At 67.2% G+C, this 54,833-nt stretch carries 56 protein-coding genes, 2 tRNA genes and 1 pseudogene (1 of these 59 running past the window's edge); 19 read left to right on the top strand and 40 right to left on the bottom strand.

Translation table 11 applies throughout. The features are described 5' to 3' along the window. The 3 genes from OC184_RS00295 to OC184_RS00285 form a co-directional block, all read right to left on the bottom strand. Positions 1–807: the 5' portion of a calcium-binding protein gene (locus OC184_RS00295; RefSeq protein ID WP_265505136.1), read on the bottom strand. Its footprint begins 231 nt before the window's first position; 807 of the gene's 1,038 nt are visible here — the first part of the coding sequence; the start codon lies at positions 805–807; the stop codon falls past the left edge of the window. 185 nt (positions 808–992) lie between these two features. Next, positions 993–1,118: a type B 50S ribosomal protein L36 gene (gene ykgO, locus OC184_RS00290; RefSeq protein ID WP_042245282.1), complete on the bottom strand. Its 126-nt coding sequence runs from the start codon at positions 1,116–1,118 to the stop codon at positions 993–995. Between the two features lie 80 nt (positions 1,119–1,198). Next, positions 1,199–1,273, bottom strand: a tRNA-Val gene (locus tag OC184_RS00285). 155 nt (positions 1,274–1,428) lie between these two features. Here OC184_RS00285 and OC184_RS00280 point away from each other — a divergent pair. Next, positions 1,429–2,292 (top strand): N-formylglutamate amidohydrolase, encoded by an 864-nt coding sequence (locus OC184_RS00280; RefSeq protein ID WP_265505134.1) that lies wholly within the window; start codon positions 1,429–1,431, stop codon positions 2,290–2,292. Continuing rightward, a complete protein-coding gene (locus tag OC184_RS00275) occupies positions 2,289–2,690 on the top strand; it encodes an NUDIX hydrolase (RefSeq protein ID WP_265505133.1) in 402 nt (133 codons plus the stop codon). Before OC184_RS00280 ends, OC184_RS00275 begins: the two co-directional genes overlap by 4 nt. 221 nt (positions 2,691–2,911) lie before the next feature. Here the strand turns inward: OC184_RS00275 and OC184_RS00270 are convergent, their stop codons facing one another. From OC184_RS00270 to OC184_RS00245, 6 genes are all read right to left on the bottom strand, one after another. Then, positions 2,912–3,058, bottom strand: coding sequence for a hypothetical protein (locus OC184_RS00270; RefSeq protein ID WP_265505115.1), 147 nt, complete (start codon positions 3,056–3,058; stop codon positions 2,912–2,914). 180 nt (positions 3,059–3,238) lie between these two features. Next, entirely contained in the window at positions 3,239–3,541 is a 303-nt protein-coding gene (locus tag OC184_RS00265) for a hypothetical protein (protein WP_265505117.1), read from the bottom strand. Positions 3,542–4,008: 467 nt separating this feature from the next. Beyond that, entirely contained in the window at positions 4,009–4,701 is a 693-nt protein-coding gene (bluB, locus tag OC184_RS00260) for a 5,6-dimethylbenzimidazole synthase (RefSeq protein ID WP_265505132.1), read from the bottom strand. After that, entirely contained in the window at positions 4,698–5,954 is a 1,257-nt protein-coding gene (locus OC184_RS00255; protein ID WP_265505131.1) for a lytic murein transglycosylase, read from the bottom strand. The genes bluB and OC184_RS00255 overlap by 4 nt, the downstream gene beginning before the upstream one ends. A 79-nt stretch (positions 5,955–6,033) precedes the next feature. Beyond that, on the bottom strand, positions 6,034–6,366 hold the full coding sequence (locus tag OC184_RS00250) for a hypothetical protein (protein WP_265505130.1): 333 nt from the start codon (positions 6,364–6,366) through the stop codon (positions 6,034–6,036). 36 nt (positions 6,367–6,402) lie between these two features. Next, positions 6,403–7,209: an alpha/beta hydrolase gene (locus OC184_RS00245; RefSeq protein WP_265505129.1), complete on the bottom strand. Its 807-nt coding sequence runs from the start codon at positions 7,207–7,209 to the stop codon at positions 6,403–6,405. Between the two features lie 519 nt (positions 7,210–7,728). Here OC184_RS00245 and OC184_RS00240 point away from each other — a divergent pair. Genes OC184_RS00240 through OC184_RS00230 form a run of 3 tightly spaced genes read left to right on the top strand, consistent with a single transcriptional unit; the run spans position 7,729 to position 12,952 of the window. Further along, entirely contained in the window at positions 7,729–8,796 is a 1,068-nt protein-coding gene (locus OC184_RS00240; protein ID WP_265505128.1) for an efflux RND transporter periplasmic adaptor subunit, read from the top strand. Next, the gene (locus OC184_RS00235) at positions 8,793–9,893 is read left to right on the top strand and encodes an efflux RND transporter periplasmic adaptor subunit (RefSeq protein ID WP_265505126.1); all 1,101 of its coding nucleotides are present in this window, start codon (positions 8,793–8,795) and stop codon (positions 9,891–9,893) included. Before OC184_RS00240 ends, OC184_RS00235 begins: the two co-directional genes overlap by 4 nt. Beyond that, on the top strand, positions 9,890–12,952 hold the full coding sequence (locus tag OC184_RS00230) for an efflux RND transporter permease subunit (RefSeq protein ID WP_265505125.1): 3,063 nt from the start codon (positions 9,890–9,892) through the stop codon (positions 12,950–12,952). Before OC184_RS00235 ends, OC184_RS00230 begins: the two co-directional genes overlap by 4 nt. A 93-nt stretch (positions 12,953–13,045) precedes the next feature. On the opposite strand, the gene msrA is transcribed toward OC184_RS00230, so the two are convergent. From msrA to OC184_RS00215, 3 genes are all read right to left on the bottom strand, one after another. After that, on the bottom strand, positions 13,046–13,552 hold the full coding sequence (msrA, locus tag OC184_RS00225; protein WP_265505124.1) for a peptide-methionine (S)-S-oxide reductase MsrA: 507 nt from the start codon (positions 13,550–13,552) through the stop codon (positions 13,046–13,048). After that, the gene (gene msrB, locus OC184_RS00220) at positions 13,545–13,994 is read right to left on the bottom strand and encodes a peptide-methionine (R)-S-oxide reductase MsrB (protein WP_265505123.1); all 450 of its coding nucleotides are present in this window, start codon (positions 13,992–13,994) and stop codon (positions 13,545–13,547) included. The genes msrA and msrB overlap by 8 nt, the downstream gene beginning before the upstream one ends. A gap of 67 nt (positions 13,995–14,061) precedes the next feature. Further along, on the bottom strand, positions 14,062–15,030 hold the full coding sequence (locus tag OC184_RS00215; RefSeq protein ID WP_265505122.1) for an NAD(P)H-dependent flavin oxidoreductase: 969 nt from the start codon (positions 15,028–15,030) through the stop codon (positions 14,062–14,064). 147 nt (positions 15,031–15,177) lie between these two features. On the opposite strand from OC184_RS00215, the gene OC184_RS00210 reads away from it, so the two are divergent. Further along, entirely contained in the window at positions 15,178–16,089 is a 912-nt protein-coding gene (locus tag OC184_RS00210) for an omptin family outer membrane protease (RefSeq protein ID WP_265505121.1), read from the top strand. A 40-nt stretch (positions 16,090–16,129) separates the two neighbouring features. Here the strand turns inward: OC184_RS00210 and clpB are convergent, their stop codons facing one another. Beyond that, positions 16,130–18,769, bottom strand: a complete 2,640-nt coding sequence (clpB, locus tag OC184_RS00205) for an ATP-dependent chaperone ClpB (RefSeq protein ID WP_265505120.1) — start codon at positions 18,767–18,769, stop codon at positions 16,130–16,132. A gap of 159 nt (positions 18,770–18,928) precedes the next feature. Between clpB and pyrF the strand changes: the two genes are divergently transcribed. The 4 genes from pyrF (at position 18,929) to OC184_RS00185 (ending at position 21,190) form a co-directional block, all read left to right on the top strand. Then, positions 18,929–19,615 (top strand): orotidine-5'-phosphate decarboxylase, encoded by a 687-nt coding sequence (gene pyrF, locus OC184_RS00200; RefSeq protein WP_265505119.1) that lies wholly within the window; start codon positions 18,929–18,931, stop codon positions 19,613–19,615. 34 nt (positions 19,616–19,649) lie between these two features. Further along, positions 19,650–20,360: a hypothetical protein gene (locus OC184_RS00195; protein WP_265505118.1), complete on the top strand. Its 711-nt coding sequence runs from the start codon at positions 19,650–19,652 to the stop codon at positions 20,358–20,360. A gap of 200 nt (positions 20,361–20,560) precedes the next feature. After that, positions 20,561–20,863: a hypothetical protein gene (locus OC184_RS00190; RefSeq protein WP_265505117.1), complete on the top strand. Its 303-nt coding sequence runs from the start codon at positions 20,561–20,563 to the stop codon at positions 20,861–20,863. A gap of 180 nt (positions 20,864–21,043) precedes the next feature. Further along, complete coding sequence (locus OC184_RS00185; protein ID WP_265505115.1) at positions 21,044–21,190, top strand: hypothetical protein; 147 nt, start codon at positions 21,044–21,046, stop codon at positions 21,188–21,190. A 318-nt stretch (positions 21,191–21,508) separates the two neighbouring features. On the opposite strand, the gene OC184_RS00180 is transcribed toward OC184_RS00185, so the two are convergent. The 6 genes from OC184_RS00180 to rsfS all read right to left on the bottom strand — a co-directional run bounded on the left by OC184_RS00180 (position 21,509) and on the right by rsfS (position 27,142). After that, positions 21,509–21,994, bottom strand: coding sequence for an RNA pyrophosphohydrolase (locus tag OC184_RS00180; RefSeq protein ID WP_378926367.1), 486 nt, complete (start codon positions 21,992–21,994; stop codon positions 21,509–21,511). A gap of 4 nt (positions 21,995–21,998) precedes the next feature. Further along, complete coding sequence (locus tag OC184_RS00175) at positions 21,999–23,414, bottom strand: S41 family peptidase (protein WP_265505113.1); 1,416 nt, start codon at positions 23,412–23,414, stop codon at positions 21,999–22,001. 16 nt (positions 23,415–23,430) lie between these two features. Then, positions 23,431–24,609, bottom strand: coding sequence for a murein hydrolase activator EnvC family protein (locus OC184_RS00170; RefSeq protein ID WP_265505112.1), 1,179 nt, complete (start codon positions 24,607–24,609; stop codon positions 23,431–23,433). Beyond that, complete coding sequence (gene gpmI, locus OC184_RS00165; protein WP_265505111.1) at positions 24,606–26,120, bottom strand: 2,3-bisphosphoglycerate-independent phosphoglycerate mutase; 1,515 nt, start codon at positions 26,118–26,120, stop codon at positions 24,606–24,608. The genes OC184_RS00170 and gpmI overlap by 4 nt, the downstream gene beginning before the upstream one ends. 127 nt (positions 26,121–26,247) lie before the next feature. Then, positions 26,248–26,715, bottom strand: a complete 468-nt coding sequence (rlmH, locus tag OC184_RS00160) for a 23S rRNA (pseudouridine(1915)-N(3))-methyltransferase RlmH (protein ID WP_265505110.1) — start codon at positions 26,713–26,715, stop codon at positions 26,248–26,250. 4 nt (positions 26,716–26,719) lie between these two features. Beyond that, positions 26,720–27,142: a ribosome silencing factor gene (gene rsfS / locus OC184_RS00155; protein WP_265505331.1), complete on the bottom strand. Its 423-nt coding sequence runs from the start codon at positions 27,140–27,142 to the stop codon at positions 26,720–26,722. A gap of 316 nt (positions 27,143–27,458) precedes the next feature. On the opposite strand from rsfS, the gene leuC reads away from it, so the two are divergent. Further along, the gene (leuC, locus tag OC184_RS00150) at positions 27,459–28,892 is read left to right on the top strand and encodes a 3-isopropylmalate dehydratase large subunit (protein WP_265505108.1); all 1,434 of its coding nucleotides are present in this window, start codon (positions 27,459–27,461) and stop codon (positions 28,890–28,892) included. Between the two features lie 29 nt (positions 28,893–28,921). Here leuC and OC184_RS00145 read toward each other — a convergent pair whose 3' ends face one another. Then, positions 28,922–29,503, bottom strand: coding sequence for a hypothetical protein (locus OC184_RS00145; protein ID WP_265505107.1), 582 nt, complete (start codon positions 29,501–29,503; stop codon positions 28,922–28,924). Positions 29,504–29,560: 57 nt separating this feature from the next. On the opposite strand from OC184_RS00145, the gene leuD reads away from it, so the two are divergent. Both leuD and OC184_RS00135 read left to right on the top strand, forming a co-directional pair. Then, a complete protein-coding gene (gene leuD / locus OC184_RS00140) occupies positions 29,561–30,166 on the top strand; it encodes a 3-isopropylmalate dehydratase small subunit (protein ID WP_265505106.1) in 606 nt (201 codons plus the stop codon). Further along, a complete protein-coding gene (locus OC184_RS00135; protein ID WP_265505105.1) occupies positions 30,157–31,170 on the top strand; it encodes an endonuclease/exonuclease/phosphatase family protein in 1,014 nt (337 codons plus the stop codon). The genes leuD and OC184_RS00135 overlap by 10 nt, the downstream gene beginning before the upstream one ends. Here OC184_RS00135 and OC184_RS00130 read toward each other — a convergent pair. The 13 genes from OC184_RS00130 to OC184_RS00070 form a co-directional block, all read right to left on the bottom strand. After that, positions 31,156–32,400 carry an adenosylmethionine--8-amino-7-oxononanoate transaminase gene (locus OC184_RS00130; RefSeq protein ID WP_265505104.1) on the bottom strand — a complete coding sequence of 415 codons (1,245 nt, stop codon included), beginning with the start codon at positions 32,398–32,400 and terminating at the stop codon, positions 31,156–31,158. The two genes, OC184_RS00135 and OC184_RS00130, sit on opposite strands and share 15 nt — an antisense overlap. Then, on the bottom strand, positions 32,397–33,056 hold the full coding sequence (gene bioD, locus OC184_RS00125; protein WP_265505103.1) for a dethiobiotin synthase: 660 nt from the start codon (positions 33,054–33,056) through the stop codon (positions 32,397–32,399). Before bioD ends, OC184_RS00130 begins: the two co-directional genes overlap by 4 nt. Then, positions 33,041–34,174, bottom strand: a complete 1,134-nt coding sequence (locus tag OC184_RS00120) for an 8-amino-7-oxononanoate synthase (protein WP_265505102.1) — start codon at positions 34,172–34,174, stop codon at positions 33,041–33,043. The genes bioD and OC184_RS00120 overlap by 16 nt, the downstream gene beginning before the upstream one ends. 14 nt (positions 34,175–34,188) lie before the next feature. Beyond that, a complete protein-coding gene (bioB, locus tag OC184_RS00115; protein ID WP_265505330.1) occupies positions 34,189–35,217 on the bottom strand; it encodes a biotin synthase BioB in 1,029 nt (342 codons plus the stop codon). A 93-nt stretch (positions 35,218–35,310) separates the two neighbouring features. Next, positions 35,311–35,682 (bottom strand): hypothetical protein, encoded by a 372-nt coding sequence (locus tag OC184_RS00110; RefSeq protein WP_265505101.1) that lies wholly within the window; start codon positions 35,680–35,682, stop codon positions 35,311–35,313. Further along, a complete protein-coding gene (flhB, locus tag OC184_RS00105) occupies positions 35,676–36,737 on the bottom strand; it encodes a flagellar type III secretion system protein FlhB (RefSeq protein WP_265505099.1) in 1,062 nt (353 codons plus the stop codon). Before flhB ends, OC184_RS00110 begins: the two co-directional genes overlap by 7 nt. Positions 36,738–36,746: 9 nt before the next feature. Continuing rightward, positions 36,747–37,502 (bottom strand): flagellar biosynthetic protein FliR, encoded by a 756-nt coding sequence (locus OC184_RS00100; protein ID WP_265505098.1) that lies wholly within the window; start codon positions 37,500–37,502, stop codon positions 36,747–36,749. Next, a complete protein-coding gene (locus OC184_RS00095; RefSeq protein WP_265505096.1) occupies positions 37,502–39,595 on the bottom strand; it encodes a flagellar biosynthesis protein FlhA in 2,094 nt (697 codons plus the stop codon). The genes OC184_RS00100 and OC184_RS00095 overlap by 1 nt, the downstream gene beginning before the upstream one ends. Further along, on the bottom strand, positions 39,592–39,870 hold the full coding sequence (locus tag OC184_RS00090; protein ID WP_265505095.1) for a hypothetical protein: 279 nt from the start codon (positions 39,868–39,870) through the stop codon (positions 39,592–39,594). The genes OC184_RS00095 and OC184_RS00090 overlap by 4 nt, the downstream gene beginning before the upstream one ends. Next, positions 39,867–40,733 (bottom strand): flagellar motor stator protein MotA, encoded by an 867-nt coding sequence (gene motA / locus OC184_RS00085; RefSeq protein WP_265505094.1) that lies wholly within the window; start codon positions 40,731–40,733, stop codon positions 39,867–39,869. The genes OC184_RS00090 and motA overlap by 4 nt, the downstream gene beginning before the upstream one ends. Positions 40,734–40,744: 11 nt before the next feature. Next, entirely contained in the window at positions 40,745–41,290 is a 546-nt protein-coding gene (locus tag OC184_RS00080; RefSeq protein ID WP_265505093.1) for a MotE family protein, read from the bottom strand. Continuing rightward, positions 41,283–41,630 carry a hypothetical protein gene (locus OC184_RS00075; RefSeq protein ID WP_265505092.1) on the bottom strand — a complete coding sequence of 116 codons (348 nt, stop codon included), beginning with the start codon at positions 41,628–41,630 and terminating at the stop codon, positions 41,283–41,285. The genes OC184_RS00080 and OC184_RS00075 overlap by 8 nt, the downstream gene beginning before the upstream one ends. After that, positions 41,627–42,103, bottom strand: a complete 477-nt coding sequence (locus OC184_RS00070; RefSeq protein WP_265505091.1) for a flagellar basal body-associated FliL family protein — start codon at positions 42,101–42,103, stop codon at positions 41,627–41,629. Before OC184_RS00070 ends, OC184_RS00075 begins: the two co-directional genes overlap by 4 nt. 119 nt (positions 42,104–42,222) lie before the next feature. Between OC184_RS00070 and fliF the strand changes: the two genes are divergently transcribed. From fliF to fliP, 4 genes are read left to right on the top strand one after another with little or no spacing between them, the layout of a single operon-like run. Further along, positions 42,223–43,803 (top strand): flagellar basal-body MS-ring/collar protein FliF, encoded by a 1,581-nt coding sequence (gene fliF, locus OC184_RS00065; RefSeq protein WP_265505090.1) that lies wholly within the window; start codon positions 42,223–42,225, stop codon positions 43,801–43,803. Positions 43,804–43,811: 8 nt separating this feature from the next. After that, entirely contained in the window at positions 43,812–44,375 is a 564-nt protein-coding gene (locus OC184_RS00060; protein WP_265505088.1) for a hypothetical protein, read from the top strand. Next, positions 44,363–44,620: a FliM/FliN family flagellar motor C-terminal domain-containing protein gene (locus OC184_RS00055; RefSeq protein ID WP_265505087.1), complete on the top strand. Its 258-nt coding sequence runs from the start codon at positions 44,363–44,365 to the stop codon at positions 44,618–44,620. The genes OC184_RS00060 and OC184_RS00055 overlap by 13 nt, the downstream gene beginning before the upstream one ends. Then, positions 44,617–45,318 (top strand): flagellar type III secretion system pore protein FliP, encoded by a 702-nt coding sequence (gene fliP, locus OC184_RS00050; RefSeq protein WP_265505086.1) that lies wholly within the window; start codon positions 44,617–44,619, stop codon positions 45,316–45,318. Before OC184_RS00055 ends, fliP begins: the two co-directional genes overlap by 4 nt. 55 nt (positions 45,319–45,373) lie before the next feature. Here fliP and dxs read toward each other — a convergent pair whose 3' ends face one another. The 6 genes from dxs to dapF form a co-directional block, all read right to left on the bottom strand. Beyond that, the gene (dxs, locus tag OC184_RS00045; RefSeq protein WP_265505085.1) at positions 45,374–47,293 is read right to left on the bottom strand and encodes a 1-deoxy-D-xylulose-5-phosphate synthase; all 1,920 of its coding nucleotides are present in this window, start codon (positions 47,291–47,293) and stop codon (positions 45,374–45,376) included. Between the two features lie 25 nt (positions 47,294–47,318). Then, positions 47,319–48,182 (bottom strand): polyprenyl synthetase family protein, encoded by an 864-nt coding sequence (locus OC184_RS00040; protein ID WP_265505084.1) that lies wholly within the window; start codon positions 48,180–48,182, stop codon positions 47,319–47,321. Beyond that, entirely contained in the window at positions 48,182–48,418 is a 237-nt protein-coding gene (locus OC184_RS00035) for an exodeoxyribonuclease VII small subunit (protein WP_265505083.1), read from the bottom strand. Before OC184_RS00035 ends, OC184_RS00040 begins: the two co-directional genes overlap by 1 nt. Continuing rightward, the gene (locus OC184_RS00030; protein WP_265505082.1) at positions 48,415–49,317 is read right to left on the bottom strand and encodes a histone deacetylase family protein; all 903 of its coding nucleotides are present in this window, start codon (positions 49,315–49,317) and stop codon (positions 48,415–48,417) included. Before OC184_RS00030 ends, OC184_RS00035 begins: the two co-directional genes overlap by 4 nt. 128 nt (positions 49,318–49,445) lie before the next feature. Further along, positions 49,446–50,699 (bottom strand): tRNA (N(6)-L-threonylcarbamoyladenosine(37)-C(2))-methylthiotransferase MtaB, encoded by a 1,254-nt coding sequence (gene mtaB, locus OC184_RS00025; RefSeq protein WP_265505081.1) that lies wholly within the window; start codon positions 50,697–50,699, stop codon positions 49,446–49,448. Next, the gene (gene dapF, locus OC184_RS00020) at positions 50,696–51,523 is read right to left on the bottom strand and encodes a diaminopimelate epimerase (protein ID WP_265505080.1); all 828 of its coding nucleotides are present in this window, start codon (positions 51,521–51,523) and stop codon (positions 50,696–50,698) included. The genes mtaB and dapF overlap by 4 nt, the downstream gene beginning before the upstream one ends. Before the next feature lie 95 nt (positions 51,524–51,618). On the opposite strand from dapF, the gene OC184_RS00015 reads away from it, so the two are divergent. Together OC184_RS00015 and OC184_RS00010 are read left to right on the top strand one after the other, a co-directional pair. After that, positions 51,619–51,694, top strand: a tRNA-Lys gene (locus OC184_RS00015). Between the two features lie 93 nt (positions 51,695–51,787). Then, complete coding sequence (locus OC184_RS00010; RefSeq protein WP_265505079.1) at positions 51,788–53,203, top strand: hypothetical protein; 1,416 nt, start codon at positions 51,788–51,790, stop codon at positions 53,201–53,203. 474 nt (positions 53,204–53,677) lie between these two features. Here OC184_RS00010 and OC184_RS00005 read toward each other — a convergent pair. Then, a pseudogene (locus OC184_RS00005) lies at positions 53,678–54,715 on the bottom strand (IS256 family transposase); the annotation flags it as partial. Positions 54,716–54,833 lie beyond the last annotated feature (118 nt).

Genomic DNA, 54,833 nt, shown 5'->3' with positions numbered 1-54,833 from the left:
GAACCGGTCGGCACCCTCGTTGCCCGAGGCGAAATCATGCGCGCCGGGCATCAGCGTGTCGTCGCCATCGCCACCGTTCATCCAGACGGTCTCGGGCCCGTCATGGCCGATCAGGATGTCGTTCCCCCGCCCGCCATCCAGGTCGTCCGTGCCGCCGGTCGAGACCAGAAGATCGTCGCCGTCGTGCCCCGCCAGGATATCGTCGCCCGCACCGCCATAGAGCGTATCGTCACCCTCGCCACCCATCAGGGTATCGTCGCCGTCGTCCCCGAACAGCAGATCGGCGCCGCCCTGCCCCGCCAGAAGGTCGTCGCCAGAGCCCCCATAGAGGATGTCGTCGCCGCCCTCGCCATAGGCCGCATCCCCCTGGAGCCAGTCGTTCCCGGCGCCGCCCGCCAGGCTGTCGTCGCCCAGCTGGCCCGCAAGATTGTCGTTGCCGTCGCCGCCGGTGATATCTTGGCCCACGGGGACCGCCGGCCGGCCAGTCGCGTCGCCGCCACCTGTGAGCGTGTCTTGCGCAGGCTCAGCGGGAAGCGCGGGCTCTGCCGGGGGTTCTGGGTCATCGACCGGTGGCGCAGGCACTTCATCGGGCGGGAGAGGGTCTTCCTCGGGGGGCAGCGGATCCTCGTCCTCGGGGAGTGGCAGAATCATCGCGCCGTCGCCAGGGGTGTCCTCGCCCTCTCCGGCGACATCGCCATCGGCGTCGGGGACATCATCGTCATCGTCATCGCGGGCCGTGCTCAGGCCACCGACGTCGACCATCAGCCCCGCCACCAGCACACCAAGAAGACCGCCCAGAATCAGCATAGTCCCGCATCCCGCCACCCGTCGGCCCGTTGCCGGCAGAGCTTCAGGTTACCGCAGCGGCACGTCACCGCGAACCGAAATCTTAAGTCTGCGTTAATATCGTCCGGACATGAAAAAACCCGCCGGAACAGGCGGGTCGTTTCGTCTTTCGTGACCTGCCGGTGTCCCGGTCAAGCCGATGCCGTTCAGCCCTGGCGGGCCTTGAAGCGGCGGTTGGTCTTGTTGATCACGTAGATGCGGCCCTTGCGGCGCACGACCTGGCAGTCGCGGTGCCGGCTCTTGAGCGAGCGGAGCGAGTTGCGAACCTTCATCGGTCTTCTCCATCGTCGCGGCGCTGCGCTGCCGCCAGGAAAACGAATGCCCCCGACACTGGCCGGGGGCGGCGAAAGAATGGTGGGCGGTACTGGGATCGAACCAGTGGCCACTACGATGTCAACGTAGTGCTCTACCGCTGAGCTAACCGCCCTCCCCTCGTGATTCCGTCGCGATTTCCTGCGGAAACCGTTCCGTCACCCCGTGGTTCGCGTTCCTATAACGGGGGTGCCCGGGGGATTCAAGACCTATCGGCGGGGTATTTTTCAGGTTTATATGGGCCGTGCCCCCGCATGCCGAGGTCTGAACTTGTCCCAGCCCGACCTGCCCTATGTCCTGACCCGTCCCGACAGCTGGCAAAGCGGGGTGATCTTCGCGTCTCCCCACTCCGGTTGCGAATATCCCGAATGGTTTCTGGCCGAAACCACGCTACCGATCCCCGTCCTGCGGTCGTCCGAAGATGCGTTCATCGACCGCCTGATCGCGCCCGCCGTGGCCAGCGGCGCGGTCACGCTGGCCTCGCGCGTGCCGCGCTGCATCGTCGACCTGAACCGCGGCACAGACGAGATCGACCCCCTGGTCGTCCGCGGCGTGCCGCGCCACCCGCTGAACCAGCGCACCCTGGCCGGGCTGGGGGTGATTCCCCGTGTCGTGTCGCAGGGTCGGGTGATCCACGACAGGCCGATGGAGCGGGCGGCGGCCGAACGGCGGATTGAGATGTGCTGGCGGCCCTATCACCAAGCGCTGTCCGGCCTGATCGCCGAAGCCCGTGCCCGATTTGGACAGGCGATCCTGATCGACATGCACTCGATGCCGCATGATGCGCTGTCGCATTTGCAGGGCACGCCGCCAGACATGGTTCTGGGTAACCGGCACGGGCTGTCCGCGGCAGCCCGCATCTCGGACGCGGTCTGCGCAGCCGTCGAGGGCGAAGGCTGGCGCATCCGGCGGAACTCACCTTTCTCGGGCGCCTATATCTGCGCGGCCTATGGCCGTCCGGCGCAGAACGTCCATGTCGTCCAACTCGAGATCGACCGCTCGCTCTACATGGAAGAAGCGAGCATCACGCTGCGTCCCGATTTTCCGAAGTTCGCGGACCGCATGGCGCGGGTGGTCGCGCGGCTTGCCACGCTGGACATCGACCGGTCCGGCGAACGCATCGCGGCGGAATGACTGCCTTCCACGGGGCCAAACTGCTGCTGACGCGGGGCGACATGATGCTGGTCTATCTGCGCGACGACCGGCCGGACCTTCCGTTCCCCGCACATTGGGACCTGCCCGGCGGCGGCCGGGAAGGCCGCGAATCACCCGTCGACTGCGCCCGCCGCGAGCTGGCCGAGGAATTCGGCCTGGACCTGCCGCCCTCTCGGCTGTCGGGCCGGCCCTTCCCGTCTCATGCGGCGCCCGGCATGGTCTCGTGGCTGTTTCGTGGGACGCTGAGCGGCGACGACATCGCGGGCATCCGCTTCGGTGACGAAGGGCAGGAGTGGCGGATGATGCTGGTCGGCGACTATCTGCGCCACCCGCGCGCGATCGCGCATTTCTGCCGGTGGATCCAGGCGCTGGACTAGAGCGCGTCGCGTCTCACCGGCTTCATATCCGTCGGCTCTGAGGAAATCGCAGCATTCCTCGTCGGTGAGAAGATCGCAGCCCTGCCTGGCAGCGTGCCAGAGAGCCTCGCAGGTTCACGCGGCGGCTCTTCGGATCAGGGCCTTGAGCTTTGCGGATCTGAGGGCGTGGACGCCCGAGGGATCTCGATAGGGTCAAGATCCGGGCTACAGAGAGGCAAGACCTAGAACCACGCGCCAGCGGTGCTCATGGTCGTCGCGGCCTTGCGGCTCTTGTGCGATGACAGGTCATCCGGAATGATCACATCGCCGGGTCGCAGTGTCGGGGCCAGTCGGGTTTCTCCATGAAGCTCGGACAGTTCGCGGTTCATGGCACCGCCAGTCACCCCCGGAGCGCATCCAGCCGGTCATGGCGGAGGGCGGCGATGAAGGTCCGGGTGTTGCAGTGGCCGAAGGGCGCATGGTCGACAAGGCGCGCCTTTTGGATGGCCATCCGGTGGTCCTGGCCATGTTCGTCTTCGGCGACGTCTCGTCGATGAAGCCGAGGCGCGTCAGCGCGCTGCGCATGAACGGTTGGCGTCGCGTGATGCAGATATGGCCTGCCGGATCTCAGGCCGCTTCTGCTCGAGGGCTTGCAGGTCTTTTTCGGGGGTCAGCCCGAGACCGCGCGAAAACCTCCAGACCGAGACACGGTGAATGGCGATGCCGCGATGATCTGCAAGTTCCCGACCAGGTCGTTCGGGGTCAGATCGGGCTTTCGCGCGGTGATCCAGTCCCCACACCAACCCATTTGCCATGACCGCCGCCATGGCCTTCGGAGCCAACCCGCCCGTCCCGCGCTTCAGGATCACCATGTCGTTGACGAGCCTCACCGAAACCCGGAACCGCGCAGCGGCCGAACGGTGCGAGTTCCCATCCTCCACGAGCGCCACACCGCGCTGTCGGAGTGCCATGGGATGTGGACTGCCCATATCATCCCTCCGCCTGTCATGCAGGCAGGGAACCACGGATCGAGCCACAGAGGTATCCTGAAGCGGGAAAACCGCAACACGCTCTAGCAGGTAGAGGGCTGCGGGACCGGAGGCGCATCTGCTGGCTCTCCAGCAGCCATCGCGGACGCGCCGCGGCTCTTGCGGCAACGACAGTTCATGCAAGTTGCCGAGCCCCAGCATACCACGACGCCAGTTGAGGACTCAGGCCATCGGGCTGTCGTCGCTGATCATCTGGATGCGGCGGCCTAATCCGGTCGTCGAGCTGATGAAACCGCAGACCCGGTTGGGAGGCCGAGACACTGATAGCGCGCCCGGAGCTTGCTGAACCCTCAGATGCCGTCGCGCGGCACCTGTCCCCAGGCGTCCTCGAAAATCAGGTCGTCCAGCGGTGCGCGGCGGCCCCAGCCGCGGGCCTGCAACTCGGGTTCCTCGTAAAGCTCGGTCACGTGGCCCAGACACAGATAGGCGACCGGAACGACATGGTCAGGCAGGTCCAACGCTGCTCGCAGGTCGTCGTGGCGGAAGATGCTGACCCAGCCCACGCCGATCCCCTCGGCCCGGGCGGCCAGCCACAGGTTCTGGACCGCGCAGACGGTGGAATAGAGGTCGGTCGCCGGATCATGCGTACGTCCCAGCACATGCGCCCCGCCCCGGCTGCGGTCGCAGGTGATGCAGAGATTCACCGGGCTTTCCAGGATCCCCTCGAGCTTCAGCGATGAATAGAGCGCCTTGCGGTCGGGGAATCGATCAGCCGCTTCGGTATTCGCGGCGCGGAAGGCATCGTGCAGGCGGCGCTTCTGCGCCGGGTCGCGGATCAGGACAAAATTCCAGGGCTGCGACAGCCCGACCGAGGGCGCATCATGCGCCGCCTGAAGAAGACGGCGCAGGATGGCCGGATCGATTGGGTCGGGCCGGAACTGGCCCCGCACGTCGCGGCGCAGGCGGATGGCGCGATAGACGGCGTCACGCTCGGCTTGGGAAAACGGCCCCGCCGGGGCGGGACCGGGGGCGGTGCCGGTCACCCGCGCAGCTGGCCCAGCAGGATCGAGGTCGGATAGCCGTCGGGCGTCGCCCCGATGGACCGCTGGAAGGCCGCCACGGCCTCCATCGTGCCCGACCCGAAGAGGCCGTCGATCTCTCCGTCATAGAAGCCGCGCTGGCGCAGGCGGACCTGGATCTCCTCGCGCTCGGAGGTGGACAGGGGGCGGTCGTTGCGCGGCCAGGATCCTTGAATGCCGGAGCGCCCGGCGATGCGTTCGCCCAGGAAGGCCACGCCAAGCGCGTAGTTGTCCGAGTTGTTGTAGCGCAGGATCGACCGGAAGTTGTCGCCGATGAAGAAGGCCGGTCCCCGCGCGCCGGCCGGCATGATGATCGAGCCGCTGCCGCCGGGCATCGCCCCACCGCCGATGCGGCGCACGCCGAGCGACGACCAGTCGCTGCGCCGCGTGCCTTTGCCGATCAGGCTCATGTTGAAGTTGGCGGGCAGCTGGACCTCGGCACCCCAGGGCTGACCGGCCTGCCAGCCGTTCCGTGCCAGGTAGGCGGCGGTGGATGCCAGCGCGTCGGTCGGATCCTCGGACCAGATGTCGCGGCGGCCGTCGCCGGTGAAGTCAACGGCGTATTCCAGGTAGGACGTCGGCATGAACTGCGTGTGGCCCATCGCGCCGGCCCAGCTGCCCAGCATGTGTTCGGGATCGGTGTCGCCCGCCTGCAGGATGCGCAGGGCGGCGATCAGCTGGTTCTGGAACATCTCTCCGCGGCGGCCGTCATAGGCGAGCGTCGTCAGCGACGGGATGATCTGCATCTTGCCGCGGTTGGCGCCGAAGTTCGACTCCATCCCCCAGACGGCCAGCACGATCTCGCGCGGGACGCCATAGCGGCCCTCGATCGCGGACAGCGTGCGCGACAGCTGGGCGTTCTTCTGGCGCCCCGTCTCGATCCGGCTGTCGGACACCGCGCTGTCCAGATAGAGCCACACCGGGCGCGAGAATTCAGCCTGCTTGCGGTCCAGGCGGATCACGTCGGGATTGTAGCGCGCCAGCCGCATGGCGTTGTCATAGGTCGCCGCCGACACGCCCGAGGACAGCGCCCGGCTGCGGAACGACTGCACGAAGCGCTGCAGGCCAGCCTCGTCGCCGGGGGACGCGGGCGGAATGGCGGCCGGGGTGACGGGGGCCGCGGCGGGGCCAGACACCGGCATGCGCGACATCGGCGCGCCGCAAGCCGCAAGCGCGCCGATCAGCGCGGTGGACATCAGGATCTTGGGAAAGCTCATGGGGATCGCCTGTCTTGTTCGCTCGATTTTCGTTTTTTGGTTAAGTCTAGCCATTCGCGCACCGTTTGGATAGGGCGCGTCAGTGGCGGGGGTCGTCCTGCGACGCCTCGTCTGCGAAATAGGGCGTCATCTGCGCGATGATGACGGCGTTCTCCTCCAGCGCGCGATCCATCAGCGCACGTTCGTCGTCGTCGATCTCGTGACCTTCCTCAAGGCGTTCCTCCAGCGTGCCATAGCCGGTGACGTCCAGGGGCGCCATCTCGGCCTGCTTGAGGATGGCGACGGTCTCTCGGACCGCCTCGGCCTCGTCCTGGCCGGGGGCATAGCAGACCAGCCCCGCGCCGGTCGCGCCGTCGGGAAGCCCGTCGCCGGATCTGCGGCCCAGTTCGACGACAAGGGTAAAGACCTTCATGCGTTCCTCCGATGATGTCGCGGCGTGCACAGCATGTCAGCCGTCCTGCCGCAAGCCCTGATCCAGCAGGCGGCGCATCAGGGGGCTGTCCGGGCGGGCGAGGGCGTCGATGACGTTGAAGTGGTGCAGGCCCGGATCGACCACGCATTCGGTTTCAGCCCCAAGCCCCGCCCAGATGTCGGCCAGAAGCCGGGCCTGGCGGATGAATTCGGGGCGCTCCATGCCGCCGACCCAGGTGGTGACGGGGATGCCCGGCCGCGGTTCCTGCAGCGCCGGGCTTTCCGCCCAGGCCTCGGACGCATCGAGGTGCAGCGTGTCGTTCATTGCCGTCCGCATCAGCGGCCGCAGGTCGGCCAGCGGAGAGATCGGCACGCAAGCCGTGACCCGCGCGGCCACGTCATCGGGCAGCACGCCCGCGCAGACCATCCGCGTGGCCAGATGACCGCCTGCGGAGTGGCCGGTCAGCGCGATCGGCCCCGGAACGCGGGCGGCGGCATCCGCCACGGCGCCAGCCACCTCGGCCGTCATGGCGGCGATCCGGGCCTGTGGGGCAAGCGTATAGGCGGGCATGGCGCAGGCCCAGCCCGCCCGCAGCGCGCCGGCCGCCAGATGCGAGAAGGCGGAGGGGTCGAACCGCATCCAATAGCCGCCATGGATGAAGACCATCAGCCCTTGCGGCTGGCCTTCGGGCAGGAACAGGTGCCCGCGACCCAAGGGCTGCGGCGGATGGGCGTCGCGGAACGTCGCGGCATCGTCGGTCCAGCGTCGGACATATCCGTCCGCGCCGGGAATATGGGCGCCATTGGCATAGGCGTCGTTCCAATCGGTGATCTTGTACAGCATCGGGCCCCTCTTCCGGGCAGGTGACCCGGCTGATCGCATGCCGTCAAGAGGGAGCCGGGGGATGATCGGATCACAGGGCATGCGCCGCCTGTCGCCTGCCACAGGGGCGGGGCGCGTCGGCATTCCGCCGGTCGTCCCCATGACGCTGTTCTGGACGTCAGGAATGGGGTGGGGATTTGCGAGATTGGAGCGTCCGGGACACCGAAGACCTCAGCAAGCGTGTTAAAAAAACTCGCCTGCATGAGAACCTTGCGCCGGGCGACCCGTGGCTTGGGTCGCAGATGGCTGCCCGACAATTTCAGAGCAATCCTTATGCAGGCGGCGGTAGAGTCACCGGCGACGTTTTGCGCTGCTTCGGAACGACAGGGGCGATGTGTCGCGGCTGGCCCCCTTTTCGAAGCGGCGAACGCCGGGCAGGCGCGAAATCTTGACGAAAGGCCACAGTGACCTCAGGGAACGGGGGTTTTAAAACCACGAGAAACGGCAGACAGATGCCGTATTGATGTCGAGGTCGCCCTCATGTTGAAATTTGCTGTCGCGGCAATTTGCGCCGCCCTTGCCTTGCCTGCCATGGCGCAGCAGGCCGCACCGCCCGATCTGCGCGTAGGCGTCGTGACGGCCGAGACGCAGCCGTTGTCCATCGACCTGCAACTGTCGGGCCAGATCGAGGCCGTCGACACGCTGGACCTCGGCTTCCGCCAGGGCGGCCGCGTGACGCAGGTCCTTGTCGAAGAGGGCGACCACGTCGGTCCGGGCCAGCCTCTGGCGCGGTTGGATGCCGTCCAGCAGGACCAGGCGCTGAACGTGGCCCAGGCCGGCTTGGCCGCCGCGCAGGCGGGCGTCGAGCAGGCGCGGCAGGCCCGCGACCGTGCGCTGGCGCTACTGGATCGGGGCGTCGGAACGCGCGCATCGGCCGATCAGGCCGAACAGGCGTTCTCTCAGGCCCAAGGCGCGCTCGAGCGGGCGGAAGCGGCTGTCGATCAGGCCCGCCGTGCGGTCGAGGATACCGTGCTGCGCGCGCCCGCCGAGGCGGTCGTGACCGCCAAGTCGATCGCGCCGGGCCAGGTCGTTGCCGCCGCTCAGCCGGCGCTGACGCTGGCCGAGACGGACGGGGTCGAGGCCGTCTTCCACGCCCCCGACGACCCGCTGCTGCGAGAGATCCTGGGCCGCGAGGTACGGCTGGTGCTGCTGGACCTCCAACGGCCCGACATGACGGGCACCGTGACCGAGGTTTCTCCGCTGGTCGATCCGCAGACCGGCACCGTCACGGTGCGCGCGCTGATCGACGACCCGCAGCCGATCGCGGGGCTTCTGGGTGCCTCGGTTCGCGGGCATCTGCGGCTGACGCTGGACGAAGGCGTCGTCGTTCCCTGGAATGCTCTGATGCGCCAGGGCGACAGCCCCGCCGTCTGGACAGTCGGGCAGGACCGCCGCGTCTCTCTGACGCCGATCCGGATCGCCTATTTCGTCGATGGCGCGATCTATGTGGCCGAGGGGCTGGAGGACGGGCAGCAGGTGGTGGGCGAAGGCTCGCAGCTTCTCTATCCCGGCCGCCGCGTGGAACCGGTGCAGGAGGACCTGCCATGAGACATCTCCTGTTGGCGGTGGCGCTGGCCCTGACCGCCGATCCCGCGACCGCATTGAGCCTGCCCGACTGGCTGACCGGCGGCGCCGAGGCGCAGCAGCCCGCCGGGCCGCCCCGGCCCGTGGTCAGCGTCATCGTCGAGGATCGCAGCGCGGAGGAGCGTTGGATCCCCGGCGTCGTGCAGGCGCGCACCCAAGTCCAGCTGGGCTTCCAGACCCTTGGCCGGATGATCGAACGTCCGGTCGATCTGGGCGATCAGGTCGCCGAGGGGCAACTGCTTGCCCGGTTGTCGACCGACGATCTGGCCGCCACGACCCGTGCCGCCCGCGCGGCGCTGGACGCGGCCGAGGTCCAGGCCCGCACCGCGCGTGCCACGCTGGAACGGACCGAGGCGCTGGCCGCGCGCAACGTCGCGTCGGACGCCCAGCTTGAACAGGCGCAGCAGGCCAATAGCGCCGCCACGGCCGCGGTCGAGCAGGCCCGGTCCGAACTGGCGCGCGCCGAGGATGCGCAGGGGCTCGCCCGCATGACGGCCCCCTTTGCCGGCGTGATCAGCGCCGTCTACGAATCGCCGGGCGCGGTCGTGGACGCGGGCGCGCCGGTCCTGCAGCTGTCGGCCGAGGACACGCCCGAGGTCGTCCTTGACCTGCCCGCGCAGTCGCTGGTCGGCCTGCAGCCCGGCGCGACCTTTGCCGTCTGGCACCGCAACGAACCCGAGGCCGAGGTGACGGCCGTCCTCGACCGCATCGACCCCATCGCCGACAGCGCCACCCGTACGCGGCGCCTGCATCTGGACCTGCCGGCCGACGCGCCGTTCCGCCTGGGGGCGCTGGTCCGCGCGCGGCTGGGGACGGCCGATGCGCCGTCGCTGTCGCTGCCCGCCGAGGCTTTGGTGCCCGCCGGGTCCGGCAGCGCCGTCTGGCGCGTCCGCCGCGACGGCGCTGCCGCCAATGTCGAGCAGGTTCCGGTCGAGGCCGCGGCGCCCTTTCGTGGCCGCGTCTCGATCATGTCGGGACTGCAGGCGGGCGACGAGGTCGTCATCCGAGGAGTGAGATCCCTGACCCCCGGTCAGGCCGTTGGCCGGAGGCTGGAACCTTGAAACGCTTCAACCTGTCGGACTGGGCGCTGCGCCATCGCAGCTTCGTCTGGTTCCTGCTGATCGTCTCGATGGTCGCGGGCACCATCAGCTACCTGAATCTGGGCCGCGAGGAAGACCCGAACTTCACCATCAAGACGATGATCATCGCCGCCGCCCTGCCGGGCGCGACCATCGACGAGACCCTGACCCAGGTCACCACCCGCATCGAGACCAAGCTGGAGGAGCTGGACGAGCTGGATTTCACCCGCTCGGTCACCATGCCGGGGCAGGCCGTGGTCTATGTCGAACTGGACCCGACCATCCGCGGCCCCGCCGTGCCCGAGGTCTGGAAGCGCGTGCGCCAGATGATGTCCGACATCCGCCCAGACTTCCCGCGCGAATTCCAGGGTTTCCAGTTCAACGACAACTTCGGCGATGTGTTCGGCAACATCTATGCGTTTACCGCTGACGGCTTCACCATGCGCGAGTTGCGCGACAGGGTCGAGGCGATCCGGCGGCAGGTGTCGGCGCTGGACGCGGCTGGCAAGACCGAGCTTCTGGGAGAGCAGCCCGAGGAGATCTTCCTGGAATTCTCGGCTGCGCGGCTGGCTGCGCTGGGGCTGAACCAGTCGCAGGTCGTGGGGACGCTGGCGCAGCAGAACGCCATCGCGCCCTCGGGCGTCATCCATGCGGGTCCGGAACGCATCCTGGTCCGTGTGGGCGGCCAATTCGGCGACGCCGAGGAAATCGAGGCCGTGAACCTTCGCGTGGGCCAGCGGTTCTTCAACCTGGGCGACGTCGCAACCGTCACCCGCGGCTACCAGGACCCGCCCACGTCGCTGTTCCGATACAACGGCCAGCCGGCCATCGGCCTGCAGGTCGGCATGCGCGACGGCGGCAACATCCTCGAGTTCGGAGAGGAGCTGGACGCCCTGATGTCCCGCGTCGCCGCCGACCTGCCCATCGGCATCGAGATGGCCAAGTTCGCCGACCAGCCACATGTGGTCGAGGAGGCCGTGGGCCACTTCGTCCGGGCCTTGGCCGAGGCCGTTGGCATCGTCCTCATCGTCAGCTTCATCAGCCTGGGCCTGCGGGCGGGGCTGGTCGTCACGCTGACGATCCCGCTCTGCCTGGCGATCACCTTTGTCATCCTGGACATCTATGGCATCACGCTTCAGCGCATCTCCCTGGGGGCGCTGATTATCGCCCTGGGCCTTCTGGTGGACGACGCGATGATCGCGATCGAGACGATGATATCCAGGCTCGAGGTGGGCGAGACGCTGGAAAACGCCGCCAGCTACGCGTGGACGTCGATCGCCTTTCCGATGCTGACGGGCACGCTGGTCACTGTCGCGGGCTTCATCCCCATCGGGCTGAACAGTTCGGCCGCGGGAGAGTTCACCTTCTCGCTCTTCGTGGTGATCGCGGTGTCGCTGGTGGTGTCCTGGATCGTGGCGGTGCTGTTCGCGCCGCTGTTGGGGGTCACCTTCCTGTCGTCCAAGATGGCGCAGCACCATGCCGGCCCCGGCCGCCTGCGCCGCGCCTTCCACCGCCTGCTGCGCGCCGCGATGCGGATGAAATGGCTGACCATCGCCATCACCGTCGCCATCTTCGCAACCTCGGTCTGGGGGATGCGGTTCGTCGAACAGCAGTTCTTCCCGACCTCGGACCGAACCGAGGTGTTGGTCGATATCGCCGAACGCCAGAACGCCTCGATCGCGCGCACCCGCGCCGACATGGACCGCCTGGAGGCGACGCTGGCCGATGACGAGGACGTGTTGTTCTGGACGTCCTACGTGGGGCAGGGGGCGCCGCGGTTCGTGCTGTCGATGGATGTGCCGACGGCCGGGCCCCATATGGGCCAGATCGTCATCCAGACGCCAAGCCTGGCTGCCCGCGACCGGGTCAAGGCCCGCCTGAACCGGCTGGCGGTCGAGGAGTTCCCCGGCGTCGACATCTATGTGAAGAACCTCGAGATCGGACCGCCCGTCGGCAAGCCGGTCCAGTACCGCGTGACCGCGCCGGATGCGGATGCCGCCCGCGACGCCGCCCGCGGCTTGGCCACGCTGATGGCCAATGAGCCGCGCCTGCGCGACATTGCGCTCGACTGGAACGAACCCGCCCGAATGGTCCGCCTGGTGGTGGACCAGGACCAGGCGCGCCAGCTGGGCGTGACCAGCGCGGATATCGCGCAGGCGCTGTCCAGCCTGTTCAACGGTACGCAGGTGACGCAGCTTCTGGACGACATCTTCCTGATCGACGTGGTGGCGCGGGGCCAGGCCACAGACCGGCAGTCGCTGGCCTCGATCCGCAATCTGCAACTGAACCTGGCCGACGGGCGCAGCGTGCCCCTTTCGGCGCTGGTGACGCTTGAATACGGGTCCGAACAGCCGCTGATCATGCAAAGGAACGGCCTGCCGACGGTGACGGTCAAGGCCGCCATCGCCACCGCGGATCAGCCGGCCACCCTGGTGGCAGCCCTGGCCGACAGCGTGGCCGAATACCAGAGCACGCTTCCCTCAACCGTCCGGATACAGGTTGGCGGCTCTGTCGAGACCTCGGCCGACAGCCAGGCACCGATCGCGGCCGTCGTGCCGGTGATGCTGCTGATCATGGCGGTCCTTGTGATGGCGCAGATGCAAAGCTTCCAGCTGTCGCTGATCGTGCTGGCCGCGGCCCCCCTCGGATTGATCGGCGTGGTGGCGGTCCTCGTGCCGTTCGGCGTGCCGATGGGCTTCGTTGCGATCCTGGGGATCTTGGCGCTGATCGGAATCCTGATCCGCAACTCGGTCATCCTCGTGCACGAGATCCAGGAGCTCTTGCACAAGGGCCGCAGTCAATGGGACGCCGTGTTCGAGGCCTCAGACAGCCGTGCCCGCCCGATCCTGCTGACCGCGGCGGCCGCCTCGCTGGCGCTGATCCCGATCTCTCGGCAGGTCTTCTGGGGGCCGATGGCCTATGCGATGATGGGCGGCATCATCGCGGGAACGCTGGTGACGCTGGTCTTCGTGCCGGCGCTCTACTGCGCCGTCTTCCGCGTCAGGCCGCCCACGAGGGACGAAGGCCGGCTTCGGTCCTGAAATATCCTCGGGGGGTCCGGGGGGCGAAGCGCCCCCGGCCACCGCGGGACGCAGAGAACGCCCCGAGATCCTCTCGGGGCGCCTTCGTTTCGGTCATTCCGCCGCGTCGCGCTTGGGCAGGACCCAGTTCGGCCGCGGGAAATGGCAGGTATAGCCGTTCGGGAAGCGCTCCAGGTAATCCTGGTGCTCTGGCTCGGCCTCCCAGAACTCGCCCACCGGCTCCAGCTCTGTCACCACCTTGCCCGGCCAGATCCCCGAGGCGTCGACATCGGCGATCGTGTCCTCGGCGACCCGCTTCTGTTCGTCGCCGACATAGTAGATGGCCGACCGATAGCTGGGCCCGACGTCGTTTCCCTGCCGGTTTGGCGTGCTTGGGTCGTGGATCTGGAAGAAGAACTCCAGCAGGCGGCGATAGCTGATCATCTGCGGATCGAAGGTGATCTCGATCCCCTCCGCATGGGTGCCGTGGTTGCGATAGGTCGCGTTCGGCACGTCACCGCCGGTATAGCCGACGCGGGTCGAAACGACGCCGGGCAGCTTGCGGATCAGATCCTGCATCCCCCAGAAGCAACCGCCCGCCAGAACTGCGCGCTCAGTCATGGGAAGCCTCCTCGACTTGGGCAACATAATCGCCGTAACCCTCGGCCTCCATCCTGCCCTTGGGGACAAAACGCAGTGCTGCCGAATTGATGCAATAGCGCAGGCCACCGGCCTCTGGCGGGCCGTCGGGAAAGACATGGCCCAAATGGCTGTCGCCATGCTTCGACCGAACCTCCGTCCTGACCATGCCGAAGCTGACGTCGCGATGCTCGGTCACCATGTCGTCCACCGGCTTGGTGAAGGCCGGCCAACCGCAGCCCGAATTGTACTTCGTGCTGCTGACGAACAGCGGTTCGCCCGTCACGACGTCGACATAGATGCCGGGTTCGAAGTGATGGTCGTATTCGCCGGTAAAGGCGCGTTCGGTGCCGTTCTCTTGCGTCACGCGATACTGCTCCGGCGTCAGCCGGTCGACCGCGTCCTGTGTTTTCTGATAGGCCAAGTGTTCCTCCACGGATGTGGTGCCGTTCGATCCCTTATATGGGAACGCCCGGCCCGATCCGCAAAGGTCACCGGCGCGAAACGGCCTCTTTCGCGGCGCGGTATTCCTCCGCCAGCCGGTCGATCCGATCGGTCGCAGGCTCGATCCCACGCACCGCACCGATGCCCTGGCCCGCGCCCCAGATCTGGCTCCACGCCTTGGCCTTGGACGATCCGCTGCCGAAGTTCATCGAGGATGCATCGGCCTCGGCCAGGTTGGCGGGGTCCATCCCGGCATTGCGGATCGAGGGCGCCAGGTAGTTTCCCGAGACGCCCGTGAACAGCGACGACGTGACGATGTCCATCGCACCCGACTCGACGATCATCTGCTTGTATCCTGCGTCGGCATTCGCCTCATTTGTTGCGATGAAGGGGCTGCCGATATAGGCCAGGTCCGCCCCCATTACCTGCGCCGCCAGGATCGCGCGCCCAGTGGCGATGGCGCCCGACAGAAGCAGCGGGCCCTCGAACCAGTCGCGGATCTCCTGCACCAGGGCGAAGGGCGATTGCGGGCCGGCATGGCCCCCGGCACCGGCTGCCACCGCGATCAGCCCGTCGGCACCCTTCTCGATGGCCTTCCGGGCAAAGGTGTTGTTGATCACGTCGTGCAGCGCGATGCCGCCGCAATCGTGGGCGGCCTCGTTCACCTCGACCCGCGCCCCCAGGGAGGTGATCCAGATCGGCACCTTGTGCCGGTGGCAAATCTCGATGTCGCGCTCCAGCCGGGCGTTGCTGCGGTGGACGATCTGGTTCACGGCAAAGGGCGCCGCAGGTCGGTCCGGGTTCGCCTGGTTGTGGCGGTCCAGCTCTTCGGCGATGCGGGTCAGCCAAGCGTCCAGAAGCGGCGGCTCACCGTCCTTCTCGCGCGCGTTCAGGGCCGGAAAGCTGCCGACGATGCCCGACTTGCACTGCGCGATGACCAGATCCGGCCCCGAGACGATGAACATCGGCGATGCGACGACGGGGATGCGCAGGTTCTGCAGGATCGGTGGCAGCATGTGTTCCCTCCCAGGTGTGGCGCCACGATGACGCGACAGCCCTCGCGCGACAAGAAGTGACGCGGCGACAAGGATCGCGATTGATAGCCGACCGACTCCAGTGAATGCGCGGGCCGTGACCGCATCACTTTCTTGGAAAACTTCTTCATGTCGTTCATTGTCCGTTCAATCGTTCCCGTGCTGGCGCTGGCCACGTTCATCCAGCCGGCCGCCGCCCAGGATCGCCGCGTCAGCCTGTCCATCGGCTATGGCCATGTCGAGGCTGACGAGAAGATCTTTGACAGTCGCGGCCTGCGCAGCCACCTGACCTGGACGGCCGAGGCGCCGATGGCCACGGTTCAGGTCCGGCGCGACCTGGCCGCCGGCTGGGTGCTGACCGGCAGCATGACGACGTCCCTGGGCGACGGGGCCTACATGTCGGACTTCGACTGGCTGTTCTCGGGAACTGACGATTGGAGCCACCGGTCGCTGCACCCGGACACGCGGCTGGACCACTATGTCGATGTCGACCTTGCGGTGGGGCGCGACCTGCCCGGTCCTGTGGGGACGACGGTGAACCTGCATGGCGGCCTGCGATACAACGATGTCGAATGGGACGCGCGGGGCGGCAGCCTTGTCTATTCCTTCGACGGGTTCCGCGACTACAGCGCGGATCTGCCCGACGGGCTGGCGGTCGTGAGCTATCGCCAGCGGCAGCTCAGCCTGTTCGCCGGGGTCGAGGCCGACCGCCAGTTCGGCGACTGGACCGTCAGCGGGCGCGTCAGGGGCGGCGTCGGTATCGATCCGCGCGAAACCGACCGCCACTGGCTGCGCGACCTGCGCTTTGATCGCAGCCATGACGTCATCCCGTTCATGGACCTGGCGGCGCGGGTCGACTATCGGCTGAACGATCGCACCACCGCCTTTGTCCAGGCGCGCCACATCCACCACGATGACCGGCGCGGCGACACTCGCTATTCGTCGATCTCGAGCGGCGACGAGATGGGCCACGCCGGCGGGAATGCCGGCATCGGGTTTTCGATGACGCAGCTGTCGGTGGGTGTCGATCACTCATTCTGACAGATGCGGAAAGGCCCCGGATCTCTCCGGGGCCTTCGCGTCAGTGGATCGAGACGTCGGGGCGGGGGCCTTCGCCCACCGCGCCAAGCCGGGGGCCGGGACGGCCGATGCGGTTGCCGACGATCAGCCCGTCAGGCCCCGCGCCGACATGGACGGTCGATCCGTCCAGCACCTCGCCCGACAGCAGCAGTTCCGCCAGCGGGTCCTGAAGCGCACGCTGGATCACCCGCTTCAGCGGCCGTGCCCCGAAGACCGGGTCATAGCCCTGATCGGCCAACCACTTCCGGGCATCGTCGTCCAGTTCCAGCGCGATCTTGCGCTGTGCCAGCCGACGCTCCAGCCGGGCCAGCTGTACCTTGACGATCCCGTCCATGTTCGCGCGCGACAGGCGGCGGAAGATGATGATCTCGTCCAGGCGGTTCAGGAACTCGGGCCGGAAATGCGCCCGCACCGCCTCCATCACCTGATGGCGGGCGTCGGTCGCGTCCGCCGTCTCGGGCAGCGTCGAGAGCGCCTGCGAGCCCAGGTTCGAAGTCAGGATGATCAGCGTCTGCTTGAAGTCCACGGTCCGGCCCTGACCGTCGGTCAGCACGCCGTCGTCCAGCACCTGCAGCAGCACGTTGAAGACGTCCGGATGCGCCTTTTCGACCTCGTCGAACAGGATCACCTGATAGGGACGCCGCCGCACGGCCTCGGTCAGAACGCCGCCCTCGTCATAGCCGACATAGCCCGGAGGCGCGCCGATCAGCCGGGCCACGGAGTGTTTCTCCATGAACTCGGACATGTCGATGCGGACCATCGCGCTGTCATCGTCGAACATGTACTCGGCCAGCGCCTTGGTCAGCTCGGTCTTGCCGACGCCGGTGGGGCCGAGGAACAGGAACGACCCAAGCGGCCGGTTCTCGTCGTTGAGGCCGGCGCGGGCGCGGCGGACAGCGTTGCTGACGGCGGTCACGGCCTCGGCCTGGCCGATGACACGCTTGCCGATCTGCTCTTCCATCTTCAGCAGCTTGTCGCGTTCCCCTTCCAGCATCTTGGCCGTGGGGATGCCGGTCCATCGTTCGACCACCTCGGCGATCTGCTCCGGGCGGACGGCTTCCTCGACCATCAGGCCGTCGCCATCGGACCCGTCGGCCTCGGCCAGCTTCTTCTCAAGCTGCGGGATGATGCCGTAGGACAGCTCACCGGCGCGGCCCAGGTTGCCTTCGCGCTTGGCCTGGTCCAGCTCGGCCCGCGCCCGGTCCAGCTGTTCCTTGAGGTTGCGGGAGCCTTCCAGCTTGTCGCGTTCGGCCTGCCAGCGAGCGGTCATCTCGGCGCTGCGTTCCTGCAGGTTGGACAGGTCCTTCTCCAGCCGCTCCAGCCGGTCCTTCGAGGCGGCGTCGTCCTCCTTCTTCAGCGCCTCGGCCTCGATCTGCAGCTGCAGGATCTGGCGGTCCAGCTGGTCAAGCTCCTCGGGCTTGCTGTCGACCTCCATGCGCAGGCGGGACGCGGCCTCGTCGACCAGGTCGATGGCCTTGTCAGGCAGGAAGCGGTCGGTGATGTAGCGGTTCGACAGCTGCGCCGCCGCCACCAGCGCCGCATCGCTGATGCGAACGCCGTGATGCAGCTCGTACTTTTCCTTGATGCCGCGGAGGATGCTGATGGTGTCCTCGACCGTCGGTTCCTCGACCATGACCGGCTGGAAACGCCGGGCCAGCGCCGCGTCCTTTTCGATATACTTACGGTATTCGTCCAGGGTCGTGGCACCGACGCAGTGCAGCTCGCCCCGCGCCAGGGCCGGCTTGATCAGGTTGGCGGCGTCCATGGCGCCATCGGTCTTTCCAGCCCCGACCAAGGTGTGCAGCTCGTCGATGAAGAGGATGATCTCGCCCGCAGCGGTCTCGATCTCCTTCAGGATCGCCTTCAGCCGCTCCTCGAATTCGCCGCGGTATTTCGCGCCGGCGATCAGCGCGCCCATGTCCAGCGCCATCAGGCGCTTGTCGCGCAGCGATTCGGGTACGTCGCCGTCGATGATGCGCAGCGCCAGCCCCTCGGCGATGGCGGTCTTGCCGACGCCGGGTTCGCCGATCAGGACGGGGTTGTTCTTGGTGCGGCGCGACAGGACCTGCATGGCGCGGCGGATCTCCTCGTCGCGGCCGATGATCGGGTCGATCTTGCCGTCGCGCGCCGCCGCTGTCAGATCGCGGGCGTATTTCTCAAGCGCCTCATAGCTGTCCTCGGCGCTGGCGGAATCCGCGGTGCGCCCCTTGCGGATGTCGGTGATCGCGGCGTTCAGCGCCTGAGCGTTCACGCCGCCCGCCGTCAGCGCGTCACGGGCTTGCGTATTGACCATCGCCAGCGCCATCAGCACGCGTTCGGCCGGCACGAAGCTGTCGCCGGCCTTCTTGGCGACACTTTCTGCCTCGTCCAGGACGCGCACCAGCGACGGATCGACATAGACCTGCCCGCTGCCGCCGGTCACCTTGGGTTGCTTGGCCACGGCCTGGTCGGCGGCGTCCTTCACGCGCCGGGCATCGCCGCCCGACCGGGTGATCAGGTTCGCAGCCAGGCCCTGGTCGTCGTCCATCAGCGCCTTCAGCAGATGCTCGGGCATCACGCGCTGCTGGTTTTCGCGGATCGCGATGGTCTGGGCGGCCTGCAGGAAACCGCGCGACCGTTCCGTGAACTTGTCCATGTTCATCGGCATCTCTCCTTGGTTAAGCCCCCGAGTCGCCGGCGCCCGTCTTGCGGCACGCCCCGGTCCGGGTCTGATGAAGCAGATTTGGGTGTTTTCCGGACGCTTTCAAGCGTCTTGCGGCTGTGCCATAAGGCATCGATTTCGCGGCAAAAGGGAATGGCGATGGATGACCGGCTGATCGTGGCGCTGGATGTGCCGAATGCGCTGGCGGGGCTGGACCTGGCGGAAAGGCTGGGCGATGCGGTCGGCTTCTACAAGGTCGGGCTGGGCATGTTGACCGGCGGCGGCCTGGCCCTGGCGAACGAGCTTAAGCAGGATCATGGCAAGCGCGTCTTCCTGGACATGAAGCTGTTCGACATCGGCGCCACGATCGAGGCTGCGGTGCGCGGACTGGCGCAGTTCGACCTGGATTTCCTGACGGTCCATGGCGATCCGCATGTGGTGCGGGCCGCCAAGGAAGGCGCCGCGGGGTCGAACCTCAAGATCCTGGGCGTGACGGTCCTGACCTCGCTGGAACGTGCCGACCTCGATGCGGGGCTGATGCAGGCGGGCGATGTGCACGCGATCACCGTCGAACGCGCCGCCCGCGCCTTCGAGGCGGGTGCGGACGGCGTCATCTGTTCCCCGCGCGAGGCGCAGGCGATCCGCGCCCTGCCGGGATCGCGGCTGATCGTGACGCCGGGCGTGCGGCCGGCGGGCGCGGCGCTTGGCGACCAGAAGCGGGTAGAGACCCCCGCCAGTGCCATCGCGGCCGGGGCCGACCACATCGTCGTGGGCCGCCCGGTCTGGCAGGCCCATGATCCGCGCGCCGCGGCCGAGGCCATTCTGGCCGAGATCCGCACGCATTGACCCGCGCCCCTTCCGCAGCCATCCTGCAGCTGACATGACGGAGGTCGGGATGCAGGGGGCGGGCCAGAAGGCGGCAAACGAACTTGTCCTGTCCTTCCTGGCGGTGCGGCGGGCCATCGGGGCGCTGGGGTTCTTCCTGCCTGTTGCGCTCCTGGTCGCCTCGGTGTTCGAGCCGGGCGGCCTGCGGACCAGCATCTCGTCCTATTACTATTCCCCGATGCGAGAGATTTTCGTCGGTACGCTGATCGCGCAGGCGGTCTTCCTGTGGAGCTACGAGGGGTTCCGCCCCGATGCCGGCGAATGGATTACCGACCGCCGGATGGCGCGGACCGCGGCCGTCGCTATTGCGCTGGTCGCCCTGCTGCCGACGACCGGTCCCGCCGGAGCCTGCACCGCGCTGCAGTGCCTGCTGGGACCGGCGCTGTCGGCCACGGTGCATTTCGTCGCGGCCGGGGTCTTCTTCGGAGCTTTGGCCGTCTTCTGCCTGAAGCTGTTCGTCAAGGGCGCGGTGGACGGGATGGAGAAGCGCGCCTCGAACCGGATCTATCGCATCTGCGGCTGGCTGATCCTGGGCAGCATCGCCGCCATAGGGATCCTGGGAGTCACGGGGCTGGACGTGCGACTGGCCGCCCTGCGCCCGGTCTTCTGGCTGGAGACGCTGGCCTCCTTCGCCTTCGCAACAAGCTGGGCGGTCAAGGGCGACAGCCTGCGGCCCCTGGTGCAGGGCGTCGCGCGGATTATCTAAATCGTGTTGCGGTTCGCCCGCTCCAGGGTACCTCTGTGGCTCGATCTGTGGTTCCCTGCCTGCATGACAGGCGGAGGGATGATATGGGCAGTCCACATCCCATGGCACTCCGACAGCGCGGTGTGGCGCTCGTGGAGGAAGGGAGCTCGCACCGTCCAGCCGCTGCGTGGTTCCCGGTTTCAGTGACGTTCGTCAACGACATGGTGATCCTGAAGCGCGGGACGGGCGGGTTGGCTCCGAAGGCCATGGCGGCGGTCATGGCAAATGGGTTGGTGTGGGGACTGGATCACCGCGCGAAAGCCCGATCTGACCCCGAACGACCTGGTCGGGAACTTGCAGATCATCGCGGCATCGCCATTCACCGTGTCTCGGTCTGGAGGTTTTCGCGCGGTCTCGGGCTGACCCCCGAAAAAGACCTGCAAGCCCTCGAGCAGAAGCGGCCTGAGATCCGGCAGGCCATATCTGCATCACGCGACGCCAACCGTTCATGCGCAGCGCGCTGACGCGCCTCGGCTTCATCGACGAGACGTCGCCGAAGACGAACATGGCCAGGACCACCGGATGGCCATCCAAAAGGCGCGCCTTGTCGACCATGCGCCCTTCGGCCACTGCAACACCCGGACCTTCATCGCCGCCCTCCGCCATGACCGGCTGGATGCGCTCCGGGGGTGACTGGCGGTGCCATGAACCGCGAACTGTCCGAGCTTCATGGAGAAACCCGACTGGCCCCGACACTGCGACCCGGCGATGTGATCATTCCGGATGACCTGTCATCGCACAAGAGCCGCAAGGCCGCGACGACCATGAGCACCGCTGGCGCGTGGTTCTAGGTCTTGCCTCTCTGTAGCCCGGATCTTGACCCTATCGAGATCCCTCGGGCGTCCACGCCCTCAGATCCGCAAAGCTCAAGGCCCTGATCCGAAGAGCCGCCGCGTGAACCTGCGAGGCTCTCTGGCACGCTGCCAGGCAGGGCTGCGATCTTCTCACCGACGAGGAATGCTGCGATTTCCTCAGAGCCGACGGATATGAAGCCGGTGAGACGCGACGCGCTCTAGTCCACAATAGCTGCGTCATGAGCCCGTCGCCCACAGCGCAAACCTTCGGGATCACCGCGCCCGGCCAACACAATGGGCGACAGGCGATCTGGGTTAGGCCAGATGGTCGCGGAAGGCGCCCAGAACCTCGGCATAGACGTGGCGCTTGAAGGGGACGATGTTGTCCAGAAGCGCATCGGCCTGCATCCACTGCCAGCGGTCGAATTCAGGATGCTCGGTGTGGATGCGAATGTCGCTGTCCTGGCCCATGAAACGCAGCAGCAGCCATTTCTGGCGCTGCCCGCCGAAGCGGCCGTTCCAGATGCGTCCCAGCAGCTCGGGGGGCAGGTCGTAGAAGACCCAATCCGGCGTCTCGTCCACCACCTCGACAAGGTGGGGACTGACGCCTGTCTCCTCGACCAACTCTCGCAGTGCGGCCTCGCACGGCGTCTCATCGCCGTCGATCCCGCCCTGCGGCATCTGCCAGGCGCCGGGCATGTCGATGCGGCTGCCGGCAAAGACCAGCCCGTCGCGGTTCATCAGCACGACGCCCGCGCAGGGCCGATAGGGCAGTCCGCCGGGGCCGGTGCAGTTGTCCACGTCGTCAGCCCTGGTCGCCGGCATTGGCACCCTCGACCGCGCCTTCCCCGGTCACGGCGGGGGTTTCCGCCGCCGGCACCTGGTCGGCTTGGAAGGCCACCGCGGCCAGGCCCTTGAGGATATCGACCGCATAGGCCAACTGGTAATCCTCTTCGCGCAAGGCAGCGGTTGCCTCGACTTCGGCGGCCTCGGTCTCCATCTGCTCGCGCATCTCGTCGCTGACGTCGTTGCCAAGCGCGCCGCGCAGATCGGCCTCGGACCGGCTGAAGCTGCTCTCGGTGCGGGATTTCTCCTCCTCGGCCTCAGGCGCCGGGGCGGGCTGCGCGACCAGGATGTCGGGCTGGATACCAAGCGCCTGGATCGACCGGCCCGATGGCGTGTAATAACGCGCCGTGGTCAGACGGATCGCGCTGTCCGAGGTCACCGGCATCACCGTCTGCACCGAGCCCTTGCCGAAGGACTTCTCGCCGACGACAATGGCGCGGCGGTGGTCCTGCAGCGCCCCGGTCACGATCTCGGAGGCACTGGCCGAACCGCCGTTGATCAGCACGACCATCGGCTTGCCCTGCGCAAGGTCGCCCCGCTCGGCGTTCCAGCGCTCGCTCTCCTCAGGCTGGCGGCCGCGGGTGCTGACGATTTCTCCGGCGTCGAGGAAGGCGTCGCTGACGCTGATCGCCTGGTTCAGAAGGCCGCCGGGGTTGTTGCGCAGGTCAAGAACAAATCCCGTCACCTTGTCGATGCCGCCCGCTTCCTCGACCGCCTTGTCCAGTTCGGCCTTCAGCGTGTCATAGGTTTCGTCGTTGAAGGTCGACACGCGCAGGACAACGGCATGGCCCTCGACGCGGCTGCGGACGACGGTCAGCTTGATCGTGTCGCGCGCCATGGTCAGGTCGAACGGCTCGGTCTCGCCCTCGCGCAGGATGGTGATGGTGATTTCGGAGCCCACCGGCCCGCGCATCATCTCGACCGCCTCGTCCAAGGTCAGGCCCAACAGCGATTCGCCGTTCACATGGGTGATGAAGTCGCCCGATTGCACCCCGGCCTCGGCCGCGGGAGTCTCGTCGATGGGCGACACGACCTTCACCATCCCCTCTTCCTGGCTGACCTCGATGCCCAGGCCGCCGAAGCTGCCGCGGGTCTGGGTCTGCATGTCCTCGTAGGCGTCTGAGGAGAGGAAGCTGGAATGCGGGTCCAGCGAGGTCAGCATGCCGTTGATCGCGGCCTCGATCAGGGCTTTGTCCTCGGGCGCCTCGACATAGTCGCTGCGGATGCGTTCGAAGACGTTGCCGAACAGTTCAAGCTGCTGATAGACCGACCCATTGCCCTCGGTCTCCTGTGCCAGCAAGGGCCCGGCAAGTTGCGTCGTGACCAGCGCACCGGCCAGAACGCCTCCCAAGCCTGCGATCAGATATTGTCTCATGACGGCCTTTCCTGCCTCAGTCCTGTTGCGGCTCGGTGACGGGATTCAGCACGAACCAGTCCGCCGGGTCCAGCGTTTCGTTGCCGCGACGCAATTCCAGGTACAGCGTCTCGTTGCGACCTGCCTGTCCACCCCGCACGGCGTCGGTGACGAATTGCGATCCGAATTCCTGTGCGGGCGCCTCGGTCCCGCCCATCAGGCCCACCGGATCGCCGGCCTTCAGGACATCGCCGACCTCGCCGAACACCTGCGCGAGGCCCGCGAATACCATAAGATAGCCACGAGCGGGCTCAACGATCATCACATTGCCGTAATCTAGGAACGGCCCGCGGTAACGGATCGTCGCGGGCCAGGGCGTCTGCACCAGCGCGGCGGGGGGTGTCGCGATGACCCAGCCCGGGCGACTGACGCCCGCGGCATCGGGTTCGTCATAGGTGCGCAGGATCGTGCCGATCACCGGCAGGTGAAGGCTGCCCTGCGCACCCTCGAAATCCTCCATCGGCGGGCCGACGTCCTTTTCCATCCGCGCGATGCCGTCCGCGAAGGCCTGCAGGCTGTCGGCGGCGGCGCGCAGTTCCTGCAGCTCCTCGGGGTCCTCGGAGTAGCGCACGGGCATCGAGCTGCGGTCCTGCGAGGCGCTGACCAGCAGCCGCCGGGCCTCCTGCACCGAGGCAAGCCCCGCACCCAGCATTCCGGCCGCGTTCGACTGAAGCTCTCGGACGGTGGCAATCTCATCGAGGTCGGCCTGCAGCGCCTCGGCCTCGGCTCGCAGTCCCGGCGTCACGGCCGACAGGATCATGGCCGAGCGCGCGTTGGCCAGCGCGCCCGCAGGGTGCAGCAGCATGGTCGATTCGGGGCTTTGCTGCAGCGCCGTCATCGCACCCAGCACCTGCGCCAGCCGTTCGCGCTGCGCCTCGAAGCGGTCTCGCAATTCAGCCTCCCGGGCGCTGGCCTGGCGCAGGCCGTCGCGCAGCGCCGCTAGGCCCAGTTCATATCCCTGGATCACCTCGGTCAGGGCCAGGACCTGGTCGTCGGCGGCGACGGCATCGGCCAGTTGCCCAAGGGCCGCACGCAGCAGGGCGGCGGCGTCCTCGGCATCGGCGACGGCCTGGTTGGCGGGCGTCAGCGGCTGCGCGGCGGCCGCGCCGATGCAGGCCCAGCTGGCCAGCGCCAGGGCAAGAGGGCGGAGCTTCATTGCGAAATCAGGCTGTGGCCGGTCATTTCCGCCGGCGGCTGAAGCCCCATGAGGTCGAGGACCGTCGGCGCGAGGTCCGCCAGGCGTCCGTCGCGCAGCGTGGCGCCCGCAGGGCCGCCGAAGACGATCACCGGGACCGGGTTCAGCGTATGGGCCGTGTGCGGGCCGCTGGTGACCGGGTCGATCATCTGTTCGCAGTTGCCATGATCGGCGCAGATCACCGCCGCACCGCCGACACGCTCCAGCGCCTCGAGCATCCGGCCGAGGCCCTGGTCCACCGCCTCGCAGGCACGGATCGCGGCCGACAGATCGCCGGTATGACCAACCATGTCGGGGTTGGCGAAGTTCACGACGATCAGGTCGTAGGCCGCGTCGATGGCCCCGATCAGGCTGTCGGCGACCTCCTCTGCGGCCATTTCAGGCGCCAGATCATAGGTGGCGACCTTGGGGCTTTGCGGCATGTGGCGATCCTCGCCCGGTTCGGGGGCTTCCTTGCCGCCGTTCAGGAAGAAGGTCACATGGGGATACTTCTCGGTCTCGGCCAGCCGGAACTGCCGCAGCCCATGCGAGGCGACCCAGGCCCCCAGCGTGTTGACAACCTGCTGCTTGGGATAGGCGGCGGACATGAAGTCGTCGTGCCGCGTGCTGTAGTCGACCATGCCCAGCAGGCCGGCCCATTCCGGACGCTCGCCCCGGTCGAAGGCTTGGAATTCGGGATCGCCGATCGCCAGCAGGATTTCCCTTGCGCGGTCGGCGCGGAAGTTGAGGCAGAAGAAGCCGTCGCCATCGACCGCGCCGTTAAAGCCGTCGATGACGAACGGCTGGATGAATTCGTCCATCTCGCCGCGGGCATGCGCCGTGGCGACGGCGGCCGCGGCGTCGGCCGCATCCTCTCCCCGGCCGTTGACCATCGCCTCATAGGCGCGCTGGATGCGGTCCCACCGATTGTCCCGGTCCATCGCGTAATAGCGGCCGATCACGGTCCCGACCCGCGCGCCATCTGGCAGTCCCTGCTGCAATGTGGCCACAAATCCGGGCGCGGAATCGGGGGCTACGTCGCGGCCGTCGGTGACGGCGTGGATTACCACGGGCACGCCCGCGCCAGCGACGACCTTGGCCGCGGCCAGGACGTGGTTGATATGGCCGTGCACGCCACCGTCCGAGACGACCCCCATCAGGTGCGCCGTCCCGCCGCTGCCCTTCAGCCGGTCGGTGAAGTCAAGCAGCGCAGGGTTCCGGTCGAAGCTGCCATCCTCGATCGCCAGGTCGATCTGACCCAGATCCATCGCCACCACGCGGCCCGCGCCGATATTGGTATGGCCGACTTCGGAATTGCCCATCTGGCCGCGCGGCAGACCGACGTCGGGGCCGTAGGTCAGCAGGGTCGCATGCGGGCAGTCGCGCATCAGCCGGTCGAAGTTCGGGGTTCGAGCTTGGTCGGGCGCGCTCTGTTCGGGGCGGTCGGACACGCCCCAGCCATCAAGGATGCACAGGATCACGGGTTTGGTCATCGGCGCCTCGCGGTTTTCCCCCTTCTACGCAAGCGGAGGAGCGGCGGCAACCGAGCCGGGGGCCAGCCCCCGGACCCCCGGGATATTTCCGGACCAAAGCAGGCCCAAGGCGACGGCCACCATCAGGTCAGGCCCGGTGATAGGGCGAGCCGGAGAGGATGGTGGCGGCGCGGTAGAGCTGTTCGGCCAGCATGACGCGGACCAGAAGGTGCGGCCACACCATGCGGCCGAGGCTGATCTGCCAGTCAGCACGGGAGCGGAGGGCCGGGTCCAGCCCGTCGGCACCGCCGATGACGAAGCAGACGTCGCGCGCCTGGTCGCGCCAGTCCGCCAGCCGCGCCGCGAATTCGGGAGAGGTCGGCTGGTCGCCGCGCTCGTCCATCATGACGACCGCGGCCCCGGCGGGGATGACGCGAGTAAGAAGTTCGGCCTCGGCGGCCATGGTGCCGGCGCGGCGGTCCACGACCTCGGTCACCAGGACGGCCGGCAGCCCCAGGCTGCGGCCGGTCCTGGCGAAACGGTCGAGATAGTCCGAGACGAGCGCGGCCTCGGGGCCCTTCTTCAGCCGCCCCACGGCGGCGATGTCTATGCGCACGACCTTAGGGCTGGGGGCGAGTGCCTTCGCGCACGCGGCTGAGCGCGTCGGCGGGCATCCACATCTTCTCCAGCTGATAGAACTCACGCACTTCGGGGCGGAAGACGTGGACGATCACGTCGTCGGTGTCGATCAGCACCCAGTCGCCGGCGTCCTTGCCCTCGATCCGAGGGGTGCGGCCGGTGGCCTGCTTGACGCGTTCGGCCAGCTTCTCGGCGATGGCGCCCACCTGGCGCGAGCTGCGGCCCGAGGCGATCACCATGTGATCGGCCATGGCCGTGCGGCCGCGCAGGTCGATCGAGACGACCTCTTCGGCCTTGTCGTCATCCAGCGAAGTCAGGACGAGCGAGAGCAACTGGTCGCTGGTCAGCGCCTCTCTCGCGGTGGTCGTGGCCGGCCCTTGGGCCGACGGGACGTCTTGTGACAGGGTTGTATCCTCCGGTCGGCGCGCCGATAAGCCCCCGGCGCAGGGGATAGGTCCAACATAGCATCTTTTCGCCCCATCTCAATGTCTGCGGGCCAGTTTGGCGTCCGACCGGCCGAAGGCCGGCCTTGCCACAGCGCCCGCGCTGGCCTAATCTGCCGCCATGATGCGTTATTTCGACATCCATGACCGCGCGCGCCTGCCGCAGCGCTTCTATGGCGAAACGCTCTGCGTGACTGCGCGGGGGTGACGGGCCGGGGCATCCCCGCATGCCCGGATCCGTCTCGCATATCTGCATCACAGCCGAAAGACCTCAGCCATGACCATTCCCGCTGCCGCCGCGCCGCGCACGCTCTATGACAAGATCTGGGACGCCCATGTCGTCGACCGCCAGGACGACGGGACGTGCCTTCTGTACATCGACCGGCACCTGGTCCACGAGGTGACGAGCCCCCAGGCCTTCGAGGGGCTGCGGATGACCGGCCGCAAGGTCCGCGCGCCCGAGCGTACCATCGCCGTGCCCGACCACAACGTGCCGACCACGCTGGACCGCCAGACCGGCATCGACAACGAGGAGAGCCGCATCCAGGTCGATGCCTTGGACCGCAACGCCCGCGAATTCGGCGTGAACTATTACCCGGTCAACGACATCCGCCAAGGGATCGTGCATATCGTCGGCCCCGAACAGGGTTGGACGCTGCCCGGCATGACCGTCGTCTGTGGTGACAGCCACACCGCTACCCACGGCGCCTTCGGGGCGCTGGCCCACGGCATCGGCACGTCGGAGGTCGAGCATGTCCTGGCCACGCAGACGCTGATCCAGTCCAAGTCCAAGAACATGAAGGTCGAGATCACAGGCCGCTTGGCCCCCGGCGTCACCGCCAAGGACATCGTCCTGCGCATCATCGCCGAAACGGGCACCGCCGGCGGCACCGGCCATGTCATCGAATATTGCGGCGAAGCCATTCGCAACCTGTCGATGGAAGGTCGCATGACGATCTGCAACATGGCGATCGAGGGCGGCGCCCGCGCCGGCCTGATCGCCCCGGACGAGACGACCTTCGCCTATGTCCAGGGCCGCCCCCACGCGCCGAAGGGCGCCCAGTGGGAGGCTGCGGTCGCTTGGTGGAGGACGCTGTTCAGCGATGACGGCGCCCATTTCGATAAGGTGGTGACCATCCGGGCCGAAGACATCGCGCCCACTGTGACCTGGGGCACCTCGCCCGAGGATGCGCTGCCGATCACCGCGGCCGTCCCCCACCCCGAGGATTTCAAAGGCGGCAAGATCGAGGCCGTGCGTCGCAGCCTGGACTACATGGGCCTGACCGCCGGCACGGCCCTGACCGACATCGCCATCGACGCGGTCTTCATCGGGTCCTGCACCAACGGCCGGATCGAGGATCTGCGCGCCGCCGCCGAGGTGCTGCGCGGCCGCAGGCTGGCGCCGGGCGTACGCGGCATGGTCGTGCCGGGATCGGGCCTGGTCCGCGCCCAGGCCGAGGAGGAGGGGCTGGACGCCATCTTCACCGAGGCCGGCTTCGAATGGCGGCTGGCGGGCTGCTCGATGTGCCTTGGCATGAACCCCGACCAGCTGAAGCCAGGCGAACGCTGCGCTGCAACGTCGAACCGCAACTTCGAGGGGCGGCAGGGTTACAAGGGCCGCACGCACCTGATGTCGCCTGCCATGGCGGCGGCGGCGGGTGTGGCAGGCCATCTGGTCGACATTCGCGAATTCGTCGCCGAGCCCGTGTAATGGGGCAGCTGCGCCCTGTGGCGGCCCTGTCAGGCCAGCCGCGCCGCCGGGCGGCGCAGCAGCAGCCCTGCATTCACGGCAATCAGCAGCAGGCCCGCGTTCTCGAACAGGAAATTGTTCGAGACGCCAAGGCTGGTGCCGCCGATCAGGATGTCGAAGTGGTGAAAGCTGACGGCGCGGACCATGACGAAGGCCAAAAGGACCGCCAGCCCGACGACCGCCAGCAGGTTGCGCGACAGGCGGCCGCGCAGCGCCCGGATCGCCGCGCTCAGCGACACGAAGACCGTCGCCAGCAGCGCCGCGATGAAGACGGCCTGCACCAGGCGGCGGTTGTCGTACCATCCCTGCGCCCGCGCCACGCACTTGCCCGCTGCCGTCATCGCAGTCTGCAGGTCCAGTTGCTTGTTGACCGCCAGGAACACCAGCAGCGCAACCAGCACGCCCCAGAATGCGCGCCCGCGCCGTCCTTTCAGCCCGCGCCAGACGGCCAGCGCCAGGCAGGCCGTCGTCACATAGGACAGCACGGTCAGCCAGCCGGTCACGTCCGGGTCGCCGATCTGCGGCGTCCACTGCCCGGCAATACAAGTTCGAATTTCCAGAACAGTCGCCACACACTCTCCACCAGCCTGCCGCACGCGGCCCGCCAGACATGAAGGCATGAAGGACCCATGGACAAGTTCACCACTCTGACCGGCATCGCGGCGCCCATGCCGCTTGTCAACATCGACACCGACATGATCATCCCCAAGCAGTTCCTGAAGACGATCAAGCGATCGGGCCTGGGCGTCAACCTGTTCGATGAGCTGCGCTATGACCGCGACGGGAACGAGAACCCGGACTTCGTCCTGAACCAGCCCGCCTATCGCGACGCGCAGATCCTGATTGCCGGCGACAATTTCGGCTGCGGATCATCGCGCGAACACGCGCCCTGGGCGCTGCTGGACTTCGGGATCCGCTGCGTGATCTCGACCAGCTTTGCCGACATCTTCTTCAACAACTGCTTCAAGAACGGCATCCTGCCGGTCGTCCTGCCGCAGGACGCTGTCGACGCGCTGATGGAGGATGCAGGCCGCGGCGCGAATGCCCGCATCACCGTCGATCTGGAAAGCCAGACCGTCACCGCGTCCGACGGCACCAGCTTTGACTTCCAGATCGATCCGTTCCGCAAGCACTGCCTGATGAACGGACTGGACGACATCGGCCTGACGATGGAGAAGGCGCCTTCGATCGACGCTTACGAAACACAGATGGCCCAGGCCCGTCCTTGGATCTGAGGGCGCTGGCCTGTCTTGCGGCCCTGGCCTGCCCCGCCGGGGCCGAGACGGTCAGGATCGCAACCTGGGACCCTGGTCTGTCGCGGGACGGGCCGGGTCTTCTTCTCCGCGACATCGGTCGAGACGATCCGCAGGTGCTGGCCGCCGCGCAGGTGATCGCCGCCAATGCTCCGGACGTGGTCCTGCTGACGGGCTTCGACTGGGATCTGGACAGCCGCGCGCTGGAGGCCTTCGCTGCCCTGCTGGAGCGTCAGGGCCACCCGATGCCGCACCGCTTTTCTGCGCAGCCGAACCGGGGGCTGCAGACCGGGCTGGACCTGGACGGCGACGGGCGCGCAGGCCAACCGCGAGACGCCCAGGGCTATGGAGATTTCACCGGTCAGCAGGGCATGGCGCTGCTGTCGCGCCTGCCGATCACGGGCGTGACCGACCACAGCGCGGCGCTGTGGCGCGACATGCCGGGCAACCGCATGCCGCCATCCGACCATGCCAATGTCCAGCGCCTGTCCAGTTCGGCGCATTGGGACATCGCGCTGCAGGGTGCGGACGGACCGCTGCACCTGCTGGCATTCTCGGCCACGCCCCCGGCCTTCGAGGATCGCAACGTCGCCCGCAACCATGACGAGGCTGCCTTCTGGCTGAGGCACCTGCCCAAGGCCCCCTTCATCGTCATAGGCAACGTGAACGTTGATCCCGCAGATGGGGACGGTGATGCGGCGGCGCTGGAGGCGTTGCTGCAGGTCACGCAGGACCCCGCCCCACGCGGCGACTGGCAGCCGCCCCAGACCGGGCCCAATGCCGACCACCTGGGCGATCCCGCGCTGGACACGGCGGAATATGACCGCCCGCCGGGCAACCTGCGGCTGGACTATGTGCTGCCGGCGCAGGGGCTGCGGGTGGTCGGCTCGGGCGTGGTCTGGCCGGCGCCGGACGATCCCCTGGCCGAGGCCGTTGCGACCGCCTCTCATCGCAGGCTGGTCTGGGTGGATCTAGACCTCGAATGAGGCGACGGCCCCCCAGGCCCGGTCCAGGTCCCCGGCCGTGACGCAATAGGGCGGCAGGACATAGATGGTGTTGCCAAGCGGCCGCAGCAGCACGCCCTGCCCCATCACATGCGCGCGCATCCGCGGCCCAACCTCGGACAGGTAACCCCCTTGCGGCACCTTCAGGTCGATGGCCGCGATGGTGCCGCACTGCCGGGCATTCTCGAACCGCGGGTCGTCGGACATGGCCGACAGGTGGCACGACTGCATCGCGGCCAGATCGTCCAGCCGCGCCTGCATCGGGCTGTCCTGCCACAGCCGCACCTGCGCCAGCGCCGCCGCACAGGCGATGGGGTTCGCGGTATAGCTGCTGGAGTGATAGAAGGTCCGCCGCCGGTCCGTGGACCGATGCGCGTCGAAGATCCGCCTGCTGGCCAGCGTCGCCGCCAGCGGGATTACCCCCCCGGTCAGCCCCTTCGAGGTGCAGAGGATGTCCGGCGCGACGCCAGCGTGGTCACAGGCCCAGAGCCGCCCGGTGCGCCCCCAGCCGGTCATCACCTCGTCCGCGATCAGCAGGACGTCGTGACGGTCGCAGATGGCCCGCAAGCCCGCCAGGACCGCCGGATCATACATCCGCATGCCGCCCGCGCCCAGCACCAGCGGCTCCAGGATCAGTGCGGCCATGCGCCCGCTTGCTGCCAGCGCCTCGAACGCGGCCAGGGTCTCGGCGCCGTCGCCCTGGGGGAAGGGCAGACGGTCGACCGCGAACATCAAGGGGTCATAGGCGGCGTTGAAGACGCCGCGTTCGCCGACGCTCATCGTGCCGATGGTGTCGCCGTGATAGCTGTCCTCGATGACCGCGATCCGGTGGCGACCGTCACCCTCGTGCCGCCAGTAGCCCAACGCCATCTTCAGCGCCACCTCGACCGCCGTGGACCCGCTGTCGCTGTAGAAGACGTGGTCGAGCCCCGCCGGCGTCATCTCGACAAGCGCCTCGGCCAGTTCCTCGGCGGGGGCGTGGGTGACATTGGCGAAGATCACTTGGTCCAGCCGCCCGGCGGTCTCGCGGATCGCCTCGACGATCTGCGGCTGGTTATGGCCGTGGGTCACCACCCACCAGCTGCTGATCGCGTCCAGAAGCGGACCGCGATCCGTGTGGATGAAGGCACCTTCGCTGCTGATCGCGCGGGGGAGCGCAGGCTCGGTCGCGTGCTGAAAGAACGGGTGCCAGACGGGACTTTGGCGGGTCATGCGAAATCCTCGGACCGGAAGTTCGCGGCCATCGCCTGCGCCAGGCTGTCGCGGTCCAGTTGCGGCATAAGCGGCAGCCGCCCCAGGACGCGCACGTGGCCGATCTGGCCGATGGTCGCCATGTTGTCGTCGTTGGGCGGGCCGGTGAAGGCGACGCCGTGCACCGTCACGCCACGCGCCCGCAGGCTTTCCAGCGCCGTCAGGCTGTGGCTGATGGTTCCCAGCCCGGTCTGCGCCACCAGCACCACCGGCAGCTGCCAGCGCGCGAACAGATCGGCAAAGAGGACCTGGCGCGTGACAGGGACCAGCGCCCCGCCCGCCCCCTCGATCACCAGCTGGGCGGCACTTGGGGGGGTCAGTGCGTCCGGGTCCAGCATGACTCCGTCGAGTTCGGCCGCCCGGTGCGGCGACAGTGGCTGGCGCAGCAGCATGGCCTCGGGGTGGGTCCGGGCGCCCGACAGGCGCGCGACCTCGGCCCGGTCAGTGCCGGGCTGCGGGTCGGAACCGGACCGCAGGTCGCCGTTGTTCGGGACGCTCCCGGCAAGACCCGACTGGATGGGCTTCCAGTAATCGGCGCCGATCATCGCGCAGAGACCGGCCGCGAAAACCGTCTTGCCGACATCCGTGCCGGTGCCTGTGATTACATATTTGGCCATAGCTCCTCCAGCACCTCGGCCAGCCGGACCACGTCGGCGCGGCTGGCATTCAGCGTCAGCGACACGCGCAGCCGCGACGTGCCCTCGGGGACCGTGGGCGGACGAATGCCGCGGACGTCGAAGCCCCGCGCCTGCACGGCGGCGGCCAGTTCCATCGTCTGGAGGTTCGGCCCAACGATCAGAGGGACGATCTGGCTGCCGCTCAGCGGCACCTGCGGCAGGCGGCGGGCCATCTCGGCCCCGAAGGCCGAGACATGGCCGGCCAGATCCTCGCGACGCCAGGGTTCGTCCTGCAGAATCGCCAGCGCCTCGCGCCCCGCCACAGCCATCAGGGGCGACGGCGCGGTAGCGAAGATGAACGGCCGGCAGCGGTTGATCAGAAAGTCGATCAGGCAGTGCGCCCCGCAGACCAGCGCTCCCGACCCGCCCAGCGCCTTGCCCAGCGTGTGCAGCGTCAGGACGTTGTCGCGACCTTCGAGATGATGCGCCAGCCCCCGGCCACCAGGGCCGAAGACGCCCGTGGCGTGCGCCTCGTCGACCAGCAGGAAGCCTTCCTGGTCGGCCAGCGCCATCAGGTCGTCCAGCGGCGCGACGTCGCCGTCCATGCTGTAGAGGCTTTCAACCGCGATCCAGACCGACCCCGTGCCGCCCCCGCGCCGCCAGGTCGTGATCACGTCCCGCGCATGAGCGACATTGCCGTGGCGGAAGGTGGCGACCTGCGCACGGCCTGCGCGCGCGCCCTCATGCGTGCTGGCGTGGGACAGCGCGTCCATCAGCAGCAGGTCGCCCCGCTGCGGCAGGGTCGTGATCACTGCAAAGTTGGCGACATAGCCACCGCCGAAGCCCAGCGCCCCCTCGGACCCGAAGAACCGCGCGGCGGCGGCCTCGAAGTCCGCCTGGACATCGGTGTTGCCGCGCAGCAGGCGCGACCCTGCCGCACCGACGGGCAGGCCCTCCTGCAGCGCCGACGCCACCGCCCGCCGCACCCGCTCGGACTGCGCCAGCCCCAGATAATCGTTCGAAGCGAAGTCTATCCCAGCGCGCGGGGCCAGGCTGCGCAGCCGCGCAGCCGCCTGCAGCCCGTCCAGGTCGCGGCGATAGACAGCCAGACGGTCCATGCCCGTCGCCTGCGTCAGCGCAGGACCGGAATGGCCGGATCGGCGGCCAGCAGAGCGGCGCGCCGGACCTCGTCAGCCTCGGGGTGATGCTCGTGCGCGACCATCGGCTGCAGGCCCAGCTTCGAGAAGAGGCGCATGTCGCTTTCTTCCTCGGGGTTGTCCTTGGTCAGAAGCGTATCACCCACGAAGATCGAGTTCGCACCCGCGAAGAAGCACATGGCCTGCATCTCGTCCGACATGGCGGTGCGGCCTGCCGACAGGCGGACATGGCTCTGCGGCATCATGATCCGGGCGGTCGCGATCGTGCGGACAAAGTCGATGGGGTCGATCGGAGCCGCATCCGCAAGCGGCGTGCCGGCGACGGGGATCAGCATGTTGATCGGCACGCTGTCCGGTGGGGAGGGCAGGTTCGCCAGCGTCACCAGCATGTCCACGCGGTCCTGCGCGCCCTCGCCCAGGCCCAGGATCCCGCCGGAGCAGACCTTGATGCCGGCCTGGCGCACGTTTTCCAGCGTGTCGATGCGGTCGGCAAAGCTGCGGGTCGTGATGACCTTGGCATAATGCGCCTCGGACGTGTCGATGTTGTGGTTGTAGTAGTCCAGCCCCGCCTCGGCCAGCTGGCGCGACTGGTCGGCGTCCAGCATGCCAAGCGTCATGCAGGTCTCCATGCCCAATGCCTTGACCCCCTCGATCATGGCGACGATCTGCGGCATGTCGCGCGGCTTGGGGCTGCGCCAGGCGGCGCCCATGCAATAGCGGGTGGCTCCGGCATCGCGGGCACGGCGAGCCTCGGCCAGGACGCGCTGGACCTCCATCAGCTTTGACGCCGAGAGGCCCGAATCATGGCGCGCCGATTGGCTGCAATAGCTGCAATCCTCGGGGCAGCCGCCGGTCTTGATCGACAGAAGGCGGCTCAGCTGGATGCGGTTCGGATCGAAATGCTGCCGGTGGACGGTCTGGGCCTGGAACAGCAGGTCCATCAGAGGCTGGTCGAACAGCGCCCGCGCCTCGGCCGCCGTCCAGATCTTGCGGCTGTGGGGCATGTCGGCCCCCGGTGTGTCGTGCAGCATGGCTCCCCCTCGCATGTTGAACCGTGACTAGCATCACGGCGGGGGCCTGTCCAACGGCGCCGAAAATCAGTACCGCTCTTTCCGCCGGCGCTGACGTTCGGCGTCCCCCAACCCAAGCAGCACCTCGGCGCGCCCGAACTCTCGGGCGGCGATCTGACGGGCGGCCTCGAAGCGGGGTTCCAGCCGCTGCACCTCATGGTCGGCATGTCGCAGCTCTCGCGCGGCCCGGCCGGCTTGGGCGTTGGCGATCCGCGCCTCTGGCAGGGTCAGTGGCGCCGTGCTGTCATAGCTTTGCGCCAGCGACACCTGCAGCGCGTCGACCCGCTGCCGGGCTGCTGTCATATGAGCGTTCAAGGCCGCGAAATGCTTCAGCTGACGTTCCGCCCGCAGCCTTGCAATCCGTTCCAGCTGAGCCAGCTGCGCCAGCTTGTCTACCATCCTGCCCTCGCCTTCTGGCGCATCTTTTCGGCGAAGCGTATCGCTGCTGCGACCGCCGCGAAATGGTCCCTTTGGATTTCCTCGCCGATCTTGACCTGGGCGTGGATGGCCCGTGCGCAGGGCGGATCGGACCAGATCGGCACGCCGGCCTCAGTCGCCTTGGCGCGGATGCGTGCGGCCACGTCATCCGTGCCCTTGCCCACGCAGACCGGCGCGCGGCCCGACCCGCGCTTCCACTGCAGCGCGACCGCGTAGTGTGTCGGGTTCACGATCACCACATCGGCGCCCGCCACGTCCGCCAGCATCTGCTTCATGGCGATGTCAACGGCGCGCTGCCGTCGTGCTGCCTTCAGATGCGGATCGCCTTCCGAATCCTTGTATTCGTCCTGCATCTCCTTCCGGCTCATCCGGTTCTTGCGGCGGTGGTCAAACCACTTCCACAGGATGTCGGGAATCGTGAAGATTACGGACACGACCAGGCCCAGCAGCAGGACCTGGCCCATGATCGCGCCCAGCGCCGCGACCCACTGCCCCTCGGCCATCGAGGACGCCACGATCCGGTCCAGCAGCGAGCGGAACAGGAACCACCCGCCGGCGCAGACCAGCGCGGTCTTTCCCAGCGAGATCGCGAAGGTCACCATGCCGTTCGACCCGAACTTCTGTCCGGCGTTCTTGATCGGGTTGATGCGGTTGATGTCCGGCGCAAGCTTCTGGGGCGAAAAGATCAGCCCGCGCGTCGCAAGCAGGCCCACAAGGATGACCGCCACCAGCAGCATCGCCAGACCCACGGTCGCCCCGGCCGCATGCACCCACAGCGCCTGCGCCAGGGCCGCCGTGCCTTCGGGATCCCACCCCTCGGCACCCAAGGCGCGCGACGCCATCGAGATCCACTGCCGGACCGCGACCCCGGCGGCCACCGTGAAGGCCAGAAACGCGCCCAGATACATCATCGCCGCGTTCAGTTCGGTCGAGCGGGGGATGTCGCCTTTCTCTCTCGCCCGCTGAAGCTTCTGCTCGGAGGCCTCGAATTGCTTGTCGTCGCTATCCTCGCTCATCCATGCACCTCAGGGGATCTGCGGCAGCATGAAATCAAGGACCGCATCGGCCCAGATGCCGACCAGCAGGGGCGCCAGGACGGCCAGCGTGGCAAGTGCCAGCAGGATCGACGCCGGCGCACCGATGAAGATGACCGGCAGCGCAGGCATCACCCGGTTCACGACGCCGGACAGGGCCTGGAACAGGAAGCCGCCAAGAGTAAAGGGCGCGGCCAGCATCATCGCCAGCCAGAAGCTGTCCGAGACGACGCGCACGATGGCCATTGCCAGCCCCTCGACCGCCGGCAGATCGCCCGGCGGCCACAGGTTCAGGCTGTCGGCCATCAACTGGACCAGCATGATCGGCAGCCCCAGCGCCATCAGCACGGCGATGCCGCCGAGGTGCAGCAGGTTGCCGATCGGATGGGGGGCCATCTCGTTCTGGACGCCCATGATCTGCGACAGCGAGGCGGTCGCCGCGATCGCCGTGGTCGCGATGTCGATGGAGATCGCCAGCAGCCGCAGAAACGACCCGGTCGCAAAGCCCAGCAGCGCCTGAAGTCCGACTTGGGCCAGAACGCCCACCGGCTGCGCCGGCAGCGCCTGGGGCGGCACCGTGCCTGCCAAAAGCGGCGTGACGGCCAGGGCGACCGCCACCTTGACGCGGCCGTTCAGGACCCGCTCTCCCAGCCCCGGCAGGATCAGGACGCAGGCCTGGATCCGCACATAGACAAGCACCAGCGACCAATCCAGTCCCGGAACGACCGACTGAAGCTGGTCCCACATCATGCGGCCTCGATGGTCCCCAGAAGCCTCAGCTCGGCCGAGGGATCGACCTCCTCAAGCCCCAGGACCGGAAGTGCCACGCCGTTGGCGCCAAGGACCGCGCGGATCATGCGGCGGCGATGATCCGGCGCCACGACGACGGTGCGGGCCACCGGCTCGGCCACGGACAGCGCCTTTTTGACCGCGTCCAGCAACCGCTTGGACATGGCTGGCGTCATCGCCCCGCCCCCGGCGCGGCCGGTTTCCGCATCGGCGCGGACGAACTCGGCCTCCCATGCGGGGTGCAATTGCAGGGCGGCGATGCGGCCGGCCTCGTCGGCATATTGCTGCGTGATCTGGCCGCGCAGGCGCTTCCTGACCAGTTCGTAGATCGTCTCGGGCTGCTCGACCGCGCGGAACTCGCAGATGGCATCGACGATCAGCGGCAGGTTGCGGATCGAGATCCGCTCCTCGAGCAGCGCGCGCAGGATCGCCAGCAGGGTTTCGGGCGTCACCTTGTCGGGGATCATGCTGTCGAAATACTTGCGATAGCGTTCGGCCCGCCCAGTGTCCGAAAGGGTCTTCAACTCCTCGATCTGGCGCTGCATGGCACCCAGGGTCAAAAGCGCCGGCAGATTTGCCTTCACCACCTCCATCAGATGGGTGGACAGCACCTCCATCGGCGTGACGATCGTGGCGCCAAGCGTGGCCGCATCCTCCTGCTCGGCCGGATGGATCCAGCGCGCCGGACTGGCATAGACTGGTTCGCGGACCAAGATGCCGCGCAATTCGGAGAGGACGGATTCGGGGCCCAGCGCCAGCACCTCGGACGGGCGCAGCGTGCCGCGACCCCGGACGACGCCCTGGATGCGGATCTGATAATCCCCCGGCGGCAGGTCGTCGGTATCCGTAATCCGGACATCGGGCAGGATCATCCCGAAGCTGCGCGCGATATGGATGCGCAGGTTCGATATCCGGCTGCCAAGCCCGCGCGCCTGGTCCAGCGCAGTGACGATCAGGTCCGACCCGATCTCGACCGCGATGTCGTCGGTGTCCAGCACGTCGCCGATTCGGGCCGCAGGCCGAGTTGCCGCCTCGTCGACGGGCAGTCCGGCAGGGTCTTCGACCTGGGGACGGTTGGCGATGCGCCAGGCCAGCACACCCATGGCCGCTGCAATGGACAGGAACAGCAGCCGAGGCATTCCCGGCACAAAAGAGATCACGACCATCGCGACGGCGACCATCACGGCAGGCTGCCAATTGCGGGTGAACTCTCGCGACAGAAGGTCGGCGGTCGTGTCCGTGGCGCCGCCGCGCGACAGCAGCAGCGCCGCCGCCATTGAGGTGATCAGGGCCGGGATCTGGCTGACAAGACCGTCGCCGATGGTCAGGTGCGAATAGGTGGCCGCAGCCTCGCCCAGCGGCATGCCGTGGACGATGATGCCCACCGCCAGACCGATGCACAGGTTGATCAGCGTGATGACGATGCCCGCCACCGCGTCGCCCTTGACGAATTTCGAGGCCCCGTCTAGCGACCCGAAGAAGCTGATCTCTCGCTGCTCGGCGATGCGGCGGCGCTTGGCTTCCTGGTGGTCGATCGCGCCCGCGTTCAGGTCGCCGTCGATCGCCAGTTGCTTGCCCGGCAGCGAATCGAGCGCGAAACGTGCCGCCACCTCGGCCATCCGGCCGGAGCCCTTGGTGATGACCATGAAGTTCACGACCGAAATCACCGCGAACACGGTGATGCCCACCAGGATAGAACCCCCGGCGACGAAATCAGCGAAACCATTGATGACTTGGCCCGCCGCCTCTTTTCCGTTCTGACCCTCGGTCAGGATCAGCCGGGTCGAGGACACGTTCAACGACAGCCGGATCACCAGGCTGACCAGCAGCAGCACCGGAAAGGCCTGGAAGTCGGTCGGCTTCTCGACCAGCGACGCCATCACCAGAACCAGCGTCGCCGTCGCGATCGAGATGGCGATGCCCAGGTCCAGGACACTTGCCGGCAGCGGGATGACCAGAGAGATCACCACCAGCACCAGTCCGCCGGTCACCAGCAGCGGTGCATCCAGGAACTTGGCGGGCGTGCGGGATGCGGCGGCGATGGGGGTCATTCACGTGGCTCCGTTCTGGTGGCCGCAGGTCGCAGGATGTCATCGATGCCCCAGGGACGTTCTGTCATGAGGCCGAGCCGCCGCAGATAGGCAATGGCACGGATGCGATCAGCCGTGTCCATCTGCAACAGCATGACACGGTAATCGCGTGGCAGTCCCTGCCCGGCCAGAAGCCAGCCCGACGCGGTTTCCGTGAACTGGTCGAAGTCGACCTGCGCGACGGTCCCCGCGTTCAGCGCGCCGACCAGGAACAGGAGGCCGATGCCGGTCATCATGCGGCCTTCTTCAGCTCTCGCAGCGCACCCTCCAGTGCGTCGAAGCTGGGGCGGACATGTTCGGGCACCGCCTGTCGGCCGACCTCGACGCACAGGGTCGTTGCGTGCTGGTGCAGCCCGGCGATCAGCACCGATTTGACGACATCATAGAACCCTAGGTCCTGCTTCACAACGCCGCCAAGCCGGTTTGCCAAGGGGGCCACGAAACCATAGGACAGGAACACGCCCAGAAAGGTGCCGACCAGCGCGCCGCCGATCATCTTACCCAGCACCGCGGGCGGCTGGTCGATTGAGGCCATCGTCTTGATCACGCCCAGGACGGCGGCGACGATGCCCAGTGCCGGAAGGGCATCCGCCATGTTCTGAAGCGCGTGGGGAACATGCATCTCCTCCTCCCGCAGGACCGCGATGCGGCGGGACAGCATGTCCTCGACCTGGTAGGGATCGTCATAGTTCAGGCTGGCCGACCGCAGGGTGTCCGCGATCAGCGAGACGATGTTGTGGTCCGCGGCCAGCTTCGGATAGGCGCCAAAGATTGGTGACTCGCCCGGTGCCTCGATATGCTGTTCCAGCGCAACCGGGTTCTCTCGTGCGATCTTGAGCAGCTGGAACATCAGGCACAGCACGTCCTGGTGATCCTGCGCCGTCCATTTCGGCCCCTTGAACGCCCGGATCAGCCCGCTGACCGTGTGCTTGAGGACGTGGCTGTCGTTGCCCAGCAGATACGCCCCGACGGCCGCACCCATGATCATCATCATCTCGAAAGGCAGCGAGTGCATGATGACGCCCATCTTGCCGCCGGCAAGGATATAGCCGCCGAACACCATCGCGAGCGTCAGGAATATTCCAATGAAACCGAACATCGGGTCTGTCCTTATGGGGTGCGGACGCTGCGCGCGCCCATCTGGGCCGTCAGCAGCGCGGCCTGTCGGGGTTCGACGGCCGCGATGATGCGGGCGCCGGTTTCCGGGCGGACCCTCATCAGGATCTCGGCGGCGAAATCGGCGGGAAGATTGGTCAGGACGGCCGCGGCCTCGGCCGGCTTCATCTGGTCATAGACGGCGATCAGACGGTCGATGTCCGTGCGCACCGCCTCGGTGTCGCCAGCCCTGACGGCGCCAAGCTTGTCCTTCTGCGCCCGCAACTCCTTCAGACGCTCGCTCAGGGTCGCCTCGGCGGTCGCAAGCTCTGCCTTGCGGGCGTCGATGTCCTGCATGTAGCGTTCGATCCGCAGGGCGCGGTCGCGAAGCTCCTCCGCCAGGGCGACCGCTTCGGGAACGTCGCGGCACCCCTCCAGCAGATCCTCGGGCGCGGCCGCGACGGCGGCGAAAGAACTGGCGATGTCCTGGCCTTTCCACAGCAATGCGGCGGCGGGAAGGGCGAACATTAGCGTCAGGACCGGCAGCAGGGGTTTAGACATCGGTCAGCCCCGCGCGCTTGCGCAGCCGCCGGCCGGACGCCTGCGGCGCCTCGGCCGCGGCGGCACCGATGCGCTGGCGCAGGTCCCAGATGGCACGCTCGCGGCGCGCGGTCTCGATTTCCTCGCCCAGGGACTGGCTGGCGGCCGTCGCTTCGTCGCGGGCCTGCCGGATGGCGCGTTCAAGCCGGTCGACCTCGGCCGCCATGATCGCAATCGCGCCGCCGAGACCGCTTTCCAGGTCGTTCAGCTTGCGCAACCGGCGCCCCAGCATCAGGCAAAAGCCGCCCAAGCCCACGCAGGCGACCAGCAGCAGGGCCTGCATCAGATGTTCCACCGTCATTTGAAACGAAACTCCGTGATCAGTAGGTCCTTGACCGGTTCCTCGCCCAGGACATAACGCGTCCGGGTCACCAGCTCGGCCCGGATCACCTCGAGCACGCCGCGCTTGTCATAGGCCGCCGGATCGACGCCCGAGAGGAAGGTCGTGAAGGCGTCGGAAACGCGCGGCATCAGGTGCGTGACCGCGGCCTTGTGGGCGCTGTCGGTCTCGATCGTGGCCGACAGGACCATGCTGCGGGCGCGGCCGCCGGGAATGACGATCTCGACCTTCGGCACGTCGATGAAGACGACCGCATGATGCTCGGCCGAAGCTTCTTTCGCGGGCGAGCCGGTCAGCATCCCGGCAGGCGACCAGATCCCCAGGTAGGTCGAGCCGAAGGCCGCCCCGCCCAGCACCAGCGTCGCCGCCAGCGTGATAAGCAAGCCCTTCTTTCCAGGCGCCTTTTCGGCTGGCGCTGCCGCAGCGTCGGTCATCGTGATTCTCCGTCCTGACAAGACGGAAATATCAGGATGCGACTAACCAATTCTTAACATGGGACATGTCATTTCGGGGCCAGACGACCACGACGCGCCGATTCGAAAAGGGGACCGTTTTGCAAAAACTGCAGGACTACTGGAATGAGCGAAGCTCTCAACAGCGCCTGATCCTGGGGGCGGCCTTCCTGGGCACCTTCCTGGTGATCGCCGGGTTCGGCTGGATGGCCAGCCGCCCCAGCATGACCCTGATCTATGGCGGCCTCGACGCGGCCCAGGCAGGCGAGGTGATCGCCGGGATCGAGCGCGCGGGCATCCCCTACGAGGTTCGGGGAGATTCGATCTATGTCGATGCGGATCAGCGCGACCGTCTGCGCATGGACCTTGCCGCGCAGGGGCTGCCTGCTGCCAGCAGCACTGGATACGAGCTGCTGGACGGGATGTCGGGCTTTGGCACGACGTCGCAGATGTTCGACGCCGCCTATTGGCGCGCGAAGGAGGGTGAACTGGCACGCACCATCCTGGCCCTGCCGAACGTGCAGACGGCCCGCGTGCACCTGGCGGTCGAGAACGGGCGCGGTTACCGCCGCGACCAGAACGGCAGCGCTTCGGTCACCCTGACCACCAACGGCGAGCCGATCTCTCGCGAACAGGCATCGTCGCTGCGGTTCCTGATTTCGTCGGGCGTACCCGGAATGCAACCCGAACGCGTGACGGTGATTGATTCGCAGCGGGGTATCGTTGCCGCGTCAGAGGACCGGACGGGCGCCGACCGCGCCGCCGAGATGAAGCGCAACGTCGAGCGGATCCTGGAGCCGCATGTCGGCATCGGCAACGCCATCGTGGAGTTGAACCTGGACGTCGCCACCGAGACCGAACTGCTGACCGAGCAGCGCTTCGATCCTGAACAGCGGGCGCTGATCTCGACCGTGACCGAAGAGACCACGGACGAGAGCAATTCGACCGGCACGGGGGCCGTCACGGCCGCGTCGAACCTTCCCGACGCCGAGGAGCAGCCGGGCGACACCAGCCAGAGCGCGCGGTCGGAAAACCGCAGCCAGTCCAACTACGAGGTCAGCCGCCTGACGCGCGAAGTCCAGCGCCAACCCGGAGAGACGCGCCGCCTGACCGTCGCTGTCCTGGTCAACGGCACGCCGCAGGTCGATGCCGAGGGTCAGACGGTGCTGATGCCCCGCCCCGAGGCCGAGCTCGAGACGCTGCGCGAGTTGGTGGCGTCGGCGGTCGGCTTCGACCAGACCAGGGGCGACCTTATCACCGTCAAGTCGCTGCCCTTCGCCACGCTTGGCGAAAGCGGCACCCTGGCCAAGCCCGACCTGCTGGACCGGCTGGCCTTGAACGACCTGCTGCGCATCGCGCTGATCGGCCTGTTCGCCCTGGCTGCGATCTTCGCGGTGCTGCGCCCGGTCCTGCGCGCCCGGGCCGCCCCGCAGACCCCGATGCTGGACAACAGCCTGCCGCCCATGCCGCCCATGATGGGCGGGCTGACCGGCACCATCGCTGACGACGAACCCTCGCCCGACAACCCGCGGATCGTCCCGATCGAGTTTCCCGGCCTGGATATGCCGGCGCTGACCAATGCCGATCCTGTCGCGCGGCTGAAGGAGATGATGAAGGAACGCCGTGACGAAAGCGTGAAGATCCTCTCGGGCTGGATCGACAACAAGGAGAGCGCAAATTGAGCTTGGCCATGTTCAAACTCGAATCCTTCTCGAACGCGCTGACGGATCGCGGCGCCGTCGTCACCTTCACGCAGGAAGATCTGGACCAGGCCTATGCCGATGGGCGCGCCGACGGGCGCGCTCAGGCCGAGGACGCAGACCTGCGGTCCCTGGGGGCGGGGCTGGAGAGGCTGGCAACAAGCCTTGCGGCCGATGAAAGCCGACGCCAGCAGCTGCGCCAGGAGGCGGTCGATGCGCTTTATCCCCTGCTGACGCAGATCGTCGATCTGCTTGCACCGCCGTCATCCTCCCGCCGGCTCGAAGAGACCTTGCGGGCCGAGCTGATGCGTCTTGCACAGCGCAGCCAGCCTGTGACCGCGCGCATCGCCTGCTCGGATCGGCTGCGCGCGCTGGTGGACCGCTGCCTGGGCGATGCCGGCCTGACCGGCATCGAGATCGAACCTGCCGCCAGCGACCGGATCGTCGTGACGCTGCAGGGCGGGCGGATCGAAATCACTCCCGAAACTATCGCGCAGGACATCCGCGCCCTTCTTGAAGAAATCGACGAGGACCAGACCCCATGGACGCACTAAAGCACCTGATCGACACCGACAACATCCAGGTTGAGGTTACCATCCGGCTTGGCCGCACCCGCCAGACGGTGGCCCAACTGTCTGCACTGCGGCCCGACGACGTCCTCGTTCTCGACCAGGCCATCGAGGACGGGGTCGAGATCTGCATCGGCGACAAGGTCATCGCGCGCGGCGAACTGACCGGCGACGGCACGACCGAGGACCGCCTCTGCGTCCGCGTCGTCGGCACCACGGGCGCGGCGTGATCCGCATCGCGATCCTGCTGGCCGGCGCGCTGTTGCCGGCCGCGGCCCAGGCACAGGACCTGGGTAACGTCCTGGGCGACGGGTTGGGCGAGAACGCGGTCTTGCTGGTCGTGGGACTAACGGCGCTGTCACTGGCGCCCGGCATCGCGATCATGGTGACGGCGTTTCCGTTCATCGTGACGGTCCTGTCGATCCTGAGGCAGGCGATCGGCCTGCAGCAGTCGCCGCCGAACATGCTGATCGTCAGCCTGTCGATCTTCCTGACCTGGTTCATCATGGACCCCGTCTTCCGCGAGGCCTGGCAGGTCGCCGCCGTTCCGCTGCAGCAGGGCCAGATCGGCATCGCCGAAGCGTTCGAGCGCGGCATCGTCCCCTTCCAGGGCTTCATGGCGGCACGAACCGACCCGGACACGCTGGCCGCCCTGGCCGAGGTCGCTCCCGGCGCCGGCGCAGCCGACCGTCTGTCGGTCCTGATCCCGTCCTTCATGCTGTCCGAGATACAGCGCGCCTTCGAGATCGGGTTCCTGGTCGCCCTGCCCTTCCTGATCATCGACCTGGTCGTGTCGGCCGTCCTGATGTCGATGGGGATGATGATGCTGCCGCCGGTCGTCGTGTCGCTTCCCTTCAAGCTGGCCTTCTTCGTCGTCGTCGACGGCTGGGGCATGATCGCCAACGCGCTCGTGCGCAGCTATGGCTGACTGGCACCAGCGAAGATCGAAAGCGCCTTGATGGTCGCCAGCCAGCCGCCGGTACTCAGGTGCCGCGGCGGCTTTCCAGCTGCTCGACGCCGAGGACCGACAGGACCTTGTCCTCGATATGCTGGGCGTTCAGCGCCGAGGTGTCATACATGGCACGCGGCGCATCGTGATCGACGAAGGCATCGGGCAGGACCATCGACCGGAAACGCAGGCCATGGTCGAAAACCCCCTCCTCGGCCAGAAGCTGCGCGACATGGCTGCCAAAGCCGCCGACTGCGCCCTCCTCAATGGTGATCAGCGCGTCGTGGTCGCTGGCAAGCTTCAGGACAAGGTCCCTGTCCAGCGGCTTGGCAAATCGTGCATCGGCCACGGTGGGCGTGATGCCCCGCGCCATCAGCGCCTCGCGCGCGGTCATCACCTCGGACAGGCGGGTTCCGAAGGACAGGATCGCGACGCCCTTGCCCTCGGCGATCATGCGGCCCTTGCCGATGGGCAGAACCTGGCCGCGTTCCGGCATCTCGACGCCGGTGCCTTCGCCCCGCGGAAAACGGAAGGCGATGGGACCGCTGTCATGGGCGGCAGCCGTGGCGACCATGTGGACCAGCTCCGCCTCGTCGGCGGCGGCCATGACCACGAAGCCGGGCAGGTTCGCGAGGAAGGCGATGTCGTAGGCGCCGGAATGGGTCGGACCGTCCTGCCCCACCAGTCCGGCACGGTCGATGGCGAAGCGGACCGGCAGCCCCTGCACCGCCACGTCATGGACGACCTGGTCGTATCCGCGCTGCAGGAAGGTCGAGTAGATCGCGCAGAAGGGTTTCATTCCCCCGGCCGCCAGCCCGGCCGAGAAGGTCACCGCGTGCTGTTCGGCGATCCCTACGTCAAAACAGCGACGCGGGAAGCGTTGGGCGAACTGCTTCAGGCCGGTGCCGTCCGGCATGGCCGCGGTGATGCCCAGGATGCGGTCGTCGCGCGACGCCTCGTCGATCAGCGCCTTGGCGAAGACGCTGGTATAGCTGGGCGCGTTCGACTTGGCCTTGGCCTGCACGCCGGTCACGACGTCGAACTTGCCGGTCGCATGCCCGCGGTCGGCGGCGCTTTCGGCGGGACCATAGCCCTTGCCCTTCCGGGTTACCACGTGGATCAGCACCGGCCCGTCGGCGCGCGCGCGCACGGTGCGCAGCAGGGGTAGCAACTGTTCCATGTCATGCCCGTCGACGGGGCCGATGTAGGAAAAGCCCAGCTCTTCGAAAAGGGTGCCGCCGATGGCCATGCCCTTCAGCATTTCCTTGGCGCGGCGGGCGCCCTCCTGCAGGGCGTCGGGCAGCATGCCGACGGCGCCCTTGGCCACGGCCTTCAGCTCCTGGAACGGGCCGCCCGCGTAAAGGCGGGTCAGATAGGACGACATCGCACCGACCGGAGGAGCGATCGACATCTCGTTGTCGTTCAGGATCACGAACAGGCGCCGCCCCTCGTGGCCGGCGTTGTTCAGCGCCTCGTAAGCCATGCCCGCGCTCATGGCGCCGTCGCCGATGACGGCCACGGCATCGCCCGGATCGCCGCCGAGGTCGCGCGCCGTCGCGAATCCCAGCGCCGCCGAGATCGAGGTCGAGCTGTGGCCCGCCCCGAACGGGTCAAAGGGGCTCTCGGCGCGCTTGGTGAACCCGGCCAGCCCGCCGCCCATCCGCAATGTGCGGATGCGATCGCGCCGCCCGGTCAGGATCTTGTGAGGATAGCACTGGTGGCCCACGTCCCAGATGATCTTGTCGCGCGGCGTGTCGAAGACCGCGTGCAGCGCGACCGTCAGTTCGACCACACCCAGGCCGGCCCCCAGATGGCCGCCGGTCACGCTGACTGCGCTGATCGTCTCGGCCCGCAATTCGTCGGCCAGCCGGCCGAGGTCGAAGTCGCTGAGCGCCTTGAGGTCGGAGGGCAGGGACACGCGGTCCAGCAGCGGAGTCTTGGGTCTGTCGGTCATGGCTGGCCCTCCTTCGGGCGGGCGTTCAGGTGTCGCGCTCGATAACGAAGCGCGCAAGGTCGTGCAAGTTCCGGGCCGCGCCACCATAATCGGCCAGCGCGGCTTCGCTGACGGCGACAAGGCGGCGCGCCTCGGCTTGCGCACCGGACAGGCCCAGCAAAGACACGAAGGTGGCCTTGCGGGCGTCGGCGTCCTTGCCTACGCGCTTGCCCGTCACAGCCTCGTCCCCGGTCACGTCCAGGATATCGTCGGCGATCTGGAAGGCCAGCCCAAGCGCCTCGGCATAGCGGTCCAGCGCGGCGGGATCATCGCCGGCGATCAACGGCCCCGCGGTCGCGGCGAAACGGATCAGGGCGCCGGTCTTGCCGCCCTGCAGCATCTTGATCGCGTCCAGGTCCGGGGGCGCTCCGGCCGTTTCGGCCGCGATGTCCAGCGCCTGGCCCCAGACCATTCCCCTGGCCCCGGCCGCGCGCGCCATGGCGCCGACCAGCCGCAGTCGGGCGTCAGACGGTCCGATCCGGTCATCCGCCAGCAGCTGGAAGGCCAGCGTCTGCAACGCATCGCCCGCCAGGATCGCGGTGGCTTCCGACCAGCGCACATGCACCGTGGGCAGGCCGCGGCGCAGGTCGTCGTCATCCATCGCCGGCAGGTCGTCGTGAACAAGGCTGTAGGCGTGCAGCGCCTCGATCGCGGCGGCGACCGGAAGCGCCGCCGCATCGGCAACACCGTGCAGCCGCGCCGACTCCATCACCAGGAACGCCCGCAGCCGCTTGCCGCCTTGCACGGCATAGCGCATTGCATCTGCCAGTTCACCCGCCGGCAGGGCATCGATGACGCGATCCAGTTCGGCCTGCACGTCGGCCCGGACCCGGGCCAGGCTTTCCTCCATCACAGGCCCTCGGCCGGCTCGGTTCCCGTCGGTTGGCCATTGGCGGCCAAGGTGATCTTCTCGACCCGCTCCTCGGCCTCGCGCAGGCGCGCCTCGCAATGCGCGCGCAACGCCGCGCCGCGTTCATACAGCTTGATCGATTCCTCCAGCGTCGCCTCGCCGGTTTCTAGCTTGCCGACCGTGGCCTCCAGCTCGCGCATGGCCTCCTCGAACGAGAGGGTTTTGATATCGCTCATTCAGCGGCCTCCATCAGAACTTCGACATGGGCCCGCACCGAGCGTCCCAGAGCCGCCAGATCATAGCCACCTTCCAGGCAGGATACCACCGGGGCCCCGCAGTCGGTCGACATGTCGCAGATGGCGCGGGTGATGGCCGCGAAATCGTCCTCGTCCCATTCCAGCTGCGCCAGCGGGTCGGCGGCATGCGCGTCAAACCCCGCGGACAGGATCACCAGCTGCGGCCGGTGCGCCAGCGCACGAGCCAGGATGTCGTCCCAGACTTGACGGGCCAGCCGGCCATCAGATCCGGGCGGCAGCGGCACGTTCATGACCTGACCATGCGCGCCGGTTTCCGACGCCGCCCCGCTACCCGGATAAAGCGGCATCTGGTGGCTGGACGCAAAGAACGCCCGCCCCTCGTCCCACAGCAGGTCCTGCGTCCCGTTGCCGTGATGGACGTCGAAATCCAGCACCGCCACCCGCTCCAAACCGTGATGTTCCAGCGCCCGCATGGTTGCGATGGCCACCGTGCCCAACAGGCAGAATCCCATTGCGGTCTCCCGCTCGGCGTGATGCCCCGGCGGTCGCATGGCGACGAAGGCCCGCTGCGCCTGGCCCGACAGGACGGCATCGACCGCCGCGCAGGCCCCACCCACGGCCCGCATCGCGGAGTCGAAGCTGCCCGGCGACTGATAGGTGTCGGCATCCAGCATTCGGGTGCCCCCCGCCCGGAGCCCGTGAAGATAGCTGGCCGGATGGCATCGCAGAACGTCGGCGTCATCGGCCAGCGGAGCCTCGCGCCGGTCCAGCGCCAGATCCTCCAGCGCGGCCATGACGGCGCCATAGCGCGCCACCTGTTCGGGATGCCCTTCGGGCGTCACATGCCCGGTCGCGCTGCCATGCGTCCACAAGATCACGGTCCACCTCCTCCATTGACGTGGAGGCTAGGACGCTCGCGCGGCCTGGACAACCCGGGTCATCTTCTTTGCCGCGATACTCCGGGGGAGTCGGAAGGACGAGGCAGCGCCCCCTGCCCGGCCCCGGCTCAGGCCACCAGCCGCCGCCCGTCGTGACCACCGATGCGCAGGTCGATCAGCGCACCCTCGGGCTGGTCGTGGTCGAAGGCCACCTCGGTGAACTGCGCGGTCCGGCCGATCCGCGGCCCCTCGGTCAGCACGCGGTGCACCTGCCCGACCTGCGCGTCCAGATGCACCCGCAGCGCCACATCGCCGGCCGCACGCAGCCGCGCCGCCCGATCGCGGATCACCGCCCCCTTGACCGCCGGCATGCGTGCCGCAGGCGTGCCCTTGCGCGCGGAATAGGGAAACACGTGCAGGAAGGTCAGCCCGCAGTCGCCGACCAGCTTCACGCTATTTTCAAACATCGCCTCGGTTTCGGTCGGGAAACCCGCGATGATGTCGGCCCCGAACACCATGTCGGGACGAAGGCGCCGCGCCTCCTCGCAGAAGGCGATCGCGTCGTCGCGCAGATGGCGGCGCTTCATCCGCTTGAGGATCATGTCATCGCCCGCCTGCAGCGACAGGTGCAGATGCGGCATCAGGCGCGGTTCGGTCGCGATGGCCAGCATCAGGTTCTCGTCCGCCTCAATCGAATCTATCGAGCTGATGCGCAGCCGCGGCAGGTCCGGCACCAGGCGCAGGATGCGCATCACCAAGTCGCCAAGGCGCGGGGTGCCGGGCAGGTCGGCGCCCCAACTGGTCAGGTCGACGCCGGTCAGGACGACCTCGTTGAAGCCCCGCCCGACCAGGCGCTTGATCTGTTCGACCACCACACCCGCGGGCACGCTGCGGGAATTGCCGCGCCCGAAGGGGATGATGCAGAAGGTGCAGCGGTGGTCGCAGCCATTCTGGACCTGGACATAGGCCCGGTGGCGGCCGAAACCGTCGATCAGGTGACCCGCCGTTTCGGTCACCGACATGATGTCGTCGACGACGACCTTCTCCGTGTCGCCGATCAGGTCAGGGGCGCGCAGGGATGCCCAGGTGGCAGGCTGCATCTTCTCGTGATTGCCGATGACCTTGGTGACCTCGGGCATGGCGGCGAAGGTCTCGGGCTCGGTCTGGGCGGCGCAGCCGGTGACGATCACCGGCGCACCCGGGTTTTCGCGCGCCAGCCGCCGAATCTCTTGCCGGGCCTTGCGCACGGCCTCGGCCGTCACTGCGCAGGTGTTGACGACGACGGCACCCGACAGGCCCGCGGCCTTGGCCATCTCTCGCATGGCCTCGGATTCGTAGGCGTTCAGCCGGCAGCCGAGGGTCGAGAAGACCGGCGCGCTCATGCCAGCCACTCGGGGTCGAGGCTGCCGCGGAAGACCAGCGCCGTCGGACCTTCCATCCAGACGCCGTCGTCGCGCCAGTCGATCAGCAGCCGCCCGCCCGGTACGTTCACCGTCACGCGCCGCCCCGTCAGGCCGCGCCGCGCCGCCGCCACGACCGCTGCACAGGAACAGGACCCCGACGCCAGCGTCGGCCCCGTTCCCCGTTCCCAGATGCGCAGCAGGATCTCGCCCCGCGACAAGACCTGCACGATCTCGACATTCGTCCGCTGGGGATAGAGCGGATGATGCTCCATCGCGGGGCCGAAGCGGTCCAGTTCGACCGCCGCCGCGTCGGCCACGAAGAACGTGACATGCGGATTGCCCATGCCGGTGGCGACCGGATCGCCGTCGATGGGCAGGTGATCGACATCGACCTCGCCCGCCAACGGGATGCCCTGCCAGTCCAGCACCGGCGGCCCCATGTTCACTCGGGTCAGGCCACCACCCGCATCCTCGGCCAGCAGCAGCCCGTGATCGGTGCGTAGCCGCAGCCTGTCACGGCCGGTCTGATCCATCAGCAGACGCGCGATGCAGCGCGTCGCGTTCCCGCAGGCCGCGCTGAGCGAGCCATCGGCGTTCCAGAAGACAAGCCGCGCGTCCGCGTCATCCGCATCCTCGATCCCCGCAAGTTGGTCAAAGCCGATCCCGCGATGCCGGTCGGCGATGCGTGCGACAAGGCCGGCTGCCGGACGGGCCACCCCTCCGCGCAGGTCCAGTATCACGAAATCGTTGCCAAGGCCGTGCATCTTCAGGAACGGCAGGCCTGCTGGGAAATCCTGTGTCATGGCGGGCGATATAGGCCCGCGGGAACGATTCCGCCAGAGAGTTCATTTTTTGCCTTGACCTCGCCGGCCACCCCCCCTAGGTAGCGCCTCGTGATGGGCCCATAGCTCAGTTGGTAGAGCAACTGACTTTTAATCAGTGGGTCACAGGTTCGAATCCTGTTGGGCTCACCACTGAAGCAATTGTCGCTGGTCGTTCAGCTTGAGCACTTTGCATTCGTCTGGTGGCAGGCGGTTTCCATCAGGTCATGTTCGCAGCACCGGATCATGCTTTTCGACCTGCCCGCACCTGCTGATATTCGGCATAAGTATGACTCCGCAGGCGGAGTGGCAGATCATCGTGTCAGTATCTTTTCGGCAGCAGAAGCAGTCTTGCCCGCTCCAGCGAGCCCCTACGAGATTTACATGGCCAGCCGCATCTGCGGCGGATCAGGCCAAAGGGCAGGCTGGCTTGATGACATCGGCGTCGCTACTGTGAGCAACTTGTGCTTTGCGCTGGGATTGACCCTTTCGCACAAAAGCCGCTCGCGTGCGGGAATGCTTACTCAGGTTGAGCTTATGACCGCTAGTGAACTGGGGTTTCTTGCGCTCCGTGAGGGTCCAGACGGTCTACACGCAGCCATGCGTGAGGCCCAGGACGGCCCCTCGGGCGGTGGCATGGGCTTCATGCACGACTTCATGCCCTTTCACCGCTACCTGACACGCATGGATCTCGCAGACGGCTCAGAGCGGGTGAGGGATGCAGTCCGATGCTATATCATCGCGAATTATCCGACCGGCACCGGTGAAGCGGTGCTGGGTCTACAGACAACGCAGCGCGCATTACACTCACCGCTCTCTGCCTCGACGACAGCAAATGTTTCCCGTGCACGCTTGTGCTCGGCACTGAGAGCAATTCGCCAAACAGGGGCGTTTCCACACTTACCGCGTCCGACAAAGCAACTTTGGATTCCTTGTGGCGAGTGGGATCCGTGGCTGAAAACCTACGGCGAGACGGTCATCTTCAAGGAGGCGGCACCGCGCATCGGTGCAAGTCCCGCAACCTTGCAGAAGGTCGTTGATGCTGGCTGGCTGAAGCCATTCGTCGACTTCCCCAAGCAAGTGCCGAGGTTTCATCCTTCGGACCTGGAGCAGTTTGTAGACCGGATGATCGGCAGCGCACTCCAGGTTGATTCTCTCGATGAGACCATGGTTCCCATCGATCGAGCACCTCTCATCTTCAAGGTACAACTCGTCGATCTTCTTCGACTGATCTGGGAGAAGCGGTTGAGGAAGGTCCATAGCCAGGCTGGCTGCTTTGGCCTGCGCTCGATCATCCTTGATCTGGAGGAGGTGCGTGATTTTTACGAGCGACCGGATATCGAGGGATGGTCTATCGATGACGCCAGACATTTCCTTCACGTGTGCAGCAGCACCATGACGTTGCTCATACGGGAGCGCATGATAAATTTCATCCGTCTCCCGCACCATCGAACGCGCCAGCTCAAGCGGTACATCATCCCTGAAGCGATGGCTGACTTTCTTTCTCGATACGAGACGCTTGGCCGCCTTGCCCACTTCGAGCACGTTCAAGCTAAAAGTGTTCAAGCTCGGCTCAATCGACTCCAGATTGATGCCCTGCCGCTTCCGAGTCCACACAGCAAGATCTATCGCCGACCAGATCTCGCGCCTTACTTAGGCTGACATCACACACTTCGCAGGATGGACCGGCTTCGGCCGGTCTTTTTCTTTGTTGCTCATGTGCCAAGTTTTGATGACCATAGTGCGCACCTTAGTGACCAAGTTCAGCAGAGGCCTGTTCCTTTTCAATGCATTAGATTCGTGCAGTGCTCATTATTCGTGACCAACGACACTTCATTGTCGCTGGTCATTCAGCTTGAGCACTTCGGTCAAGTTGTTGGGCACTTTGGCCGCGAACCTTTTGCACTTTTTCGCGCGGCCTACAGCAGAGGGTGTGATGTAGCACGGTATAGTGGTGCATCGCCCCGTTTCTGATACCGGCTCACAGTTGACGCGAAGCTTTCTGTCGACTCCATCGTGAACATCTTGGGTCCCGCCCATCTGTTTCGCCGATGGGAGGCCAATCAGCTTACGATGCTGTCCCAGCTGATGGTGTAGCTGGCGATGGGCCTCGCGCTCTGTCGAGGGCCGAGCTGATCAGTCTCGCTGCGCAGCAGGCAGGCTGACCATGACATCATCGCAGACAGGCGCGAGCGTTTCCAGCGTCATGTAACGGCCGCGCTGGACGGTCCATTCCTCAGTCTGCTCCATCAGGATCGCCCCCACCAGTCTCCGGATCGAGGCCTCGTTGGGGAGCGAGGGCATGACTGCCATCGGTCCGAAGGAATGCCCGAGCGCCGACGACGTCCGTGCGTTGCTTGATCTCGCCGTTCAGGCGCTCAATCGGGTTCGTGCTGTGTAATTTCGCGCGGTGCTGGGCGGGCAAGGTCATGTAAGCCAGCACGTCCTCCTCCGCCGTATCCATGAGGATGGCCAGCTTCGGTAGCTTGGGCCGCATCTGGTCCGCCACCAGCCGCCACTGAGCCTTTGCCGTAGCGTGATCCGGCTGACCAAAGGCCGTGGCGATGAAGGCCGAGACTGCCCTGCGGCTGCTCTTGCCAGCATGGGCCAAGGCATTGCGCTGGAAATGAACCCGGCAGCGCTGCCAGGTGGTGGACAGCACCCGCGCCGTGGCCGCCGTGATGCCTTCCTGCGCATCGCTGATCACCAGCTTCACGCCGGAGAGCCCACGGCGCACAAGATCGCGTAGGAACTCGGTCCAGAACGGCTCGGCCTCGGAGGCCCCGATCGCCATGCCCAACACTTCGCGCCGGCCGTCGGTGTTCACGCCCACCGCGATCGTCACGGCGACAGAGACGATCCGCCCACCTTGGCGCACCTTGAGGTAAGTCGCGTCGATCCAGAGACGCGCCATCGTGGCGCCATCGGTTCAAGCCCGATGGCGCGTGCCATTCACCCTCGATCGGGCGGGTGAGGAAAGCATCAACCAGATCGTCCCTCGCCATTGTCCTCGAACCAATGGCGGACAATGGCTCGATCCTCGCAAAGCCGGCTGACCTGGCTCTTCGAGATGCCGCGTTCGTCGGGAAAGACGTCCACTGGACGTCTTCCTGATCCTCCTCACCCCATGGCCTGCACGAGGTCATCCAGCGACCGCGTCGACACGCCATAGACCTGTCGCGGTTTGGTGCCGCTCCTTTGACCACGTAATGTGCAGCAGAGGAGATGAACCATGGGCACAGTCAGGACGGATGAATTTCGCAAGGATGCAGTGCGGATTGCGCTGACCAGC

It is taken from the genome of Paracoccus rhizosphaerae (assembly GCF_026162645.1).
GTDB classification, from domain to species: Bacteria; Pseudomonadota; Alphaproteobacteria; order Rhodobacterales; family Rhodobacteraceae; genus Paracoccus; species Paracoccus rhizosphaerae.
The sequence above is the reverse complement of the archived record's forward strand: the minus strand, read 5'-3'. Positions and strand labels throughout refer to the sequence as shown.

What these genes read in the sequence shown, in the direction of transcription:
- ykgO (WP_042245282.1), bottom strand. Translation starts at nt 1,118, where the DNA reads ATGAAGGTTCGCAACTCGCTCCGCTCGCTCAAGAGCCGGCACCGCGAC.
- OC184_RS00275 (WP_265505133.1), top strand. Translation starts at nt 2,289, where the DNA reads ATGACTGCCTTCCACGGGGCCAAACTGCTGCTGACGCGGGGCGACATG.
- OC184_RS00270 (WP_265505115.1), bottom strand. Translation starts at nt 3,058, where the DNA reads ATGAACCGCGAACTGTCCGAGCTTCATGGAGAAACCCGACTGGCCCCG.
- OC184_RS00265 (WP_265505117.1), bottom strand. Translation starts at nt 3,541, where the DNA reads ATGGTGATCCTGAAGCGCGGGACGGGCGGGTTGGCTCCGAAGGCCATG.
- OC184_RS00255 (WP_265505131.1), bottom strand. Translation starts at nt 5,954, where the DNA reads ATGAGCTTTCCCAAGATCCTGATGTCCACCGCGCTGATCGGCGCGCTT.
- OC184_RS00250 (WP_265505130.1), bottom strand. Translation starts at nt 6,366, where the DNA reads ATGAAGGTCTTTACCCTTGTCGTCGAACTGGGCCGCAGATCCGGCGAC.
- OC184_RS00245 (WP_265505129.1), bottom strand. Translation starts at nt 7,209, where the DNA reads ATGCTGTACAAGATCACCGATTGGAACGACGCCTATGCCAATGGCGCC.
- OC184_RS00240 (WP_265505128.1), top strand. Translation starts at nt 7,729, where the DNA reads ATGTTGAAATTTGCTGTCGCGGCAATTTGCGCCGCCCTTGCCTTGCCT.
- OC184_RS00235 (WP_265505126.1), top strand. Translation starts at nt 8,793, where the DNA reads ATGAGACATCTCCTGTTGGCGGTGGCGCTGGCCCTGACCGCCGATCCC.
- msrA (WP_265505124.1), bottom strand. Translation starts at nt 13,552, where the DNA reads ATGACTGAGCGCGCAGTTCTGGCGGGCGGTTGCTTCTGGGGGATGCAG.
- OC184_RS00215 (WP_265505122.1), bottom strand. Translation starts at nt 15,030, where the DNA reads ATGCTGCCACCGATCCTGCAGAACCTGCGCATCCCCGTCGTCGCATCG.
- OC184_RS00210 (WP_265505121.1), top strand. Translation starts at nt 15,178, where the DNA reads ATGTCGTTCATTGTCCGTTCAATCGTTCCCGTGCTGGCGCTGGCCACG.
- clpB (WP_265505120.1), bottom strand. Translation starts at nt 18,769, where the DNA reads ATGAACATGGACAAGTTCACGGAACGGTCGCGCGGTTTCCTGCAGGCC.
- pyrF (WP_265505119.1), top strand. Translation starts at nt 18,929, where the DNA reads ATGGATGACCGGCTGATCGTGGCGCTGGATGTGCCGAATGCGCTGGCG.
- OC184_RS00195 (WP_265505118.1), top strand. Translation starts at nt 19,650, where the DNA reads ATGACGGAGGTCGGGATGCAGGGGGCGGGCCAGAAGGCGGCAAACGAA.
- OC184_RS00190 (WP_265505117.1), top strand. Translation starts at nt 20,561, where the DNA reads ATGGTGATCCTGAAGCGCGGGACGGGCGGGTTGGCTCCGAAGGCCATG.
- OC184_RS00185 (WP_265505115.1), top strand. Translation starts at nt 21,044, where the DNA reads ATGAACCGCGAACTGTCCGAGCTTCATGGAGAAACCCGACTGGCCCCG.
- OC184_RS00175 (WP_265505113.1), bottom strand. Translation starts at nt 23,414, where the DNA reads ATGAGACAATATCTGATCGCAGGCTTGGGAGGCGTTCTGGCCGGTGCG.
- OC184_RS00170 (WP_265505112.1), bottom strand. Translation starts at nt 24,609, where the DNA reads ATGAAGCTCCGCCCTCTTGCCCTGGCGCTGGCCAGCTGGGCCTGCATC.
- gpmI (WP_265505111.1), bottom strand. Translation starts at nt 26,120, where the DNA reads ATGACCAAACCCGTGATCCTGTGCATCCTTGATGGCTGGGGCGTGTCC.
- leuC (WP_265505108.1), top strand. Translation starts at nt 27,459, where the DNA reads ATGACCATTCCCGCTGCCGCCGCGCCGCGCACGCTCTATGACAAGATC.
- leuD (WP_265505106.1), top strand. Translation starts at nt 29,561, where the DNA reads ATGGACAAGTTCACCACTCTGACCGGCATCGCGGCGCCCATGCCGCTT.
- OC184_RS00130 (WP_265505104.1), bottom strand. Translation starts at nt 32,400, where the DNA reads ATGACCCGCCAAAGTCCCGTCTGGCACCCGTTCTTTCAGCACGCGACC.
- bioD (WP_265505103.1), bottom strand. Translation starts at nt 33,056, where the DNA reads ATGGCCAAATATGTAATCACAGGCACCGGCACGGATGTCGGCAAGACG.
- OC184_RS00120 (WP_265505102.1), bottom strand. Translation starts at nt 34,174, where the DNA reads ATGGACCGTCTGGCTGTCTATCGCCGCGACCTGGACGGGCTGCAGGCG.
- bioB (WP_265505330.1), bottom strand. Translation starts at nt 35,217, where the DNA reads ATGCCCCACAGCCGCAAGATCTGGACGGCGGCCGAGGCGCGGGCGCTG.
- OC184_RS00110 (WP_265505101.1), bottom strand. Translation starts at nt 35,682, where the DNA reads ATGGTAGACAAGCTGGCGCAGCTGGCTCAGCTGGAACGGATTGCAAGG.
- flhB (WP_265505099.1), bottom strand. Translation starts at nt 36,737, where the DNA reads ATGAGCGAGGATAGCGACGACAAGCAATTCGAGGCCTCCGAGCAGAAG.
- OC184_RS00100 (WP_265505098.1), bottom strand. Translation starts at nt 37,502, where the DNA reads ATGTGGGACCAGCTTCAGTCGGTCGTTCCGGGACTGGATTGGTCGCTG.
- OC184_RS00095 (WP_265505096.1), bottom strand. Translation starts at nt 39,595, where the DNA reads ATGACCCCCATCGCCGCCGCATCCCGCACGCCCGCCAAGTTCCTGGAT.
- OC184_RS00090 (WP_265505095.1), bottom strand. Translation starts at nt 39,870, where the DNA reads ATGATGACCGGCATCGGCCTCCTGTTCCTGGTCGGCGCGCTGAACGCG.
- motA (WP_265505094.1), bottom strand. Translation starts at nt 40,733, where the DNA reads ATGTTCGGTTTCATTGGAATATTCCTGACGCTCGCGATGGTGTTCGGC.
- OC184_RS00080 (WP_265505093.1), bottom strand. Translation starts at nt 41,290, where the DNA reads ATGTCTAAACCCCTGCTGCCGGTCCTGACGCTAATGTTCGCCCTTCCC.
- OC184_RS00075 (WP_265505092.1), bottom strand. Translation starts at nt 41,630, where the DNA reads ATGACGGTGGAACATCTGATGCAGGCCCTGCTGCTGGTCGCCTGCGTG.
- OC184_RS00070 (WP_265505091.1), bottom strand. Translation starts at nt 42,103, where the DNA reads ATGACCGACGCTGCGGCAGCGCCAGCCGAAAAGGCGCCTGGAAAGAAG.
- OC184_RS00060 (WP_265505088.1), top strand. Translation starts at nt 43,812, where the DNA reads ATGTTCAAACTCGAATCCTTCTCGAACGCGCTGACGGATCGCGGCGCC.
- OC184_RS00055 (WP_265505087.1), top strand. Translation starts at nt 44,363, where the DNA reads ATGGACGCACTAAAGCACCTGATCGACACCGACAACATCCAGGTTGAG.
- dxs (WP_265505085.1), bottom strand. Translation starts at nt 47,293, where the DNA reads ATGACCGACAGACCCAAGACTCCGCTGCTGGACCGCGTGTCCCTGCCC.
- OC184_RS00040 (WP_265505084.1), bottom strand. Translation starts at nt 48,182, where the DNA reads ATGGAGGAAAGCCTGGCCCGGGTCCGGGCCGACGTGCAGGCCGAACTG.
- OC184_RS00035 (WP_265505083.1), bottom strand. Translation starts at nt 48,418, where the DNA reads ATGAGCGATATCAAAACCCTCTCGTTCGAGGAGGCCATGCGCGAGCTG.
- mtaB (WP_265505081.1), bottom strand. Translation starts at nt 50,699, where the DNA reads ATGAGCGCGCCGGTCTTCTCGACCCTCGGCTGCCGGCTGAACGCCTAC.
- dapF (WP_265505080.1), bottom strand. Translation starts at nt 51,523, where the DNA reads ATGACACAGGATTTCCCAGCAGGCCTGCCGTTCCTGAAGATGCACGGC.
- OC184_RS00010 (WP_265505079.1), top strand. Translation starts at nt 51,788, where the DNA reads ATGCTTTTCGACCTGCCCGCACCTGCTGATATTCGGCATAAGTATGAC.